General features: G+C 70.8%; 60 protein-coding genes and 1 pseudogene (2 of these 61 cut by a window edge). 16 read left to right on the forward strand and 45 right to left on the reverse strand.

Features of this window, described 5'->3' with window-relative positions:
• The 18 genes and pseudogenes from NNZ72_RS09385 to NNZ72_RS09470 form a co-directional block, all read right to left on the reverse strand.
• On the reverse strand, positions 1-2,330 hold the 5' portion of the coding sequence (locus NNZ72_RS09385; protein WP_257315028.1) for a baseplate multidomain protein megatron. The gene continues 1,510 nt to the left of window position 1, outside the view; the window shows 2,330 of its 3,840 coding nt (coding positions 1-2,330); it begins with the start codon at positions 2,328-2,330; its stop codon lies off the left edge, out of view.
• Between the two features lie 3 nt (positions 2,331-2,333).
• Complete coding sequence (locus tag NNZ72_RS09390) at positions 2,334-2,840, reverse strand: NlpC/P60 family protein (protein WP_257315029.1); 507 nt, start codon at positions 2,838-2,840, stop codon at positions 2,334-2,336.
• Complete coding sequence (locus NNZ72_RS09395) at positions 2,833-3,723, reverse strand: phage/gene transfer agent baseplate hub protein (protein ID WP_257315030.1); 891 nt, start codon at positions 3,721-3,723, stop codon at positions 2,833-2,835. Before NNZ72_RS09395 ends, NNZ72_RS09390 begins: the two co-directional genes overlap by 8 nt.
• Complete coding sequence (locus tag NNZ72_RS09400; RefSeq protein WP_257315031.1) at positions 3,720-4,355, reverse strand: TIGR02217 family protein; 636 nt, start codon at positions 4,353-4,355, stop codon at positions 3,720-3,722. The genes NNZ72_RS09395 and NNZ72_RS09400 overlap by 4 nt, the downstream gene beginning before the upstream one ends.
• Positions 4,356-4,511: 156 nt before the next feature.
• Complete coding sequence (locus NNZ72_RS09405; protein ID WP_371747743.1) at positions 4,512-5,048, reverse strand: phage tail tape measure protein; 537 nt, start codon at positions 5,046-5,048, stop codon at positions 4,512-4,514.
• A 3-nt stretch (positions 5,049-5,051) separates the two neighbouring features.
• Positions 5,052-5,195, reverse strand: coding sequence for a phage tail assembly chaperone (locus tag NNZ72_RS09410; protein WP_306766239.1), 144 nt, complete (start codon positions 5,193-5,195; stop codon positions 5,052-5,054).
• Positions 5,196-5,263: 68 nt separating this feature from the next.
• Positions 5,264-5,608, reverse strand: a pseudogene (locus tag NNZ72_RS09415) (gene transfer agent family protein); the annotation flags it as partial.
• Positions 5,608-6,015, reverse strand: coding sequence for a phage major tail protein, TP901-1 family (locus tag NNZ72_RS09420; protein WP_257315034.1), 408 nt, complete (start codon positions 6,013-6,015; stop codon positions 5,608-5,610). The pseudogene NNZ72_RS09415 and the gene NNZ72_RS09420, both read right to left, overlap by 1 nt.
• Positions 6,016-6,035: 20 nt before the next feature.
• Positions 6,036-6,443 (reverse strand): DUF3168 domain-containing protein, encoded by a 408-nt coding sequence (locus tag NNZ72_RS09425; RefSeq protein ID WP_257315035.1) that lies wholly within the window; start codon positions 6,441-6,443, stop codon positions 6,036-6,038.
• 43 nt (positions 6,444-6,486) lie between these two features.
• Positions 6,487-6,813: a phage head closure protein gene (locus NNZ72_RS09430; protein WP_257315036.1), complete on the reverse strand. Its 327-nt coding sequence runs from the start codon at positions 6,811-6,813 to the stop codon at positions 6,487-6,489.
• Positions 6,813-7,382, reverse strand: a complete 570-nt coding sequence (locus NNZ72_RS09435; RefSeq protein ID WP_257315037.1) for a head-tail connector protein — start codon at positions 7,380-7,382, stop codon at positions 6,813-6,815. The genes NNZ72_RS09430 and NNZ72_RS09435 overlap by 1 nt, the downstream gene beginning before the upstream one ends.
• Positions 7,383-7,656: 274 nt before the next feature.
• Entirely contained in the window at positions 7,657-8,904 is a 1,248-nt protein-coding gene (locus NNZ72_RS09440; RefSeq protein ID WP_257315038.1) for a phage major capsid protein, read from the reverse strand.
• Positions 8,901-9,494, reverse strand: a complete 594-nt coding sequence (locus NNZ72_RS09445) for an HK97 family phage prohead protease (RefSeq protein WP_257315039.1) — start codon at positions 9,492-9,494, stop codon at positions 8,901-8,903. Before NNZ72_RS09445 ends, NNZ72_RS09440 begins: the two co-directional genes overlap by 4 nt.
• 128 nt (positions 9,495-9,622) lie before the next feature.
• Positions 9,623-9,931, reverse strand: coding sequence for a DUF6107 family protein (locus NNZ72_RS09450; RefSeq protein ID WP_257315040.1), 309 nt, complete (start codon positions 9,929-9,931; stop codon positions 9,623-9,625).
• Positions 9,932-10,284: 353 nt separating this feature from the next.
• Positions 10,285-11,430, reverse strand: a complete 1,146-nt coding sequence (locus tag NNZ72_RS09455; protein ID WP_257315041.1) for a phage portal protein — start codon at positions 11,428-11,430, stop codon at positions 10,285-10,287.
• A gap of 117 nt (positions 11,431-11,547) precedes the next feature.
• The gene (locus NNZ72_RS09460) at positions 11,548-12,168 is read right to left on the reverse strand and encodes a lysozyme family protein (RefSeq protein ID WP_257315042.1); all 621 of its coding nucleotides are present in this window, start codon (positions 12,166-12,168) and stop codon (positions 11,548-11,550) included.
• A gap of 171 nt (positions 12,169-12,339) precedes the next feature.
• Positions 12,340-13,902 carry a DNA-packaging protein gene (locus NNZ72_RS09465; RefSeq protein ID WP_257315043.1) on the reverse strand — a complete coding sequence of 521 codons (1,563 nt, stop codon included), beginning with the start codon at positions 13,900-13,902 and terminating at the stop codon, positions 12,340-12,342.
• A 73-nt stretch (positions 13,903-13,975) separates the two neighbouring features.
• Positions 13,976-14,575 (reverse strand): hypothetical protein, encoded by a 600-nt coding sequence (locus NNZ72_RS09470; protein WP_257315044.1) that lies wholly within the window; start codon positions 14,573-14,575, stop codon positions 13,976-13,978.
• 248 nt (positions 14,576-14,823) lie between these two features.
• On the opposite strand from NNZ72_RS09470, the gene NNZ72_RS09475 reads away from it, so the two are divergent.
• Positions 14,824-15,180 (forward strand): MmcQ/YjbR family DNA-binding protein, encoded by a 357-nt coding sequence (locus NNZ72_RS09475; protein ID WP_257315045.1) that lies wholly within the window; start codon positions 14,824-14,826, stop codon positions 15,178-15,180.
• On the opposite strand, the gene NNZ72_RS09480 is transcribed toward NNZ72_RS09475, so the two are convergent.
• Positions 15,132-15,608 carry a YcgN family cysteine cluster protein gene (locus tag NNZ72_RS09480; RefSeq protein WP_257315130.1) on the reverse strand — a complete coding sequence of 159 codons (477 nt, stop codon included), beginning with the start codon at positions 15,606-15,608 and terminating at the stop codon, positions 15,132-15,134. The two genes, NNZ72_RS09475 and NNZ72_RS09480, sit on opposite strands and share 49 nt — an antisense overlap.
• A gap of 155 nt (positions 15,609-15,763) precedes the next feature.
• Between NNZ72_RS09480 and NNZ72_RS09485 the strand changes: the two genes are divergently transcribed.
• From NNZ72_RS09485 to NNZ72_RS09495, 3 genes are read left to right on the forward strand one after another with little or no spacing between them, the layout of a single operon-like run.
• The gene (locus tag NNZ72_RS09485; protein WP_257315046.1) at positions 15,764-17,932 is read left to right on the forward strand and encodes a transglycosylase domain-containing protein; all 2,169 of its coding nucleotides are present in this window, start codon (positions 15,764-15,766) and stop codon (positions 17,930-17,932) included.
• Between the two features lie 29 nt (positions 17,933-17,961).
• Positions 17,962-18,555: a DUF1214 domain-containing protein gene (locus NNZ72_RS09490; protein ID WP_257315047.1), complete on the forward strand. Its 594-nt coding sequence runs from the start codon at positions 17,962-17,964 to the stop codon at positions 18,553-18,555.
• Positions 18,548-19,096: a DUF1254 domain-containing protein gene (locus NNZ72_RS09495; protein WP_257315048.1), complete on the forward strand. Its 549-nt coding sequence runs from the start codon at positions 18,548-18,550 to the stop codon at positions 19,094-19,096. Before NNZ72_RS09490 ends, NNZ72_RS09495 begins: the two co-directional genes overlap by 8 nt.
• A 125-nt stretch (positions 19,097-19,221) precedes the next feature.
• Here NNZ72_RS09495 and NNZ72_RS09500 read toward each other — a convergent pair whose 3' ends face one another.
• A complete protein-coding gene (locus NNZ72_RS09500; protein WP_257315049.1) occupies positions 19,222-19,416 on the reverse strand; it encodes a hypothetical protein in 195 nt (64 codons plus the stop codon).
• A 595-nt stretch (positions 19,417-20,011) separates the two neighbouring features.
• Here NNZ72_RS09500 and NNZ72_RS09505 point away from each other — a divergent pair.
• A complete protein-coding gene (locus tag NNZ72_RS09505) occupies positions 20,012-20,965 on the forward strand; it encodes a hypothetical protein (protein WP_257315050.1) in 954 nt (317 codons plus the stop codon).
• A 10-nt stretch (positions 20,966-20,975) separates the two neighbouring features.
• Here the strand turns inward: NNZ72_RS09505 and NNZ72_RS09510 are convergent, their stop codons facing one another.
• The 4 genes from NNZ72_RS09510 to NNZ72_RS09525 form a co-directional block, all read right to left on the reverse strand.
• On the reverse strand, positions 20,976-21,107 hold the full coding sequence (locus NNZ72_RS09510) for a hypothetical protein (protein ID WP_257315051.1): 132 nt from the start codon (positions 21,105-21,107) through the stop codon (positions 20,976-20,978).
• A gap of 278 nt (positions 21,108-21,385) precedes the next feature.
• Positions 21,386-21,763, reverse strand: a complete 378-nt coding sequence (locus NNZ72_RS09515; protein ID WP_257315052.1) for a DUF1491 family protein — start codon at positions 21,761-21,763, stop codon at positions 21,386-21,388.
• Between the two features lie 15 nt (positions 21,764-21,778).
• Entirely contained in the window at positions 21,779-22,465 is a 687-nt protein-coding gene (locus NNZ72_RS09520; RefSeq protein ID WP_257315053.1) for a peptidoglycan-binding domain-containing protein, read from the reverse strand.
• Positions 22,437-23,933: a sensor histidine kinase gene (locus NNZ72_RS09525; RefSeq protein ID WP_257315054.1), complete on the reverse strand. Its 1,497-nt coding sequence runs from the start codon at positions 23,931-23,933 to the stop codon at positions 22,437-22,439. The genes NNZ72_RS09520 and NNZ72_RS09525 overlap by 29 nt, the downstream gene beginning before the upstream one ends.
• Positions 23,934-24,465: 532 nt before the next feature.
• On the opposite strand from NNZ72_RS09525, the gene NNZ72_RS09530 reads away from it, so the two are divergent.
• Positions 24,466-24,864, forward strand: a complete 399-nt coding sequence (locus NNZ72_RS09530) for a DUF5330 domain-containing protein (RefSeq protein ID WP_257315055.1) — start codon at positions 24,466-24,468, stop codon at positions 24,862-24,864.
• A 160-nt stretch (positions 24,865-25,024) separates the two neighbouring features.
• The gene (locus NNZ72_RS09535; RefSeq protein ID WP_257315056.1) at positions 25,025-25,450 is read left to right on the forward strand and encodes a SufE family protein; all 426 of its coding nucleotides are present in this window, start codon (positions 25,025-25,027) and stop codon (positions 25,448-25,450) included.
• Positions 25,451-25,453: 3 nt separating this feature from the next.
• Here NNZ72_RS09535 and NNZ72_RS09540 read toward each other — a convergent pair whose 3' ends face one another.
• The 12 genes from NNZ72_RS09540 to NNZ72_RS09595 form a co-directional block, all read right to left on the reverse strand.
• Positions 25,454-26,245 (reverse strand): DUF6456 domain-containing protein, encoded by a 792-nt coding sequence (locus NNZ72_RS09540; RefSeq protein ID WP_257315057.1) that lies wholly within the window; start codon positions 26,243-26,245, stop codon positions 25,454-25,456.
• A complete protein-coding gene (locus NNZ72_RS09545; protein WP_257315058.1) occupies positions 26,238-26,678 on the reverse strand; it encodes a helix-turn-helix domain-containing protein in 441 nt (146 codons plus the stop codon). The genes NNZ72_RS09540 and NNZ72_RS09545 overlap by 8 nt, the downstream gene beginning before the upstream one ends.
• 243 nt (positions 26,679-26,921) lie before the next feature.
• Positions 26,922-27,356, reverse strand: a complete 435-nt coding sequence (locus NNZ72_RS09550) for a Ros/MucR family transcriptional regulator (protein ID WP_257315059.1) — start codon at positions 27,354-27,356, stop codon at positions 26,922-26,924.
• A 428-nt stretch (positions 27,357-27,784) separates the two neighbouring features.
• A complete protein-coding gene (gene mnhG, locus NNZ72_RS09555; RefSeq protein WP_257315060.1) occupies positions 27,785-28,141 on the reverse strand; it encodes a monovalent cation/H(+) antiporter subunit G in 357 nt (118 codons plus the stop codon).
• The gene (locus tag NNZ72_RS09560) at positions 28,138-28,482 is read right to left on the reverse strand and encodes a cation:proton antiporter (protein WP_257315061.1); all 345 of its coding nucleotides are present in this window, start codon (positions 28,480-28,482) and stop codon (positions 28,138-28,140) included. The genes mnhG and NNZ72_RS09560 overlap by 4 nt, the downstream gene beginning before the upstream one ends.
• Positions 28,482-28,961, reverse strand: coding sequence for a Na+/H+ antiporter subunit E (locus tag NNZ72_RS09565; RefSeq protein WP_257315062.1), 480 nt, complete (start codon positions 28,959-28,961; stop codon positions 28,482-28,484). Before NNZ72_RS09565 ends, NNZ72_RS09560 begins: the two co-directional genes overlap by 1 nt.
• A gap of 1 nt (position 28,962) precedes the next feature.
• On the reverse strand, positions 28,963-30,516 hold the full coding sequence (locus NNZ72_RS09570; protein ID WP_371747744.1) for a Na+/H+ antiporter subunit D: 1,554 nt from the start codon (positions 30,514-30,516) through the stop codon (positions 28,963-28,965).
• Between the two features lie 7 nt (positions 30,517-30,523).
• Positions 30,524-30,901: a Na+/H+ antiporter subunit C gene (locus NNZ72_RS09575; protein ID WP_257315064.1), complete on the reverse strand. Its 378-nt coding sequence runs from the start codon at positions 30,899-30,901 to the stop codon at positions 30,524-30,526.
• Positions 30,901-31,320 (reverse strand): Na+/H+ antiporter subunit B, encoded by a 420-nt coding sequence (locus NNZ72_RS09580; protein WP_257315065.1) that lies wholly within the window; start codon positions 31,318-31,320, stop codon positions 30,901-30,903. Before NNZ72_RS09580 ends, NNZ72_RS09575 begins: the two co-directional genes overlap by 1 nt.
• Positions 31,321-31,564: 244 nt before the next feature.
• Entirely contained in the window at positions 31,565-33,877 is a 2,313-nt protein-coding gene (locus NNZ72_RS09585) for a putative monovalent cation/H+ antiporter subunit A (protein WP_257315066.1), read from the reverse strand.
• A gap of 146 nt (positions 33,878-34,023) precedes the next feature.
• Positions 34,024-34,428 carry a type II toxin-antitoxin system VapC family toxin gene (locus NNZ72_RS09590; protein ID WP_257315067.1) on the reverse strand — a complete coding sequence of 135 codons (405 nt, stop codon included), beginning with the start codon at positions 34,426-34,428 and terminating at the stop codon, positions 34,024-34,026.
• A gap of 1 nt (position 34,429) precedes the next feature.
• Positions 34,430-34,663 (reverse strand): AbrB/MazE/SpoVT family DNA-binding domain-containing protein, encoded by a 234-nt coding sequence (locus NNZ72_RS09595; protein WP_257315131.1) that lies wholly within the window; start codon positions 34,661-34,663, stop codon positions 34,430-34,432.
• A 109-nt stretch (positions 34,664-34,772) separates the two neighbouring features.
• Between NNZ72_RS09595 and msrB the strand changes: the two genes are divergently transcribed.
• Positions 34,773-35,180, forward strand: coding sequence for a peptide-methionine (R)-S-oxide reductase MsrB (msrB, locus tag NNZ72_RS09600; RefSeq protein ID WP_257315068.1), 408 nt, complete (start codon positions 34,773-34,775; stop codon positions 35,178-35,180).
• On the opposite strand, the gene NNZ72_RS09605 is transcribed toward msrB, so the two are convergent.
• The 3 genes from NNZ72_RS09605 to NNZ72_RS09615 form a co-directional block, all read right to left on the reverse strand.
• A complete protein-coding gene (locus tag NNZ72_RS09605) occupies positions 35,161-35,673 on the reverse strand; it encodes a GNAT family N-acetyltransferase (RefSeq protein ID WP_257315069.1) in 513 nt (170 codons plus the stop codon). The two genes, msrB and NNZ72_RS09605, sit on opposite strands and share 20 nt — an antisense overlap.
• A 79-nt stretch (positions 35,674-35,752) precedes the next feature.
• Positions 35,753-36,418, reverse strand: coding sequence for a PAQR family membrane homeostasis protein TrhA (gene trhA / locus NNZ72_RS09610; protein ID WP_371747745.1), 666 nt, complete (start codon positions 36,416-36,418; stop codon positions 35,753-35,755).
• Between the two features lie 221 nt (positions 36,419-36,639).
• On the reverse strand, positions 36,640-36,963 hold the full coding sequence (locus tag NNZ72_RS09615) for a TraR/DksA family transcriptional regulator (protein ID WP_257315071.1): 324 nt from the start codon (positions 36,961-36,963) through the stop codon (positions 36,640-36,642).
• 308 nt (positions 36,964-37,271) lie between these two features.
• Here NNZ72_RS09615 and NNZ72_RS09620 point away from each other — a divergent pair, with 308 nt between their 5' ends.
• The gene (locus NNZ72_RS09620) at positions 37,272-38,132 is read left to right on the forward strand and encodes a VOC family protein (protein ID WP_257315133.1); all 861 of its coding nucleotides are present in this window, start codon (positions 37,272-37,274) and stop codon (positions 38,130-38,132) included.
• Positions 38,133-38,143: 11 nt separating this feature from the next.
• Here the strand turns inward: NNZ72_RS09620 and NNZ72_RS09625 are convergent, their stop codons facing one another.
• Positions 38,144-38,524, reverse strand: a complete 381-nt coding sequence (locus tag NNZ72_RS09625) for a DUF930 domain-containing protein (protein ID WP_306766241.1) — start codon at positions 38,522-38,524, stop codon at positions 38,144-38,146.
• Between the two features lie 420 nt (positions 38,525-38,944).
• Between NNZ72_RS09625 and NNZ72_RS09630 the strand changes: the two genes are divergently transcribed.
• A complete protein-coding gene (locus NNZ72_RS09630; protein ID WP_257315073.1) occupies positions 38,945-41,041 on the forward strand; it encodes a S9 family peptidase in 2,097 nt (698 codons plus the stop codon).
• Positions 41,042-41,258: 217 nt separating this feature from the next.
• On the opposite strand, the gene NNZ72_RS09635 is transcribed toward NNZ72_RS09630, so the two are convergent.
• Positions 41,259-43,286 carry a caspase family protein gene (locus NNZ72_RS09635; RefSeq protein ID WP_257315074.1) on the reverse strand — a complete coding sequence of 676 codons (2,028 nt, stop codon included), beginning with the start codon at positions 43,284-43,286 and terminating at the stop codon, positions 41,259-41,261.
• A gap of 218 nt (positions 43,287-43,504) precedes the next feature.
• Between NNZ72_RS09635 and NNZ72_RS09640 the strand changes: the two genes are divergently transcribed.
• The 6 genes from NNZ72_RS09640 (at position 43,505) to NNZ72_RS09665 (ending at position 51,091) form a co-directional block, all read left to right on the forward strand.
• On the forward strand, positions 43,505-44,317 hold the full coding sequence (locus NNZ72_RS09640; RefSeq protein WP_257315075.1) for a glycosyltransferase family 25 protein: 813 nt from the start codon (positions 43,505-43,507) through the stop codon (positions 44,315-44,317).
• 4 nt (positions 44,318-44,321) lie between these two features.
• A complete protein-coding gene (locus NNZ72_RS09645; RefSeq protein WP_257315076.1) occupies positions 44,322-45,527 on the forward strand; it encodes a GNAT family N-acetyltransferase in 1,206 nt (401 codons plus the stop codon).
• Positions 45,528-45,748: 221 nt separating this feature from the next.
• Complete coding sequence (locus NNZ72_RS09650; protein ID WP_257315077.1) at positions 45,749-47,245, forward strand: protein adenylyltransferase SelO; 1,497 nt, start codon at positions 45,749-45,751, stop codon at positions 47,243-47,245.
• A gap of 317 nt (positions 47,246-47,562) precedes the next feature.
• Positions 47,563-49,887: a glucose/quinate/shikimate family membrane-bound PQQ-dependent dehydrogenase gene (locus tag NNZ72_RS09655; RefSeq protein WP_257315078.1), complete on the forward strand. Its 2,325-nt coding sequence runs from the start codon at positions 47,563-47,565 to the stop codon at positions 49,885-49,887.
• Between the two features lie 59 nt (positions 49,888-49,946).
• Positions 49,947-50,384 (forward strand): hypothetical protein, encoded by a 438-nt coding sequence (locus tag NNZ72_RS09660; RefSeq protein ID WP_257315079.1) that lies wholly within the window; start codon positions 49,947-49,949, stop codon positions 50,382-50,384.
• Positions 50,385-50,587: 203 nt separating this feature from the next.
• Positions 50,588-51,091, forward strand: coding sequence for a GNAT family N-acetyltransferase (locus NNZ72_RS09665; RefSeq protein WP_257315080.1), 504 nt, complete (start codon positions 50,588-50,590; stop codon positions 51,089-51,091).
• Between the two features lie 35 nt (positions 51,092-51,126).
• Here NNZ72_RS09665 and NNZ72_RS09670 read toward each other — a convergent pair whose 3' ends face one another.
• From NNZ72_RS09670 to NNZ72_RS09685, 4 genes are all read right to left on the reverse strand, one after another.
• Complete coding sequence (locus NNZ72_RS09670; RefSeq protein WP_257315081.1) at positions 51,127-51,417, reverse strand: BrnA antitoxin family protein; 291 nt, start codon at positions 51,415-51,417, stop codon at positions 51,127-51,129.
• Positions 51,414-51,659, reverse strand: coding sequence for a BrnT family toxin (locus NNZ72_RS09675; protein WP_257315082.1), 246 nt, complete (start codon positions 51,657-51,659; stop codon positions 51,414-51,416). Before NNZ72_RS09675 ends, NNZ72_RS09670 begins: the two co-directional genes overlap by 4 nt.
• Positions 51,660-51,723: 64 nt before the next feature.
• The gene (locus NNZ72_RS09680) at positions 51,724-52,635 is read right to left on the reverse strand and encodes a cytochrome c (protein ID WP_257315083.1); all 912 of its coding nucleotides are present in this window, start codon (positions 52,633-52,635) and stop codon (positions 51,724-51,726) included.
• Between the two features lie 225 nt (positions 52,636-52,860).
• Positions 52,861-53,189 carry the 3' portion of a c-type cytochrome gene (locus NNZ72_RS09685; protein ID WP_257315084.1) on the reverse strand. 115 nt of this gene lie beyond the right edge of the window, so only the last 329 of its 444 coding nucleotides appear in the window; its start codon lies beyond the right edge, outside the window — the gene reads right to left on this strand; it ends in the stop codon at positions 52,861-52,863.

Genomic DNA, 53,189 nt, shown 5'->3' on the forward strand with positions numbered 1-53,189 from the left:
GCGCGCGCCGACGTCTGCTCCGCCTGCACGAAGCCGGTCAGGTCGCCCGCCACGCCGGAGACGTCGAAATCGGAAAACCCGTGGTCCGTCAGCACCGCCGCGATCACGTCGGCGACGGTGCCCGCGCCGAGCCGGCCGTTCAGCCAGTGGCCGAGCTGCCAGTTGCCGCCGTCCGACCAGAGCTCCGTCTTCTCCGGGAAGGCCGGATAGGGCCGCGCGTCCCAGGTCCAGACGAAGACATGGCCGGGATCGACCATGCCGTCCTCCGACCCGCCGCCCTGCCACCAGGCATGATGCGCGTCGAGGAAGCGGCGCTGCGCCGCGTCGCTGCGCGCGCCGCCGGAATGGTAGGGCCGCGCGTCCTCCGAGCTCTTCGGGTCGGTGAAGACGTTCGGCTGGTTCGCGCCCCTGTCGACGGCCGGGCAGCCGAGCTCGGTGAACCAGACCGGCTTCGACCGAGGCACCCAGGCCGTGGGCTCGGAGACCTCCGCCCCGCCCGCGCCGCGCTCGTAATGCCGCCGCGTCCACCAGCTTCCGAGGTCCTTGTAGCGGAACACCCAGGGCTTTCCCGCCATGCCGTCGGTGATCGGCGTGCGGATGCGCGCGCGCCGGTCGGCGGCGCTCGCATAGTGCCAGTCGAAGCCCTCGCCGCCGGCGATCATCGCGCGCATCGCCAGCGCGTCCTCGGCATGGCGGAAGCCGTCCGGGTTGCCGCCCTCTGTGTCGCCGTCCTGCCAGTCGGAGATCGGCATGTAGTTGTCGATGCCGATCGCATCGATCGCCGGCGAGGCCCAGAGCGGATCGAGGTTGAAATGGACGGCGGAGGAGCCCTCCGGCCGGTAGCCGAAATATTCGCTCCAGTCCGCCGCATAGGTGATCTTCGTGCCGGCGCCCAGGATGGCGCGCACGTCGGCGGCAAGCGCCCGCAGCGCCGCCACGAAGGGAAAGCCGCCCGCCCCGTCGGAAAGCCGCGTCAGCCCGCGCATCTCCGAGCCGACGATGAAGCCGTCCACCCCGCCCGCCGCCTTGGCGAGAAGCGCGTAATGCAGGATCAGCCGGCGGAACCCCGCGTCGCCGGAGGGCCCGGCGACCGTGGTGCCGGACACCGCGAAATCGGAGGCGTCCGCGTCGCCGACGAAGGCCTCGACCTGGCTCTTCGCCGCCCCCGTGCCGTCGGCGGAGGGCGGATGGCAGGTGATGCGCCCGCGCCAGGGATAGGGCGCCTGCCCGGAGCCGCCATAGGGGTCCGGCAGGTCGTTGCCCGCCGGCACGTCCATCAGCATGAAGGGATAGAGATAGACCTCCAGCCCTCGCTTCTTGAGATCGGCGATGGCCGCGACGACGCTCTCGTCGGAGGGCGTGCCGCCATAGGCCGGCCCGCCGCCGCTGCGGCTCACCACATGCGCCGCCCCGCGCGGGATGCCCGAGACCCGCCAGGGCCGGCTCTCCGCCGTGCGCGCCGGCACCTCGACGCCCGGCACGATGCGGCAATGGCCGGCGCGCAGGTCCGTGCCGAACCAGGCGACGACGAGGCCGACGCGCTCGAGGTTCGGGCAGAGCGCCTGAAGCTCGTCGATCGAGGCCTCCCAGTCGGTGGCGGCCGTCGTCGTGTTGCGGTTGATGTTGCGCCCGGCGCCCGCGCCGGTCTTCTCCGTCACGAGCCGCGGGTCGTAGCCGTGCTCGCTCGATCCCGGGATGACGGTGACCGCGCGGATCTTTCGCTCCAGCGTGCCGACCGGCTTCAGGACCTCGAACTGCAGCACCGGGATGCGGTTGCCGAAGACGTCGAGCGGCAGCCGCTCGAAGACGGCATAGGCGAGGCCCCGATAGGCGGGCGCGTTGCCCGCCCCCTGCTTCGCCTCGATCAGCGGATCGGGCGCCTGGGATTCCGTGCCGCGATGGACGCGCATCTCGATGCCGGAAAGGTCGATCTCGCGCCCGTCCGCCCAGACGCGCCGCACCCCGGCGATCGGCCCCTCGCAGATGCCGACGGCGACATTGGCGAAATAGCGGAAGGTCTCGACGCGCGCGCCGGTCGCCTTGCCGCCCTCGCGCTCGACGGCCACCTCCTCCTCGAAGCGCGTCGCCCAGATCAGCGTGCCGCCGACGCGGGCGGTGCCGTAGACGCGGCTTACCGCCGTGCCCTCGTCGGCGCCGGGGATGCGCGCGTCGCCCATCCGCGCGCCGGTGATCGTCGCCGTGCCGGCGATCAGCGAGCGGTCGACGACGGAGCCGGCAAGCGCGCCCGCCGCCCGGCCGAGGATCGCGCCGAAGGGACCGAACAGGCCGCCGAGCGCCGCGCCCGCCGCCTGGAGAAGAAGTGTCGCCATGGCTCAGGGTTGCTCCGGAAAACGGAAGACGCCGGCGATCCGCCGCCGCCAGGAGGGGGTGAGCGGCGATTCCACCACCGCCGCCTGCTCGTAGGCATGGATGAAGCGCCCGCCGGGCGCGGCGATGCCGGCATGCTTCGCCGCCGCCCCCGCCTGCCAGCGGAAGATCACGAGATCGCCCGCCTGCAATTCGGAAACCGGCAGCGCCGCCCCGCAATGGCGCGCGGCGGCGAGAAGCAGCCGCTCCTCCCCCGCCCGCTCCGCCCAGTCCGGCGCATAGGGCCGAGGCACCTCCGGCTCGCGCCCGTAAAGCTCCCGCCACACGCCGCGGACGAGCCCCAGGCAATCGCACCCGACGCCCTTCAGCGATCCCTGGTGGCGATAGGGCGTGCCGACGAAGGTCCGGGCGATGGCGACGATGCGGGCGGCGTGATCGTCGCCTGTCCTTTTACCCCCCTCTGGCCTGCCGGCCAGAGGGGGGTGTCGCGGTACGACCGGAGCATCACTCATAAAGCACCCGCCCGTCATGCACCGTGTCCCCGTCGGCATAGCCGTAGGCGAAGTCGCTGCCCGGCATGTGCGGGAAGCCGCGGAAGTTGAGCCCGTTGCCGAATTTCGCCCTGCAGGTCGAAAACCGCTTGTCGCAGCCCGCCGTCACCCGCACCGCATCCCCGGCCTTCACGCCCGCCGGCATCTGCAGCCAGAGCGTCAGTTCCGTCGCCCCGCCCGGCCGGCGATGGTCCTCGATGTCGGCCGACAGTCCGTCGGCCGCCCCGCTCGCGAAGACCAGCACGCCGTAGCGGAAGAACCGCTCGGCAAAGCCCGCGAGCCCCGACACGCGGAGGCGCATCCCGTCGACGACCGCGCTCACCGTCCCCGTCGCGCTGTAGGCGGCGGAGGCCGTGTTCATACCGCAGCGCCGGTCGCCGAACACCGCGTCGCAGCGATGGCCGTAGATCCGGCCGCGCACCGCGTCGAGCCGGTGGGTGAGCCGCCGGAGCTCCGCCCGGAACAGCTCGCCCTCGCGCCGCACCTCGCCGAGCTCGGCGCTGCGCAGCAGGAGCCGCTCGGACGGGCTTTCCCAGTTGACGAGATAGACCTCGACGCCCGCCCCGTCGTAGCGCCCGGCGGCAAGATCCTCCGCCCGGATCGCCTCGGCGGAAAAGCCGCCCGCCACCTCGCCGCCCTCGGCCGAAAGCCCGCTGCCGTCCTCCGCCTCGCTCGCCTGGAAGCCGCTCGCCGCCGCATAGACGGTGCCGCCGAAGGAAAGGTCGTGGTCGTGGTCGGTGAAGCCGAGCACGGTGCCGTCGCGGCGCGTCACGCGCCAGGCATGGCAGAGCGTCGTCGCCCCGCCGTCGAGATGGGCGGCGAGTGCCGCCGGTATCGTCCTCATGGCCGGATCTCCACCAGCGGGATCGAGGGAATGCGCCCCGCTTCGAATTGCGACAGGTCGATGTCGATGCGGTCCGTGTCGAAGCGCACCGGCACGTCGAACTCGAAACCGGCGCGGATCGTCCCCGAGGCCGGGATCCTGCCCGCCTTGAAGGTCACGACGCCCGTCTCCGCGTCCACCGCATAGTCCGCCGCCGGCACCGCGACGCCGGCGACGGAAAGCACGACCGTCCCCGCCACCGGCTTCTCGATGGTCCGCACCGTCTCCCCGCCCGCGTCCGCATAGCGCTTGACGAGCTGGAAGGCCGCCCGCTCGCCGTCGCCGGTGCCGATCCGCTGGTCGGAGGCCGAGACCGCCGCGCCCGGCGGGCAGGACTTGTGGTCGACCGGATCGCGGAAGCGGAAGCCGTGGAACTGCCCGGCCCGCGCCTCGAAGAAGGCGAGCACCGCGTAGAGATCGTCGATCGAGCGCACGCCGGAGCCGGCGTCGTAGTGCCGCCGCGCGTCCTTCCAGCGCCGGTTGCGGTTCTCCCGCCCGTTGGAGAGCCCGACGATATCCGTCCGCCTGACCGGCCCGCCGCTCGTGCCGAGCGCCACCCGCAGCGGAAACCGAACCTCATGAAATCCCGCCATTATCGTCTCCGTGAATGCCCTGCGGGCCCCTCACCTGCCTGCCGGCATCCTCTCCCCGCAAGCGGGGCGAGGAACCGATGCCTTGCCGCTTTCCCCCTTCTCCCCGCTTGCGGGGAGAGGTCCCGGCAGGGGGATGAGGGGCACTCAACACGCCCCTCACAAACTCCGCTGCCCCCGCCCCACCGCCCGCGTCAGCATCGCCGCGATCTGCCCTTCCGACTTGCGGAAGCTCGCCGCGTCCTGCGCCGTCACGTTGAAGACGATGCGCGGGCCCCCGCCGCCCTCGGCGGCCACGCCCAGCGCCCCGTCCGGCCCGCGTTTCAGCGGCAGGATCGCCTCCGCCCCCGCCTCGCCCATCAGCCCGAGCCCGCCGCCCGTGCCGAAATAGGTCGGCGCGGCCACGACGCCGCCCTTGGCGAAGGGCGTCACCCCGCCGATCAGCCCGGACACGCCGGCCGAAAGCACGCCCTCCAGCGGCCTCAGCCCGGCGGAGAGCGCGATGTCGCTCATCCTCAGCGCCAGCCCGCGCAGCACGCTCTCCAGCCCCTTGCCGTCGGCCGCCGCCCCCTTCAGCGCCCCGGTCAGCGCCGAACCGAAGGCGCGCGAGCGCGCCTCCAGGTCCTCGAACACCGCCGTCAGGTGCTCGGCGTCGCGCATGGTGCCGGCAAGCGGCGTCTCGTCCGTCTCGGCCATCTCTCAGTCCTCCGTGTCGGGAAAGGCGCGCATCAGCGCCGCCAGCGCGCCGCGCCCCGGCGCCTCCGGCTGCGGCCGTCTCAGCCCCAGCGCATGCGCAAGCTCCACCGGCGTCATTTCCCAGAAATCCCTGGGCGCAAGCCGCATCCGGCAGAGCCCGGCGTGAAGCACCGCCTCCCAGGGGAAGGCGGGTCTCCCGCCGCTCGGGCCGGATGCGGCTGCGGAGGGTTTTCGCCGCCCTCCCCGCCGCCGAAGGTCGCCTCCAGAAGGGCCGCGACGATGCGCGCCAGCTCCGCGAGCCCGCCCGCCGCCGCCATGCCGGCCACCTCCTCGTCGGAGAAGAGGTTGCCGCCGCCGCGAAGCCCCGCGCCGAGGATGCGGATCAGGTCGTCCGCCTTCAGCCGCCCGGAGGAGAAGCGCTCCGCAAGCCCGGTGAGGCTGTCGACGGAAAAGGCCGTCTCCAGCTCGGCGAGCGCGCCGAGCGTCAGGCACAGCACCCGCCGCTCGCCGTCGAGGAAGGCCTCGATCTCGCCGCGCCGGCGGTTCGCCCGCGCGCCCATCACAGCGCCCCGAAGGCGAGCGCGCCCGCCGATTCCAGCGCGATCTCGAACAGCACCTCGCCGTCATGCGCGCCGGAATAATCCAGCGCCGCGATCTGGAACGGCCCGGTGACCGTGCCGAAATCGGGGATGACGATCTGCCAGCTCGCCACGGTGCCGGCGAAGAAGCGCGTGCGCACCAGCGCGTCGGAGGCCTGATCCTTGAAGATGCCGCTGCCGCTGACGGCCGCGCGCTGCACGCCCGCCCCGCCGAGCAGCTCGCGCCAGCGCCCCGCCGATTCCCCGTCCGTCACGTCGACGAGCTGGGCGTTGAACGACAGCCGCTTCGCCCTCAGCCCCGCGACGGTCGCGTAGCTTCCGCCGTTCTCGATCTTGAGGAGCAGGTCCCGCCCCTTCTGCGCCACCATGGCAAAATCCTTTCCGTTGGTTAGACCGAAGGTTCCGTCACCGCGCGGAAACGCATCTCCGCGCGGTGGAAGCGCGTGCCGCCGTTGCGGGCGAGCCGCGTGTCGCGGTGGAAGAGAAGGACGAGGTGATGCCCGTCGAGCGTAAGCGCCGCGTCGTGCAGCGCGCTCCGCACCGCCGCGGCGATTGCCTGCGCCTCCCGGTGCCCCGCCGCCTCGGACCACACCTCCAATGTCACGGCATGCTCCTCGCCGGCCTCGCTCGCGGTGGAGCGGTCGGTGCTGTCGATGGCGGCGATGACGACGCGCGGCCCCGCCGCGCGCGGAAGCAGCCGGTCGGCGACGCCGCCCGCGCCGACGAGCGCGGCCAGCGCCGCGTCGCCCGAGAGCCGCGAGAAGATCGCCCTCTGCAGGGCCTGCGCCGCGCTCATGGCCTTTCCTCCCTGCGGCTCATGGCCGGGTCCTCCCTGCGGCTCATGGCCGGTCCTCCTCGCAGTCGCAGAGCGTGTAGCGCCCCGTCTCGTCCGGATCGCGCGCGACGCGGATCGCGAAAAGCCGCATCCCTTTGCGGAAGCGCATGCCGCCGATAATGTCGTCCCGCCGGCGCAGCCGGATGCGGTGCGTCACGGTCGCCCGCTCCGCCCCCGCCGTCTCGCGCAGCAAGGCCGAGACCGGCTCGATGCGCGCCCAGAGCGTCGCCAGCGTCTCGAAGCCGCGAAGGACGCCGCCCTGCCCGTCCGGCGTCTCGACCGGCCGTTCGAGGATGAGCCGCGCCGTGAAGGCGCCCGGATCGATCGCCATCACAGCCTCCGCAGCCGCCAGGGCGCGACGAGCCGGTCGTAGCCCGGCGGCACCGCGCCCGGCTGGTCGTCCGGCGCGAGCACGCCGCGCAGCTCGAACATCGCCGCCACGTGCAGCAGCATCGCCCGTTTCAGCGTGTCGGGCACGTCCGTCCCGCTCTCGCCGAAGCCGGCGGAGAAATCGATCTCGATGCCGTTGATCGCCCGGCCCGCGGCCGGCCGTTCCGGCAGCATCAGCCGCGCCGGCCGCGCATGGCCGTCGAGCAGATAGCCCGCGACGTCGACATCGACGGCCAGGCCCGCCGCGTCGTAGACCGTCACGTTTTCAATGGCTTGCACCGGCCCTCTGGCAATCGGAATCACCCGCGACGCGGGCCAGTCGTCGAGATAGAGCCGGAAGCTGCGGGTGATCAGGCTGAGCCCCGTCTCCCGTTCCAGGTGCTCGCGCGCGGCGCGGATCAGCGCGGCGACGAGCGCGTCCTCGTCGACGGCGTCGAGCCTCAGATGCGCCTTCGCCTCGGCGAGCGTGATCGGCTCCGCCGGAGGCGGCGTCAGTTCGGCAATGGTCATGGTACCTCGTCCGTGGAAGAAGATGGCGGGCGCGGCCGGGAGCAAGCCGCGCCCGCCCGTCCCGGCGTCAGGGGAGGATCGCCGGGGCAAAGGAATCGGGATGCGTCGCAGTCTTTCCCCCTCAAGGGGAGATCGGCAGGAAGCGGGGCCCCCACGTCGACGGCAGCGCCGGCGACGGGCGAAACGGCGCTCCATCCGGTCTCCCCCTTGCGGGGGAGATGGCCGGCAGGCCGGAGGGGGTACCGCGCAAGCGATGGCCCCGCGCCCGCCCGCCTCAGCTCTCCGCGAACTTGACGAGCTTGATCGCCTCGAAGTTCTGCACCCCGCCGCCGACGCGCTTGGTCGTGTAGAACAGCACGTAGGGCTTGGCCGAATAGGGGTCGCGCAGCACGCGCACGCCGGTGCGGTCGACCACCAGATAGCCGGCGCGGAAGTCGCCGAAGGCGATGGCGAAGCTGTCGGCGCCGGTGTCCGGCATGTCCTCGGCCTCGGCGATGGCGAAGCCCATCAGCGAGGCGGGGTTGCCGGCGTTGGCCGGCGGGCGCCAGAGATAGTTGCCCTCGGCGTCCTTGAACTTGCGGATCGAGCCCTGCGTCTTGCGGTTCATGACGAAGGTGCCGTTCTGCCGGTGCCCCGCCTTCAGCGCATAGACGACGTCGATCAGCGTGTCGGCCGGCCCACTCGGCTTGAAGCCGCCAGCCGCGCCCGTGGCGATATAGCCGATGCTGCCCCAGCTCCAGCCGGAATCCGCGACCTTGGTGTAGTCGAGGAAGCCCTTCGGCTTGTTGGTGCCGTCGCCGGAGACGAAGGCGGTGCCCTCCTGCTCGGCGAAGACGGCGTCGACCTCCGACGAGATCCAGCTTTCCACGTCGACGGCCGCGTCCTCCAGGAGTGCGGCGGTCGCCGCCGGCATGGCGTAGAGCTCCATCGTCGGGAAGGAGAGCTCGGAGAGCTGCGCCGTGCCGGTCTGCGGCCGCGCGGCCGTCTCCGCCACCCAGCCCGCCGCCATGCCGGCGGCGGCGAAGGGCTTCTTCAGCACCGCGCCGGAGACCTGGCGCACGGTCGCGAGCGCCCGGATCGGCGAGACGGCGGAGAGCCTGCGGCCGATCTCCGTGTCGGTCTCCGGCGGCACGAGATAGCCGCCGTCGGCCGGCGTGCCGATCGACATCGCCTTCTCCTCCAGCGCGCGCAGCCCGCTCTCGTCGCCGCGGCGCAGATAGGCGGAGAAGGCCGCCTTGTGCTCGGCCGCCTCGGGGTTGTCGGCCCCGCCCGCCAGCGCCGGCCGCGCCGCCTTCAGCGCCATGTGGTCGACGATGCGCTTCTGCTCGTCGAGCGCGCGGTTGATGCGCTCCACCTTCTCCCGGGTGACGACGTCGGCCGTCATCTTCTTCTCGATCTCGCCGAGCCTGCGGTCGTTCGTCTCCTTGAAGGCCTCGAAGGCCTCCATGAAGTCGTCGAAGGCGGCGGTGATGGTCTCCGGCGCGGCCTTGATCTCGGGCGCGGTCAGTTGCGTGTCGGTCATGTTCGTCCTCTCGTTGGCTGGGATTTCGGTGTCTGGCGTTTCATGAGGCGGGCCGCCCGGCGCATGGCGCGGACGAGCTCCGTCTCCCCGTCGCGGAACCACCGCGCGTTCTTCACGTTCGAGACGCGCGCCGACGGCAGCATCGGGAAGGTGACGATGGAGATCTCCCAGAGATCCGCCTCCAGGATGCGGCGCACGCCGGTCGCCCGGTCGGTCTTCGCGCGCACCGTCTGGAAGCCGATCGAGAGCCCGTCGAGCGCGCCGGACTTCATCAGGCTCAGCACCTCGCGGGCGCGGGCCACGCCGGGCGCCAGCACGCCCTCGACATAGAGCCCGCGCGCGTCCTCGCGGATCGTGCGCCAGCGCCCGAGCGGCTCGGCCGCGTCGTGCTGGAACAGCATGCGCACGCCGGAGGCCCCGCGCCGCGCGAGCGAACGGGAAAAGGCCCCCGGCGCGATCTCGTCGCGCCCGAGGTCCACCTCGCCGAAGACGCTGGCATAGCCGGAAGACGTCCCGTCGCCGGAAACGCCCTGCAGCGTCAGATCGGCATATTTCTTCGTCCGCCAGACCGGCAGGCCGTCGGTGATCATGTCTCGCTCCGTGATTGAGCGAATAGCGAATAGCGAATAGCGAATAGGGGTCTCCCCCACGTCCGCCCCCCCCAATTCCCTATTCGCTACTCGCTATTCGCTATTCGCTATTCGCCACTCATTACTCGCTACTGCCTCATCCTCTCCGCAATCCGCGCCAGCACCCCCAGCCCCCACCAGGCCGAGAGGCTCGCGGCGGCGGCCCCCGTCAGCATCATCTCGGAGGCGCCCAGATGGCCGGCGATGCCGAGGCGCACGGCGATCCACAGGCCGGTCGGCCCGCCGAAGACAAGGCCGCAGGCGAGGCCCGTCAGGAAGCGGCAGGCCGCCTCGCGGCGGCTCTTCGGCAGGAGATAGATGAGCGAGACCGCCGCCCCCGCGAGCGCGCCCGCAAGGCGCGCCGTCCACAGCCCGCCGTCGTTTCCGAAGTCAGCCATTCGTTAAGCCTTTCAGCGTATACTGAAGTTCAGGATCGGCCCCCTTCCCGTGCGGAAGGCGGACGGATTGCCGAGTCTTTCGAATCCCTTGCGCGGGTTCGCTCGAAGATCGATTCAACGACCTCGCAAAATGATTCAGCCGTGCGGCAAGGCGATTCAGGCGCTTTCCGCAAGCCGTTGATTATCCTCGCATACCCCCCTCTGCCCTGTCGGGCATGGGGAGATCGGCAAGACGCCGGCGCCCCGCGTCAGCTGCAGCATCGGAGAGGAGCGAGACGGTGCTCCACCCGATCTCCCCCTTGTGGGGGAGATGCCCGGCAGGGCAGAGGGGGTAAGCCGAACACGCCGCCCCCTCAATACCCCACCGCCCGCCGCTTCTCCTCGTCGCTGAGGAAATCCGCCGCCCCGACCCGCGCCCAGACCTCGGAGCGCTCCGCCGCAAGCCCGCTCACCTCGTCGAGGTCGGGGGCAAGGCGCACCGCCTCGCCGGCGCCGTCGGACAGCCAGGCGGAGAAGGCGGCCGCCGTGCGGAAGACGAGCGGCAGCACGGTGAGCCGCCAGAAGGCGCGGTTCGCCTCCTGGTAGTTGGCGTAGGTCGCGTCGCCCGGGATGCCGATCAGCATCGGCGGCACGCCGAAGGCGAGCGCGATGTCGCGCGCCGCCCCGTTCTTCGCCTCGACGAAATCCATCTCGCGCGGCGAGAGCCCCATCGCCTTCCAGTCGAGCCCGCCCTCCAGCAGCATCGGCCGCCCGGCGCGCGCCGCGCCGGCATAGCCCTCCTCCAGCTCGGCCTTCAGCCGGTCGTACTGGTCGGGGGAAAGATTGCCGCCCTCCTTCGGCTGGTAGACCAGCGCGCCGGAGGGCCGGGCGGAATTGTCGAGCAGCGCCTTGTTCCAGACGGCGGCGGCGTTGGAGAGGTCGAGCGCCATGCCCGCCGCCTCCAGCGGCGCGAAGCCGAGCCGGTCGTCGAGCGGGTGGAAGAGCCGGAGGTGCAGCACCCCCTGCCCCTCCGCCGGCAGGCGCCGCACATGCGCGCCCGCCCGGTATTCGTAGGCCTCCGGCCAGCCGTCCCGCCCCTCGACGATGCGCACCCGGTCGGGCCGGAGCGGATGGAGCTCGCGCAGCGCCCCGCCGATCCGCACGCCCTCGACGAAGGCGTTGCCGGAGAGCAGCAGGTGCCCGTAGAGCGTCTCCAGGAAGTCCGTGCCGGACATGCGCCCGTTCGGCCGCGCGACGAGCGAAAGCAGCGGGTCGTCCGGCCGCTCCTCTTCGCCGGCATAGGCGAGCCAGGGCACCGAGGCGGCGGCTTCGGCGATCAGCCGCACCGCCCGGTGGGCGACGGGATTGCGCATGAAGCCCTCGCGGGCGAGCGCGGCATAGCTGCGGGAGGACCAGTGCGCCCGGCTCTCGGCGGCGAGCGCCACGAAGCCCGTCGCCTTGGTTTCGGGCACGGCGGCGGCCCCGGCACGCCGCCAGGGCAATCGGAAGGAAAACGGCATGGAAGCATCCTGTGTTGGCCGGAACGGCGGACGCCCGGCCGGGGCCGGGCTGCCGTTCCATCGTTCGTTGCGGCCGGGTTCGCGCGGCGCCGGGCGATCCGTCCGGCCGCGCGAGGTTCATTCGGTCGTGTAGCTGATCGCGCCGTAATAGGCCTTGGCGTAGCTGGCGACGAGCTCGGCCCGTTCGAGGCCGTTGATGATGCGCCGCGCCGGCTTCCACTCCTCCTTCGACGGCGAGAAGTAGTCGGCGAGCTTGCGGCCGGTGAAGCTGCCCTTGATCATGCCCGTGAACATCACGGTGACGGCGACGTCGAGCTCCATCGCCCGCTCGGGGTGGCCGAGGAGGTCGATCCCCGTCTCCCGCGCCATCGTCTCGTAGTTCGTCTTGTGGGTGAGCTGCACCAGCCCGCGCCCGAGCCAGCTCCGCCCCTCCTCGTCCTTGCGCCAGTAGGGCGTGCGCACCCAGGCGAGCCGGCCGGCGGCGAAGGCCCGCTCCAGGATGGCGATCGCCCGGTCGTCGGTCGGCGCGAAGGTCTCGCGCACCGCCTGCATCGTCCGGCCGGTCTCGTGGTGGGCGGTGCCCAGCATGTAGGCGAGCCAGCGGTCGTCCGCCCCCGGTATCGTGCCTTCCCAGCGGTCGAGGATCGCCGTCAGGCCGTCGACCTGCCCGCGCCGAAGACCGCCGTCGAACAGGCGATTGCGAACCTGGTCGAAGAAGAATTTCCTGTTGATCGCCATTTCCCCATCCTCCCGTTGGTGCCGCGGTCGTGCGGACGCAGCCGGGCGCGCGCGGCGGCGCGTCCGTCGGCAGTCGCTGAACTGTCTGCAAGGTCCGCCTTACTCAACCACAGAGCGGACGAGAATGCACGTAAAAAATGTATTTTCTCCTGAAGCACGCAGGGCGTGCTCTCACATGCCCCTCACCCGCGGCTCGCCCTGCCGGTCGAGGACGAGCGCCGTCAGCGCCCAGACGAGCGCGTCGAGCCGGTCCGGCGAGCGGCCGGCGGAAAGGCCGTCGGGGCCGAAGTCGCACATCTGGTCCTCCAGCTCCGGGAAGGCGGCGGCATGCGCCACCCGCCCCTGCTCGTAGAGGGCCGCCACCGGCTCGGCCCGCAGGAACTTCCCGCGCGTCGCCCGGACCGTCGTCACCGGCAGGTCGGCGTCGATGCTGCGGAGCATGGCCGTCACCATGTCGCCGCCCTGGTTCACCTCGGCGACGACCCGGTCGGCGTCGAAGCGGCGGAAGGCGCGCACCACGGCGCCCGCCCAGCCGGCGGGCGAGGCGCCCGTCACCGAGCAGTCGGCGAGCACCACCGCCCTGCCCGTCGCGTCGAGCCCCGCCGCGACGATGCCGCAGACGGAGGCCGCCGACGCCGTCGCCGGCGGATCGACCGCCACGACGATGCGCGAGAGCGGCCCCGGCTGGCGCAGCCGCACCGCCTCCAGCCGTGCCCGGTTCCACAGCGCGTCCTCGCGGTCGGCGATCAGCTCGCCGTCGAGCTCCTGCCGCCCGAGCCGCGTGCCGCCGTAGCGCGCCGCCATGGCGGCAAGGAAGCCCGGCGAGAGATGGCCCGCATTGTCCTCGGTGCGGATGCGCCGCACCGCCGTCGCCGGATCGGCGGCAAGCGTCCTCAGCAGCGGCACCGGCCGCGGCGTCGTCGTCACCAGCACGCGCGGATCGTCGCCGAGGCGCAGGCCGAACTGCAGCATGTCCCAGGTCTCCTGCGCGTGCTTCCATTTACCCAGCTCGTCGCACCAGGCGAGGTGGAACTGCGGCCCGCGCAGGCTCTCCGGGTCCTCGGAGGAGAAGATCTGCCCGATCGCGCCGTTCGGCCAGACGAGCCGCCGGCGCGAGGCCTCGAAGTCCGGCCGGCCGCGCCCGGCGATCCGGCAGATGCCGGAGACGCCGTCGATCATCACCTCGCGCGCGTCGCCGAGCGTCTCGGCCACCAGCGCGATGCGGATCCTCGGCCGCGCCATGGCGAGCGCATGCACCCATTCGGCGCCGGCCCGCGTCTTGCCCGAGCCGCGCCCGCCCATCAGCAGCCAGACCCGCCAGTCGCCCGGCGGCGGCCGCTGCGCGTCGCGCGCCGTGAACCGCCAGTCCCGCGCCGCCCGCCAGGAGGGAAAGGCGGGCAGGCCGCTCCCCTTCTCCCGGGGACCCGAAGCGCCGGACAAGGGGCTGGAGGGCGGCGGCGATACCGCCGTTCCGTCCGCCGCACCCCCTTCGTCCCGCCGCGGCCGTCTCTCCGCCGCGCCGGCCGCGTTGGGGGCACCCGCATCATCCGATCCGCCGAGCCCCGCCCCGACCGCGTCCGCCTCGGCCCTGAAGGCCGCGAGCCCGCGCCGTTCCCCGATCTTCCGCATCCCGCCGGCCGCCTCCGTCATGATCGCATCGGCCTTGAGGGCGAGATTCTTCACCATGCGCCGCAGCGCACGGCCCGTCTTGCCCCCCTCTGGCCTGCCGGCCATCTCCCCCTCGAGGGGGGAGATCAGGTGGAGCGCCGTCTCGCCCATCGCAAACGCTGTGGTTTGAGCAAGGTTCTCACGTCCTGCCGATCTCCCCCTTTGAGGGGGAGATGGCCGGCAGGCCAGAGGGGGGTGGACGACACAGCGGTCCCCCTGCCCATTCTTCCGCGACCGCCCCGCCTTCCCGTTCCTGCCCCTCGGCGATCCGCGCATTCATCCGCTCCGCAACCTTTTCCTCGACCAGCCGCTCGAATTCCGCCGCCAGCGCGTCGAGATCGTCCGGCCCGCCCGCCGCCTCCTCGGCGGCGATGCGTTCGGCGACGAGCGCGCGCTGCAGGCTGTCGATCTTCTCCAGCGTGCGCACGATCAGCGAGACCGCCTCGATCGCCGCCTTGGCGTCGGCCTGGGCGAGCTTGCGCGCCGCCTCGTCGCCGGCGTCCTCCGCGGCCCGCTCGGCCGAGACCTTCTGGCTCTGGAAGCGCTGGAAGCGCTCGCGCAGCTCCTTGGTCATCTCGACCAGCATGCCCTGCATGTCGCCGAGCGGATCGGCCGCGGCCTCCGCCTTGGTGTCGAGCACCGGCGCGGCGCGGTCCGCGAACACGTCCCGCCGCGCCGCAAGCCCGTCATAGCCCGCCGGCTCCGCCGCCACCCCGAAAAGCCTCAGATCGATTTCCATCGCCGCACCCGAAACGGAAAAGGCGCCCGTCCAGCCGAACGGGCGCCTGCCAAAATGTCCTGTCGGCCGGCCGGCCGCGGGCGGATATGCCCGGCCTCTCAGCCTCCGGAAGGCTCGGGGCGATCTCGCCACCCGCACCTTTCCGACCATGCCGTAACCCTAGCAAAGGACCGTCACGCCGTCAAGGACTATTTTCCTAGACCATGCGTTTTCTTCCGGCCGCCGCCGTTCCGTACTAGGTTTTCGCCATGACCTCGGAGGACCTCGCCGATATGGCGCTCGGCCTGCCCGGCGCCTGCGAGAACGCCCATTTCGGGAAGCGCGACTTCCGGGTGGGCGAGCGGATCTTCATGTCGCTGCCGCAGGCCGGCCGCGCGGTGGTGAAGCTGACGCCCGGCCAGCAGGCGATGGCGCTGGCGACGGAGCCCGGGCTCTGTGCGGCGGTGCCCGGCGGCTGGGGTGCCAGAGGCTGGACCTCGCTCTATTTCGACGGCGCGCAGGCGGACACGGTGCGCGGCCTCGTCGAGACCGCCTGGCGCAACGTCGCGCCCAAGGCCTACACCTCTTCCTTGTCGCCCACTTCCAGCGGCCAGGTCACGAGGTAGTCCTCGTAGTCCTCGATGTCGATGCCCTCCTCGCTGACGGTGCGCCCGCGCGCGGAGATGCCGGCCTGGTGCACGGTCTCGGGGTCGCCGGAGACGAGCGGATGCCACCAGTAGAGGTCGTGGCCGTCGCGGATCAGGCGATAGCCGCAGGTCGGCGGCAGCCAGGAAATCGTCTGCACGCTCTCCACCGTCAGGCGGATGCAGTCGGGCACGGTCGCCTGCCGGTTCTCGTAGTCCTTGCAGCGACAGCTTTCCCCGTCGAGCAGAATGCAGCGGACCGAGGTCCAGACGATCTCGCCCGTGTCCCAGTCCTCCAGCTTGTTGAGACAGCAGAGCCCGCAGCCGTCGCAGAGGCTCTCCCACTCCGCGTCGGACATCTCGGCGAGCGTCTTCGTCTTCCAGAACGGCAGGTCCTCGGTTTTCCGCATCGTCATGCCCGACCCCTGGACCCGTCCGCCGCAAAGGTCAAGCCCGTTCTCTATCGCCGCGAAGCCTGCTATCCTTGAAGAATACCCGGCCGTCACCGGACGTTAACCGGAAAAGGGCAGGCTCACGCCGCGCTCATCAACAGCAGGCAGACGACGTGGAAGACGAGAGCCCGAAGCCGGTCAAACCCCGCCGCCGCAAGCGGCACATCCTGCTGCGCATCGACAGCTGGATCGATTCGACCATCTGGAACGCCGGTTTCCGCGCGGCCGAGATCTGGGAGGAGATCACCATCTTCTCCCGCCGCTTCCACGCCAAGGGGTGGAAGAAGGCGGTCTTCGAGGTCGCCGGCGAGGGCATGAACCTCGGCGCGGCCGGCTTCGTGCTGCTGCTCGCGCTGGCGCTTCCCGCCTTCGAGGAGACCAAGGGCAACTGGCGCGCCCACGGCGACTTCGCCGTCACCTTCCTCGACCGCTACGGCAACGAGATCGGCCACCGCGGCATCATCCACGAGGATTCCGTGCCGATCGACGAACTGCCGGACCACCTGATCAAGGCGGTGCTGGCGACCGAGGACCGGCGCTTCTTCAGCCATTTCGGCATCGACTTCCTCGGCCTCGCCCGCGCCATGAACGAGAACGCGCGCGCCGGCGGCGTCGTGCAGGGCGGCTCCACCCTCACCCAGCAGCTCGCCAAGAACCTGTTCCTCTCCAACGAGCGCACCATCGAGCGCAAGATCAAGGAGGCGTTCCTGGCGCTGTGGCTGGAGGCGAACCTCTCCAAGAAGGAGATCCTGCGCCTCTATCTCGACCGCGCCTACATGGGCGGCGGCACCTTCGGCGTGGCGGCGGCCGCGCAGTTCTATTTCGGCAAGGCCGTCACCGACGTCAACCTCGCCGAATCCGCCATGCTCGCCGGCCTCTTCAAGGCGCCGGCCCGCTACGCGCCGCACGTCAACCTGCCGGCCGCCCGCGCGCGGGCCAACGAGGTGCTGACCAACCTCGTCCAGGGCGGGCTGATGACCGAGGGCCAGGTGATCGCCGCGCGGCGCAATCCGGCGAGCGTCATCGACCGCAACGAGAAGACTGCGCCCGACTTCTTCCTCGACTGGGCCTTCGAGGAGGTCCAGCGCATCGCCAGGCCCTTCGCCCAGCATTCGCTGGTGGTCCGCACCACCATCGACATGGGCCTGCAGGCGGCGGCCGAGGAGGCCGTCGAAAGCGGCCTTCGCCAGTACGGCGACAGCTACCGCGTCAAGCAGGGCGCGCTGGTGATGGTGGAGAACGGCGGGGCGGTGCGCGCCATGGTCGGCGGCCGCGACTACGGCGAGAGCCAGTTCAACCGCGCCACGCGGGCGCTGCGCCAGCCGGGCTCCTCCTTCAAAGTCTATACCTATTCGGCCGCGATGGAATCCGGCATGACGCCGGAGACGACGATCGTCGACGCGCCGATCAGCTGGGGCGGCTGGTCGCCGCAGAACTACGGCCGCAGCTATGCCGGCCGCATGACGCTGATGACGGCGCTCGCCAAATCGATCAACACCGTCCCCGTGCGCCTCGCCAAGGAGAAGCTCGGCACGCCGCGGATCGCCGAGATGGCGAAGGCGATGGGCGTCGAGACGCCGATCCGCACCGACAAGACCATGCCGCTCGGCACCTCCGAGGTGACCGTGCTCGACCAGGCGACCGCCTACGCGATCTTCCCCGCCGGCGGCCTCCAGTCGCGCCGCCACGGCATCAGCCAGATCATGAACTACGACGGCGACATCCTCTACGACTTCAACCGCGACGAGCCGCCGGCGAAACGCGTGCTGTCGGAGGCGGCGCTCTCCTCGATGAACCGCATCCTCGTCACCATCCCGGTGAGCGGCACGGCGCGGCGCGGCGCGCTCGACGGCGGCATCGTCTCGGGCGGCAAGACCGGCACGACCCAGGCCTATCGCGACGCCTGGTACGTCGGCTTCACCGGCAACTACACGACCGCCGTCTGGTTCGGCAACGACGACTACACCTCGACCAACAACATGACCGGCGGCTCGCTGCCGGCGATGACCTTCAAGCGGCTGATGGACTATGCCCACCAGGGCATCGAGCTCCGCGCCATCCCCGGCATCGACGATCCGCTGCCGGACGGTGCGAAGGCGACCGCCGTCGCGCACAAGGACGAGGACGGCGCGCTGCCGCGCCTCGTGCGACCGCGCTCGCTGTCGGCGGAGGTGACGAAGCTGCTGCGCGACATCGCCCGCCGCTTCAACGAGGCCAAGCCGCTCAAGGGCGACGGCCGGGTCGCCGCGCTTGACGCGGCGGACGCGAAGCGGACAGAGTGACGCCAACCTGATTCCAACGGTGGACCGCATTGTTCCGCATCCCCCTCGTCATCGCCTTGGCCCTTGCCATCGCCTTCGGTCTCGGCGTGGTCGGCTCGGTCTGGGCGCTCAGGGCGACGGTCGGCTTCGGCGCCATCGCGCTCGGCCCCTGGACGGCCTTCCCGGCCGCGCAGACGATCGACGCCGACCCCTATGCCAAGGCGCACCGCGCCCGCGACGGCCGGCTGCTTTTCGGCGGCGCCGAGGGCCTCGCCTTCACCGCCGCCACCGACAGCGACGGCCGCAACCTCGTGCGCCAGTGCCGCTACCGCATCGAGGGCATCACGCCGCCCGCGCGGCTGTGGACGCTGCACGCCGCCGACCGGGAGGGCAACGCGCTCGCGGCGGGCCGGCCGGACCTGCCCGAGGGCCTCAACGCCTGGTCGGTGCTGCGCAGGCCGGACGGCAGCTTCGTCATCGACATCGCCTCCGGCGCGGCACCTGGCAACTGGCTCGCCATCCCCGAGGGGCGCGGCGCCTTCCTCCTGGTCATGACGCTGCTCGACACGCCGACGGCCGGCAGCTCCGGCGTCATCGACCTCGCCATGCCCGGCATCGTCCGGCTGGGCTGCGCCGATGCGTAGCCTCCTCTACGCCGTCGCCGTCGGCCTCATCGGCGCGGCCCTGCTGCACATCGTCATCATCCTGTCGCTGCCGAGCTTCACCGGCCGCGACGCCTATACGCGGGTGCAGACCTTCGGCGAGACGAACCGCTTCTTCCCGCTCGCCAATTCGAGCGTCGACATCGCCCCCGTCAACGACGACCCGGCGATCCGCACGGCCGTCTGCGCCTTCTCTTTGGAAAACGGGCCGATCCGCCTCTTCGCCGAGGGCGACGTGCCCTTCTGGTCGCTCGCCGTCTACGACAGCGCCTCGAACGAGGTGTTCAGCATGAACGACCGCACCTCGGTGACGGGCGCGCTCGACACGCTGGTCGCGACCCCGATCCAGCTGATCGGCATCCGCAAGGCGGTGCCGCCGGAGCTGGAGCGGGCGATCCTCGTAGAGATGCGCGGGCTGGAGGGCTATGCGGTCCTGCGCACCTTCGTGCCGGCCGCAAGCTACCTGGAATCGGCCACCGCCTTCCTCGCCGACGCGAGCTGCGAGATCTTCGCGCCCGGCTGACCGCCGCCGTCAGGGCAGGACCGACACCGGGGAGCAATCGGAACTGTCGGCCGCCGCGGCTCGCGGCGGCATTCGACGCGCCGGCCCCGCGGGGAGCCAGCCCGGTGCGCTCCGCGCGTCGGCCGTCAGGAGCTGCGCGCCGAATCCGGCCCGCCGCGCTGTGCCGCGGCCGCCTTGGCGCGCGCGGCCAGCATCGCCGGCGTCAGACGCTCGTAGCGAACGCCGGTGAAGAGAAGAACCTGGGCCGGAGCCTCGCGGCGCACGGTCTCGCGTTGCGGGCCTCGCGCGCGCCACTCCTCCAATCGTACTACGTCTGCCATTCTCGCCTCCAAAAGAAGAATCGAGACGGATGAAGTACTCCTACAATCTCACCCTGCCCGCTTTGCGCAGGCCGGTGCATCCGGTCCGTCACCCGGCCGCGACGTGAGTTCGGTGTCACCCTGTCGCCGCGGTCGGATGGAAAACGGCGATCGGCCTCGCCCGGTTCCCGAAGGGAACGCGATGGGCGCCGTCCGGTATCCGGAACATCGCACCTTTCCCGCGGCGGAGCGGGACTTTCCCCTCCGCCGGCCCGGCCGAATCATAGCACGCCCGAAGAAGCGGACGAACCGACCGGCCTCGCGAATTTTAGCGACCATGCGGTTAACACACTGTTAAGCCTAGATGCATCCGCGCTCCGGCGCTGTTCCCGACGGCACAGGGCCTGCATGCCGCGCGCAATTTCAGCCTTTCCTCACGGACCTTCACCGTCCGTTAATCATGACGGCCCTATGCTGGCACCCGCTCCGCCCGAAAGGCGGCGGCCGGGAAGAGCGTGAAAAACGTCCTTCTTGCAAGGACATACGGGTTTCTCCTTCCCATCCATCATCACGAGGGCCGGCCTGGGGCGGCGGGTCCGGGGACGACAGGTGTTTCGTGGCGGACAGGTTTCGCGAACTGGAAAGGCCGCAATCGGGGCGGCCGAAGGATATCGTGCTGATGGCCACGGTCTCCAGCTTCGAGAGCCTGCGCTTCCCCTCACGCGCCGACCTCGGCCAGTTCGCCGAGCTGTTCGAGCCGCTCTATGCCGCCTCGACGGAGGACGCGCGCCGGCAGGCGGTCGCGGCCCTCTCGCGCTGCCCGCAGGTCCCCGAGCGGACCGCCCTCTTCATCGGCACGCAGCCGGTCGGCATCGCCGCGATCTTCCTCACCGTCTCCAGGGCCGTCAGCGACCGCACGCTGCTCGCCGTCCTCGATGCGACGGGACCTGAGCACGCGCGCGCCATCGCCGGGCGCGAGGCGCTGTCGCCCGCCGTCGTGGAGGCCCTCGTCGGCCGCCACCAGGATCACGCCAGCCGGCAGACCGGCGCGGAGCGCGAGGATGTCCGCCAGGACGCGGAGCGCACGGCGCGCGAGGAGGCCGTGCGCGACGAGCTGCGCGCGCTGGTGCGCGCCATGGGTCCCGTCCGCGACGCGGCGCCGGCGCCGCTCGCGCCGGCAAGCGAGCTCCACCGGGCGCTGCTCGTGCGCTTCGCGCGCGCCGGCGAGACCGGCATGCTCGCCGTGGCGCTCGCCGACGCGCTCGGCGCCAGCCAGTGGCTGTCGGAGCGCATCCTTCTCGACCTCTCCGGCCAGCAGCTCGCCGAGACGCTGCTGGCGCTCGGGCTCGACCGGGCGGACAGCCGCTTCGTCCTGTCGAAGGTCTATCCGCACATGACGGCGGGCGCCGCCGGGGCGCTCGTCGCCGCGCTCGATCCGGAAAGCGCCGTCGAGCGGGTGCGAAGCTGGCAGCGCGCCGACCGCTACACCAACGGCGGCGACCTGCCGGAGGCCGCCAACGGCGACGGCGCGCCGGCCACGGACGCCCGCCGCGGCCGCGCCGCCGGCTGAAACACGCCGCTCAGAGGACCGGGCGCCTGACGGCCGTGCTCCCGGCCGCCCCTTCCCGCCGCTCGGCGGCGAGCGCCGCCAGCATGGTCGCGACGAACATTCCCGAAATCAGCAGCGCAAGGGCAGGCAGCACGACGAACATGGGGGTTCTCCAGGGTTGGTCCGCGGGCCGCTCCGCCCGCGTGGCCTTCTTCTCGCATGCTGGCGTCGCGGCGGGTGTTCCCGCCGGAACAGGGACGACTTTGCTGCGCTACCCCCCTCCGGCCTGCCGGCCATCTCCCCCTCAAGGGGGGAGATTGGCAAGACGTGAAACCCTCGCTCGAATTGCACCGTCCAAGATGAGCGAAACGGCGCTCCATCCAATCTCCCGCCTTGAGGGGGAGATGCCCGGCAGGGCAGAGGGGGGTGGCGACGGCACAATCACCGCCGGAAGAACCCGTCGTCCTCCGGCTCCCCGCCCGCAAACGGGATAATATCCCCGATCTCGTCCGCCTCGACCGCCACCACCCACAGATCCCCGTCGAAGCGGCGTTCGCGGGCGATGGCCTCCGCCACCGTCGCGGCGTCCGCCCGGTCGAGCCGGGTCTCGAACAGCCGGCTGTCGCGGTCCTCCGGCGCAAGCAGGCTCTGCGGTGCGGGCGCATGCAGGCTCTCGCGCCCGTCGCGAAAGATCTGGCGCACGAAGATCGCCCCCGCCTCCTCCGCGCCCTTGACCTCGACGGCCGCGAAATCGCCGCGCGAAAAAACGCGGCGGACGAGGGCGGCGACGAAGACGGCGGAGCGGAGGCGCGTCGTCACGGGCGGCGCACGGCGCTAGAGCGCGCCGATATCCTTGAGCTTGGCGAGCACCCGCTCGTTCGGCTCGCCCGTCACCGGCAGGCGGTAGTGCTTCTCGAAATGGCGGATGGCGGTGCGGGTCTTCTCGCCGGCGAGCCCGTCGACGACGATGTCGGCATAGGCGATGTTGCTCAGGCCCTTCTGGATCTTCATGACGAGGTCGCTCGGCGCCGGGCGCGCGACGGCGGAGGTGACCGCCGGGTCGGCCTCGGCCTCGAGGATGGCGGCGGCGATCGGGTCGGCCTCCCCGCCCGCCGGCGCGCCGCGGGCGGCGACCTCGTCGAAGGGCCGCTCGGCGGGCGTGACCTCGGCCACCTCCGGCAGCTCGGCGTCCTCGTCGGCGCGCTCGATGACGAAGGTCGTCACGTCCTCGGGCTTCGGCTTGGTGGCGGTGAAGCCCAGCGAGTTGTCGCTGCCGCGGGTCTTCAGGAAGGGTGCGGGATGGCCGCCCGGCTGGTACCAGAGCGCATTGGCCGCGACGAAGGAGAAGACGACGGCGAAGGCGGTCGCCCCGCCGACGGCGGAGGGATGGCGGGCGAGGAGCCGGCCGAGCGCGAGGAGCCCGGCGAGCGCCAGGCTGGGGCGGGCGGGCGCGGCGGCCCGGCCGCGGGCGGACCGGGCGGCCGGCCGCTTCTCAGGCTGTCTTCTGGCGCGCGCGTTCATCGTGTCCGTTCCTGTCGTCTGCCGCCGTCAGCTTCGGCGGGAAATCGACCATCGCCGCCGCCGGCATGTCCGCCTCGCCGGCGATGCCCGAGCCGTCGGCGGGCACCCTGACGGCGATCACCGTGCCCTCGCCCGGCCGGCTGCGGATCGAGAAGCTGCCGCCGTGCAGCGCCACGAGGCCCTTGACCAGCGAGAGGCCGAGGCCGGTGCCCTCGTACTTGCGGGTATATTCGTTCTGCACCTGCATGAAGGGCTGGCCGATCGCGTCGAGCTTGTCGGCGGGGATGCCGATGCCGGTGTCGGAGACGACGAGCAGCAGGTCGCGGCCTTCCCGCGCCGCGTCGATGGTGACGACGCCGCCGCGGTCGGTGAACTTTATGGCGTTGCCGACGAGGTTGATGAGGATCTGCTGGATCGCCCGCTGGTCGGCCACCGCCTCGCCGACGGCGCGCGGCACGCGGCTCGTCAGCGTCACGCCCTTGTCGCGCGCCTGCAGGCCGAGCATCTGCTCGCAGGCCCTGACGCTGTCGGCGACGATGAAGGGCTCGGGCAGGAGCTCGTAGCGGCCGGCCTCGATCTTCGAGACGTCGAGCATGGTGTTGACCACCGAGAGCAGGTGGCTGCCGGAATGGTGGATCAGGGCGACGTATTCGCGCTGGCGGTCGTTCTCCAGCTTGCCGAAATACTCGCCCGAGAGGATGTCGGAGAAGCCGAGGATCGCGTTGAGCGGCGTGCGCAGCTCGTGGCTGACGGCGGCGAGGAAGCGGGTCTTGGCATCGTTGGCCGATTCGGCCTCGGCGGCGCGCAGCACCGTCTCGCTGCGCAGCCGCGCCTCCTCGGAGACGTCGCGCGACTGGGCGACGACGGAAAGAAGCGCGCCGTCGGGAGCCCTGAGCGCCGTCATGTCGACGCGCATGTGCACGAACTGCTCGGCGTCCGGCCGGGCGCGCGGCCGGTCGATGCGCACGTCCACCGTCTCGCGCTCGCCGCCCTGGCGCAGCCGGTCGATCGCCGCGAGGAACGGGATGCGGTCGGAGACGTGGATCTGGTCGAGATAGCCGCGGCCCATGGGATCGCGCATCCAGCCGGCGAGGTCGGCCCGGTCGCGCCCGTGCACGGCGGTGACGAAGCCGCGCGCGTCGTGCAGCGTCACGAGGCCGGCGAAGAGGTCGTAGGGCGAGGCGAACGCCTCCGCCGGGGCATCGGCCGTCCTTTCCGGCACGCGCGCGGGCGCGGGCGGGGCGGGGCGCCAGGCGGACGCGGCGGCGGCGAGAAGCGCGCCAGCCCCGGCGAGCGCCACGCCGGCCGGCAGCGCGGCGGAGGCGGGCATGACGGCGGAAAGGGCGAGCGGCAGGCCGGGCACGCCGGCAAGAAGGGTGAGCGCCGCCGCGCGCAGATGCGCGGCCGGGCGCGCCTCGCCCGGGCGTTCCGACGCACCGCCGGCAACGGCGCCCAGGCGGGCTGCCATTCTGTCAGCGATGGTGTTGAACTGGCGCAACGCGAAACCCTGCCGTCGATCTTTTTTGTCTTGATTTGCGGGTCCCAAAATCGCACCGGCGACTTAAGGAAAGAATAAACGCGGGCGCCCCGCAGCGCCCGCAAAGGGGCGAAAAGTCCCATTTCGGGGCAATCGGCGCGGCATTCGCCAAGCGTGGTTAATGGCCGGTAAGCGCCTCATTTTGCGGCATTTTCCTGTTCGCGTTAACCTCTTGGGCAGGCGGCCCCGCCGCCCCTTTCCGGCAAACCGGGCGCCGCCGCTTCGGCCCCCCGCCATCATCCTTAACGGCGATCGCTAAAATCCGCCTCAAATGCCGTTCAAAGGCCGATCCGACGCATTTTAATCAAATCTGGGCAAAACCCGAACGATTCCCGCAAAGGGGAATTTCCATCCGCGCCCTAGTCTCGCATCAACGGTTCGCGAAGGACCGACAGGCAGTCCCGGCGAAAGCACGAAGCGGTTCGGCGTCCGGGCCTGCGCTCAGAACAAGAGGTGGCAAGCGATGTGGTTTCTGATCAAGGGAACGTTCTGGTTCTCGCTGGTTCTGGTGCTGCTCCCCTTCATCGACGCGGATTCCTCCGCGAAGCTGGAAAAGGGCCCGAGCGTGGAGATCGGCGACACCTTCAGCGCCGCGAGCGAGGCGATCGGCTACGTGACCGCCATGTGCCTGGAAAAGCCGGACGTCTGCCAGAAGGGGGCGGAGACCTTCGTGGCGCTCGGCCACCGGGCCCGCGAGGGTGCGCGCATCGCCTACCAGTTCCTCGACACGCAATTCGCCGAAGAGGCCCCGGCGCAGACCGCCGCGCTCGACCAGCCGCTGCCGGAGGCGGCCGAGGAGGCCGACACGGTCGTCACCGGCACCGTCGCCATCCCGACCCGCCGTCCCGACCGCAAGGGATAGAGCCTCCCCTCTTCCTTCGTTCACGCCTGCCCGACTCGTTGCCCTGCAACCGCCGCCCGGACCCGTTCCCGGCGGCGTTTCTTTCTGCCGGGCGCGCGGTTTGTGGTTCAAATCGACGGGCGTCTCGCCTATATCAGGGCCGAAACGGATTGGACCGACCATGACCCCGCTTGCCCGCATCATCGACGACTTCGCCTTCCTCGACGACTGGGAGGACCGCTACCGCTACGTCATCGAGCTCGGCAAGGACCTGCCGGAGCTGCCGGAGGAGAAGCGCACGGCGGAGAACAAGGTGCAGGGCTGCGCCAGCCAGGTCTGGCTCGTCAGCCACGCCGGCGCGGGCGCCGACCCGGTGCTGACCTTCGAGGGCGATTCGGACGCGCATATCGTGCGCGGCCTCGTCGCCATCGTGCTCGCCATCTATTCCGGCAAGCCCGCCTCGGAGATCGCCGCCCTCGACGCGCTCGACACGTTCAACGCCATCGGCCTCGTCGAGCACCTCTCCTCGCAGCGCGCCAACGGCCTGCGCTCCATGGTGCGGCGCATCCGCGAGGAAGCGGCGACGCACGCGGGCGCGGCGGCGTAGCCCTCACCCGCCGCCGATGCCCGAGGCGTCCGGCCGGTAGCCCTCCGCGCCCCAGGCGTGGGCGCGCGCACGGGCGGGCGGCGGGGCGTAGTGGCGCGAAAGCGCCATCAGCGCGGCGCGCAGCATCAGCTTGGCGGAGCGGGCCGGCCACTGGCGCTCGCGCTCCACCGTCTCCAGACCCTTCATGAAGCAGCAGACGTCGAGGGCGACGCCGGAGAGCTCCGGGCCGATCGCCGCGACGGCGCGGGCGACGCGCAGCCTCGCCGCGACCGCGGTGTCGGCGATCTCGCGCGCAGCCCCCGCCTCGCCCTTCTGCCGGCCGGCAAGGCGCGGCTCCCAGCGCATCGTCAGGCGCGGCTGCAGGCCGGCGCGCATGAAATCGGCGTGCAGCCGCTCGCCGGCGGCGATCGCCTCCCCGGGCAGCCAGGCCTCGCCCGACTTCTCCTTCAGCCGCGCAAGGGCCGACAGCGGCGATTCGAGCCGGTTGACGCAGGCCCGCTCGCGGCCGCCGCCGCCCGGCAGCGCGACGTCGTCGAGCGCGCGGTGCTGGCCGGCGAAGGCGTCGCCGCCGCCGGCGAGGCGGCGCTTCAGCCAGGCGCGCGCCTCGGGCGCGGCGGCAAGGCCCGCGGCGGAGCGGCGGACGAGGCCGAGGCGGACCGCCTCGTCGAGGACCCCGGGCGCGGCCGCGTGCCGGCGGCCGTCCGCCGCGACGAGGCCGTCCGCCTCCGCGCGGACGGGATCCGTGGCCGCGAGCAGGAAGCGCAGGAGCCGTGCCGTCGCGCTCGCCTCACGCATCGCCGTCCGCCTCCGCCGGACCGAACACGGCGAGCACGACGCGCTCGATCCCGGCGACGAAGGCGTCGAAGGCCGCGTCGTCGCGCCGGTCCTCGACGACGTTGCAGGCATGGCCCGCCGTCGTGCGGTCGCGGCCGAAGGCGAGCCCGATGTCGGAGAGCGACAGGCGCAGCACGACGTGGCAGACATACATGGCGATCTGGCGGAAATGGCAGGCCTGGCGGCGGCCGTCGCGCCGGCGCGGCGGCGCCTCGGCGACGAGCGCGGCGACCTCGAGGACGATGGCGCAGGCGACGCGCGGCGGCACCGGCGGGCAGGAGAGCCGCAGCGCCGCGCGCTCGCCGGCCGCGGATTTCGTCTCCGGCGCACCGCGCACGGCCGAGAGCGGAAGAGGAATGTCGGACGGCCCGACGGGGACAAGGCGCTGGTGCATGACAGTCACTCCGTTGATAGGAATTTATTCATACACCCTACGGCAGACGCGGGGATTAGGGAAGCGCCGGCGCCGAATCCGCCGTTGGATTCGCTTGGAAAACCGCTCCCCGCATCCCCGCTTCTAGGTATATTTTCCGCAAATCGGCGGGGAGAGCGGGGACATGCGGGCGCGAAAAAGGGCCGGCGCTCCCCGAGCCCGGCCCTCGCGTCGGTCGTGCGGCGGCGCCGGGCGCCGGCGTTCCTACTTGCTCTTGCGGCGCTGGCCGAGGCCCATTTCCTTGGCGAGGCGCGAGCGGGCCTCGGCATAGGCCGGGGCGACCATCGGGTAGTCGGCCGGCAGGTCCCACTTCTCGCGGTATTCTTCCGGCGTCATGTTGTAGTGGGTCATCAGGTGGCGCTTCAGCGACTTGAACTTCTGGCCGTCCTCCAGGCAGATGATGTAGTCGTTCTGCACGGACTTCTTCACCGGCACCGGCGGCTTCGGCTTCTCGGTGACGGCCGGCGCCTCGACGGCGGCGGCGGGCTGGGTCGTGTTGTTCAGCGCGGCATGGACATCGGCGATCAGGCCCGGAAGCTCGGCGACCGGCACGACATGGTTGCCCACATAGGCGGCGACGATATCGGCGGTGAGTTCGACCAGAAGATTGGAGCCCGCAACGGCGGATGTCTCGTTCATTTTTCTACTCCTATAGGACAGGGAAGAGGCCGGAACGTCGCGTCGCCGGCCGGTTTGCGCATCATCGAGGTAAAGCCGGCCCGCCGTCGTGCATTGCCGCGAGGTCCGGCACGAAAACCGGCCCCGCGCGACGACACCGGGATTGCATGCCGGCATGGTTGCTCATGGCCGCGACTGCCGCCTTGCAGAAAAGTTCTTGCCTGGTCATGTATCACTCAACTCGGAGTTCCGCATGAGCTCAACCTTAACAAGAGAATCGCGGTGAAATAACCCGGCATCCGGACATTACTTGTATTTTGGATATCATCCTTCCAAGCAAAGTCCAATATTATTTTGCAGAAAATGCGTCACAGCTTCGAGCACGTGAAGCAACCGCACGGAAGACCGCTCGAAACTTGAGTTTTATGGACGGTACCGTAAATGAACCGTTAAGGACGATTGCGTTCCGCCCGCCGCCGCGCCTCGGCCATCTCGTCGAGCACGGTGAGGCGCGTCGGCCGGTAGCCCGCCCTGTGCGCCGCCCGGGCGACGAGGTGGGCGGCGACCGGCGCGGTCAGCAGGAAGAAGGCGACCCCCGCCACCGCCCGGGCCAGCACCGCGCCCTCGAGCGAATGCAGGCCCGCCGCCAGCAGCATCAGGCCGGAGCCGACCGTGCCCGCCTTGGAGGCGGCGTGCATGCGCGTGTAGACGTCCGGCAGGCGGACGACGCCGACGGCGGCGAGCAGCGTGAAGACGCCGCCCGTGACGACCAGGACGGCGGTGGCGAGCGCGAGGAGGACGGTCATCGCCGCGCCCTCCCCGGCCGCCGCCGCGTCGGTTCCGGCGGCGCCTCCTCCTCCTCGCCCCCGGGCAGGCCGCGGCTTGCCACGAAGCGCGCCAGCGCCGCGGTCGCGAGGAAGCCGACGAGGCCGAGCGCGATGGCGATGTCGATGTAGAGCGCGAAGCCGGTGCGGATGGCGACGACGGCGATGAAGCCGATGGCGGTCGCCACCAGCATGTCGAGCGCGACGATCCGGTCCGGCAGCGTCGGCCCGCGCACCACCCGCCAGGCCGTGAGGAAGAAGGCGGCGCACATCAGCAGGAGCGCGAGCCCGGTGGCGGCGGAGAGGATCGTCCCGGCGTCCATCAGCGGAAGGCCTCCATGATCTTCCGCTCGAAGCCCTCGGCGATGCCGCGCCGGGCGCCGGCGGGGTCGGAGCAGTCGAGGGCGTGGACGTAGAGGACGCGGCGGTCCTCCGACACGTCCACCGACAGCGTGCCGGGCGTGAGCGTGATGAGATTGGCGAGCAGCGCGATCTCGAAGTCGCTCGTCACCGTCAGCGGGAAGGCGAAGATGCCGGGCCTCAGCACCATGCGCGGGCGCGCTACCAGCACCGCCACCCGCCAAGCCGACAGCGCCAGTTCCTTCACGAAGAGCGCGAGGAGCGACAGGAGCCGGCCCGGCCGCACCGCCGCCGGCCGGGCGCCGGCGCGCGCATGGCCGCGGACGAAGAAGAGCGCGAGGGCGGCGACCGCCAGGCCGAGGACGAGGTTGGGCCAGGCGAAGCTGCCGGTGACGGCGGCCCAGGCGAGCGCCAGGACGGCGGGGGCGAGGAGACGCCGCATCTCAGTTCACCTCCGGGAAGACGGAACGGACATAGGCGGACGGATCGGCAAGCCCCTGCGCCGCCGACTGCACGGCCGACAGCAGGGCGTCCGGGAACAAGCCGAACCAGAGTGCCAGCACCGCGAGCAGGGCGAGCGGGAGAAGCGCGCCGGCCGGCATCTCCACCGCCGGCAGATCCCCCTCCGCCGGGCGCCACCAGGCGAGCAGGAAGAGGCGGGCGAAGGCGATGGTGGTGAGGAAGCCGGACGCGAGGATCGCCGCCGCCAGCCACCAGGCGCCGATGTCGAGCGCCGCCTTCGTCACCATCACCTTCGGCCAGAAGCCGGAGAAGGGCGGCAGGCCGGAGACGGCGAAGACGAGCACGAGCGACAGGCCGGAGAAAAACGCCGAACGGGCATGGAGGCCGCCGAGCCGGTTGAGGTCGAAGGTGCCGGAAAGCCGCCCCGCGAGCCCCGCCGCCATGTAGAGCGCGGTCATGACCACCATCGAATGGAGCGCATAGAAGATCGCCCCGCCGACGCCGCCGGGGCTGCCGAGCGCGAGGCCCGAGAGCATCACGCCGATGCCGGAGACCACCGTGTAGCCGAGCAGCCGGCGGATGTCGCTCTGGCCGAGCGCGCCGAGCGCGCCGACGAGCATGGTCGCGGCACCGGCAAGCGCGATGACGAAGCTCAGCTCCTCCCGCTCGACCGGAAACAGCATGACGAGCGTGCGCAGGAGCGCATAGACGCCGACCTTCGTCAGCAGGCCGGCGAACAGCGCCGAGACGGTGACGCGCGGCGTGTGGTAGGAGGCGGGCAGCCAGAAATGCACGGGGAAGGCGGCGGCCTTCATGCCGAAGGCGAGGAGATAGAGGGCGGCGAGCGTCATCGTCGGCAGGTCGGCGCGGCGCTCGGCGGCCTTCACGGCGATGTCGGCCATGTTGAGCGTGCCGAACAGGCCGTAGAGATAGCCGGTGGCGACGAGGAACAGCGTCGTGGCGACGAGGTTGAGGAAGGCGTATCTGATCGCCCCGTCGATCTGCCGCGCCTCGGAGCCGAGGACGATCAGGCCGAAGGAGGAGATCAGCAGCACCTCGAACCAGACGTAGAGGTTGAAGACGTCGCCGGTGAGGAAGGCGCCGGTGACGCCGGCCACGAGCAGCAGCAGGAAGGGATAGAAGCCGTAGCGCCGCTCGCCGTCGCCGATGTCGGCGAGCGCGTGGACGGAGCCTGCAAGCGCCACCACCGCCGCGGCGAGCGCGAAGAGCACGCCGGCAAGATCGGCGGTGAAGGCGATGCCGAAGGGCGGCAGCCAGCGGCCCATCACCATGGTCACCGGCCCGTTTCCGTGGACATGGGCGAGCAGGAGCGCGTCGAGGAGGACGACGAGCGCCAGCACGGGGACGGCGAGCGCCGCCTGCAGGCGGACGGACCTGCGCAGCATCGTCAGCACCGCGCCGGCCAGAAGCGGCAGCGCCACCGGCAGCACGACCAGCCAGTCGGCCGGCGGGACCGGCGTGAGCACGAGGGCTGCGGAGAGATCGGCTTGCGTTGCGGCCATGGTCGGAGGCATTCCCACGTCAGTAGCCGGCGGGCGGGGCCGGCTCGTCCTCCGGCTCGGCGATGCGCATCTCGTTGGCGACGTCCGTGCCGAGGTCCTGCCAGGCGCGGTAGACGAGCACCAGCAGGAAGGCGAAGAAGGAGAACGAGATGACGATCGCCGTCAGGATGAGGGCCTGCGGCAGCGGGTTGGCGGTGAGCGCGGCCGGCACGTCGCGGCCGGCCGGGATGATCGGCGGCACCGCGCGCAGCACCCGGCCGCTCGCGAAGAGAAGCAGGTTGACGGCATTGGCGAGCAGCACCGTGCCGAGAAGCATGCGCACCAGCGCCTTCGACAGCATCAGGTAGACGGCGGCGGCGAAGAAGACGGCGACGAGGAGGACGAAGAGGAGTTCCATCAGTCCCCGTCCCTTTCTTCCAGCGCCAGCGCCACCGAGGTGATCGCCCCCACGACAACGAGGTAGACGCCGGTATCGAACAGCATGACGCTCGACAGCGGCACCGTGACGCCGAGGACGGTCGGCTCGATCCACAGCCCCGTCATGAACGGCACGGCGAAAACGACCGACAGCAGGCCGGCGAGGCAGGCGAGCACGAGGCCGAAGGCCGAGACCGCCATCGGATGGAACCGCAGCGCCCTGCGCACGGCGGCCACACCGTTGGCGATGCCGTGGACGGCGAAGGCGGAGGCCGCGATCAGCCCGCCGATGAAGCCGCCGCCCGGCTCGTTGTGGCCGCGCAGCAGCACGAAGACGGAGAACAGGAGCATCAGCGCCGTGAGGAAGGGGGCGACGGTGCGCAGGATGAGGGTGCTCATGGGCGGGGCCCCGCCGTTTCCCATGCGGGCAGGATCGGCGCGAAGCGGCGGGCCGCAGCGATGCCGCGAACGGAACGGCGGCCCTGGCTTGCCCCGCTCCGGCCTGCCGGCCATCTTCCCCGCAAGCGGGGAGAGTGGACGGAGGGCCGTCCCGCCCGGCCCGGACGTCGAGCCCGGACAATGCCGCCACCTCGCGGGGGAGATGGCCGGCAGGCCGGAGGGCGGGAGCGGCAACCGGTGAGCTTCACGTCCCCCTCCCCTTGCGGATGCGGATCAGGGACAGGATCGCCAGCCCAGCGACCATGACGACGGTGATCTCGCCCAGCGTGTCGGTGCCGCGGAAATCGACGATGATGACGTTCACCACGTTGGCGCCGTGGGCGACGGTCCGGGAATAGAGGTTGAAGAAATCGGTGAGCGCCGTGTCGAAGCGGCCCTGCACGATCCTCAGCAGGTAGAGGGCGACGCCGAGGCCGCAGGCGACGGCGATGGCGGCATCGGGAAGCGCCTCGCGCAGCGGCCGGTGGTCGCGCGGCTCGAGTCTCAGCCGCGTCATCGCCAGCGCGAGGATGACGACCGACAGCGTCTCGACCATGAACTGGGTGAAGGCGAGGTCCGGCGCGCCGAACAGCAGGAAGATCACGGCGACGCAGAACCCCTGGATGCCGAGCGCGAGGATCGCGGCGAGCCGGGTCCTCGCCGAAAGCACCGCGCCGACGCCGGCGACGGCGAGCGCCATCACGGCGAGCTCGTGCAGCGGCACGCCCGCCGGCCAGAGCGGCAGCGCCGGCCATTCGCCGTAGACGGCCGGCGGCACGAGGAGCGCCAGCGCCAGCACGGCGAAGGTCGCCGTCATGTAGACCTCCAGGCGGCCCGGCTGGATGGCGCGCGTAACGGCGGTCGAGACGCGGACGAGGCCGCGCATCGCCTGGTCGAACCCCCGGTCCGGTCCCCAGCCGATGTCCTCGACGAGCCGGTCGGCGGCCCCGCGCGCGCGGCCGAGCAGCCGGTAGACGATGAGGCCGAGGGCAAGCGTGGCGGCGGAGAGCGCGAGCGGCAGGCCGGCATGCGGCACCGGCGCGGCCGTGACCGTCTCCGGCCGGCCGGCGATGGCGGAGGCGAGCGGCGACGTCAGCATCGCATGGAAGGCGCCGGAGAAGAGGCCGGCCGCAAGCCCGGCGAGCGCCAGCAGCGCCGGGCCGAGGGAAAGCAGGAGCGGCGCCTCGTGCGGCCGCCGCGGCGTCTCGACCCGCGGGCCGAGGAAGGGCTTCAGCGCGAGCGCCAGGGCGACGGCGACCATCAGGCCGTTGCCGGCGAGCGCCGCGGCGGTGAAGACGACGGCGCGCGGGCTGCCGCCCGCAAGCGCGGCATAGACCTCCTCCTTGCCGAGGAAGCCGAGGAAGGGCGGCAGGCCGGCCATGGAGGCCGCGGCGGCGAGCGTCGCGGCGAAGGTGACGGGCATGGCGGCGGCGAGCCCGCCGAGCCGCGTGAGGTCGCGCGTGCCGGTCTCGTGGTCGAGGATGCCGGCCAGCATGAAGAGCGCGCCCTTGAAGAGCGCGTGGGCGACGAGATAGAGCGCTGCCGCCGCCGCGGCCCGTTCCGAGCCGAAGCCCGTCAGGAGCACGAGCAGGCCGAGCGAGGCGACCGTCGTCTGGGCGAGCATCCGCTTGAGGTCGGTCTCGCGGATCGCCAGCACGGCGCCGACGACGAGCGTCAGCCCGCCGCAGGCCGGCAGGATCGTCTCCCAGGCCGGCGTGCCGCCCATCACCGGGCTGAGCCGCATCAAGAGGTAGACGCCGGCCTTCACCATGGTCGCCGAATGCAGGTAGGCCGAGACCGGGGTCGGCGCCTCCATGGCGTTCGGCAGCCAGACATGGAAGGGGAACTGCGCCGACTTGGTGAAGGCGCCGCCGAGGACGAGGAAGAGCATGGCGAGATAGAAGGGGCTCGCCCGCACCTCCTCGCCGAAGGACAGGAGCAGCGAGAACTGGGTGAGGCCGGTGACGTTCCAGAGGATCAGCAGGCCGGCGAGCAGGAACAGCCCGCCGCCGCCCGTCACCACCAGCGCCTGCAGCGCCGCCCGGCGTGCCGCCTCCCGGCCGTGGTCGAAGCCGATCAGCAGGAAGGAGGCGATCGAGGTCAGCTCCCAGTAGACGAAGAGCATCAGGAAGCTGTCGGCGGCGACGAGGCCGAGCATCGCCCCCATGAAGAGCAGGAGGAAGGCGAAGAACCGGCCCTGCTGCGGATGGCCCCTCAGGTAGCCGCCGGCATAGAGCACGACGAGCGCGCCGATGCCGGAGATCAGGAGCAGGAAGGTCAGCGACAGGCCGTCGAGGAACCAGGAGAAGGAGAGGTTGTAGGCCGGCACCCAGGCATAGCCGCCGGTGACGACCTCGCCGCGGGCGATCTCCGCGCCGAAGCCGAGGAAATGCAGGAAGACCGCGAGCGGCACCAGCGCCAGCGGCCAGGCGGCCCGATGCCCGAGCAGGCGCGTCAGCGCCGGGGCGGCGAGCGCGGCCAGGAACGGCAGGCAGAGGGCGGCGAACGTCAATGCCATCCCGTCAGCGCCCCGTCGCCGCATGCACCCATGCCCGTCCCTCCCGCCTGCGGGCTTCGCCCGTCCGTTTCTCTCAGTGAGCCGGTTCTACGTCGGCCGCGCCGAAATCGCCACCCTTGAAGAGCAGGCGGGCGGCTTTTTCGTGCCTAGGCCCCGGGCGCGATCAAGGCGACCTTCGGGAAGTAGGTGCGGTAGCGCTCCACGTCGCGGGTGATCAGCGTCAGGCCGGAAACGGCAGCATGGGCGCCGATGAAGAAATCCGGAAGCACCCCCGTCCGGCCGCCGCCCGACTTCCGGTAGGCCTGGAAGGCCTTGCCGGCGAGGAAGAGGGCGGGCCTGGGCGTCGGCAGGTGCAGGAGCTCGGCCGCCGCCAGCATCGCATCCAGATCGGCGATGTCGCGATAACGCACCGAAAGCTCGGCATAGACGACGTCGTTTATGGCAAGCGGGCCGTCGAACGACGCCGCTTCCAACGTCGCCTGCGACCAGTCGGCCCAGACCGGGTCTTCCGTCACGAGATCGAGGAGCACGTTCGTGTCGACGAGGAACATCTCATTCCTCGCCGCGCGTCAGCGCCATGATCTCCTCCGTCGTCATGCCGGCGCCGGCGTGGCCCCGAAGCCGGCAAAAGCGGCTTTCCGGCCGCTTGCCTTCCGCCGGCACGAGAACGACGCTGCCGTCCTGCCGCCGGCGGAACTCGACCTTGCTGCCGGGCCGAATGCCGAGAAGCTCGCGGACGGCCTTCGGGATCGTGACCTGGCCCTTGCTGGTGACCGTCGTGCGCATCGCCTGTCCGGTATTACCTCGTTTCATCACGGTATTACCTCTAGCACCGCCCGCCTCGATTGTCACGCCGCCCGCCGCATCCTATCTAAGCAGCGAACAGGAGGATGCCATGAGCGAGACATCGACGTTGAAGGTTCACAAGAGCAAGGACGAGTGGCGGGAGATCCTGACGCCCGAGCAGTTCCGCATCACCCGCGAGCACGGCACGGAGCGGGCCTTCTCCAGCCCGGACTTCGACCTTTCCAGGAAGGGCACCTATCGCTGCATCTGCTGCAACCGGCCGCTCTACCGCTCGGAGGCGAAGTACGATTCCGGCACCGGCTGGCCGAGCTTCACCCGGCCGATCGAGCCCGGCGCCGTCACCGAGCATACGGACCGTTCCTACGGCATGACGCGCACCGAGATCCGCTGTGCGGACTGCGACGCCCATCTCGGCCACGTCTTCCCGGACGGGCCGCCGCCGGCGGGCCTGCGCTACTGCATGAACGGGGTGGCGCTCAGCTTCGATCCGGACTGACCAGCTTCAGCTCCATGCAGGCGAGGTCGAGCCAGCGACCGAACTTGATGCCGACCTCCTCGAAGCGGCCGACATAACGGAAGCCCAGCGCCTCGTGCAGGCGGATCGAGGCGGCGTTCTCCGCCTCGATGCCGGCGATCATCACGTGGATGCCGCCCGCAGCGGCGCGTTCGATCAGCGCCGCCATCAGCCGGCGGCCGATCCCGAGGCCGCGCGTGTCGCCGCGCACGTAGACGGAATGCTCGACCGTGTGGCGGTAGCCGTCGAAGGCGCGCCACTCGCCGTAGGAGGCGTAGCCCAGCACCGCGTCGCCGCGCACGGCGGCGAGGACGGGAAAGCCGCGGTCGCGCCGGGCCGAAAGCCAGGCCCTGCGGTTGTCGAGGTCGACCGGCATCTCGTTCCAGATCGCCGTGGTGTTGGCGACGGCGTCGTTGTAGATGGCGAGGATGCCCGGCAGGTCGGCCTCGCCGGCGTCGCGTATCTCGATCTCCATGCCCCGGCCCCCGTTTTTCCGCCGGGCTTATAGAGCATTTCCGATGACGGTGGGAAGCGGTTTCGGCGCCGGGTCCGGCTCAGAGCCCGGCCGGCGCGGAGACGACGCTGGAGAGAACCGCCGAATAGTGGACGGCGGCGGCGGCCACGACGAAGCCGTGCCAGATCGCGTTCTGGAAGCGCAGCCGCTCCCAGACGTGGAAGACGACGCCGACCGAATAGAGCACGCCGCCGACGACGATCAGCGCCAGCGTGGCGGCCGGAAGCCTGGTGGCGAGCGGTCCCGCCGCCATCACGCCGCTCCAGCCCATGGCGAGGTAGAGGCCGATCGCCAGCCGGTCGTAGCGCCCGGGGAAGAGGAATTTCAGCGTCGCGCCCGCGCCCGCCGCGATCCAGATGCCGGCGAGCATCGCCGCCAGGAACGGATCGTCGATGCCGCGCTGCAGGAAGGGCGTGTAGGTGGCGGCGATCAGCACGTAGATCGCCGCGTGGTCGAAGCGGCGCAGGTGCCACTTCACCTTCGAGACGGGCCAGAGATTGTAGGCGAAGGAGATGCCGAGCGACAGGATGAGGCCGGTGCCGTAGACAAGGGCCGCCGCGAACTGCCCGCCGGAGGCGAAGACGGCGGCATAGAAGACGAGCGCCGTGACGCCGACGAGCGCAAGCACGACGCCGACGCCGTGCACGATGCCGTCGGCGATCAGCTCGTGCCGGTCATAGCGCCACTTGATGCCCTCGATCTCCACGCCGATGCTCCCACGCCTCATATCGCCAGGGCCTGCGTCTTGCCCCTTCTCCCCGGCGGGGGAAGGTCGCGGCAGCGGATGAGGAGGACGCCGCAGATGCCGGCTTCGCCCGCCTCATCCGGCCCTACGGGCCACCTTCTCCCCGGCGGGGAGAAGGGAACGGTGACGTCATTCCGAGCGCCCATGGTGCCGCGTTCGGCCGGCGGGGGCAAGGCCGAATGCTACTGCCCGGCGATGCATTCCGCGCAGAGCGCCGCATGCGGCACGGCCTTGAGCCGCGCCTCGGCGATCGGCTCGCCGCACTTGGCGCAGACGCCGAAGGTGCCGGCGGCGATGCGGTCGAGCGCCGCCTCGATCGCCTCCAGCTCCTTGAGGCCGGTATGGCCGAACTCCTCCAGCACCTCGTCATTCTCCCGCTCGATCGCCCGGTCGGAGCTGTCGGCGCTCTTCAGCGTGTCGAGGTCCCGGTCGATCTTGTTCAGGCGGCGGTAGAGCTCGCGCTTGCGGTCGAGCAGAATGTCCTTGTACTGCGCCGGGTCGGCCATGTCCGGGCCTCCTTTCCTGTCTCTCTTCAAAGGCGTCACGGCAAGCCTAGCGCGCGGCAGGGCCGCCGCATTGACCGAGATCAAGATTCACCACCCTGACCGTCAACGCCCTGTTGACGCTAAATCGCCGAAACACGATCTTCCGTGAACGGCGACCGTCCGCCATATTCCTCCTCGACAGAAAGGTTTCCAAGAGGAAACCGCAACGGGACAAGACGATGACGGACCTCGACAGACGGACATTCCTCGGCGCAGCCGCCGGTATCGCCGCCGCGCAGGCCCTGCCCGTCCGCGCGGAGAACAGCACCATGACCCAGCCCGCAACGCATGCCCTCGACATGCCGGCCTTCGTCGACCATTCGCACCTGACGGTCGTCGACCTGCCGATGGTCTCGGCCTTCTACCGGAAGGTCATGGGGCTCTCGGTCCTCGACGGCACCACCTCGGGCGAGACGCTCGGCGTCGCCGGCCGGCCGCTCGTCACGCTGACGACCGGAGCGAGGGCGGCGCGCGCGCCGCGCACGGCGCCGGGCCTCTTCCACACGGCCTTCCTGGTGCCGAGCCGCGCCGAGCTCGGCCGCTGGCTGGCGCACGCCGCCCACAACAACGTGCCGCTCACCGGCGCCTCGGACCATCTCGTCAGCGAGGCGATCTACCTCGACGACCCGGAGGGCAACGGCATCGAGATCTATCGCGACCGCGACCGCTCGGAATGGACCTACGCCGCCGACGGCACGGTGAAGATGGCGACGCAGCGGCTCGACCTGCAGGCGCTCTACGACGAGGCGCCGAAGGACGGCTTCTCCGCCCAAGCGGACGGCACGGCGATCGGCCACATCCACCTGCAGGTCTCCGACATCCCCGAGGCGGACGCCTTCTTTCGCGACGTGCTCGGCCTCGACCTGATGGCGCGCTATCCGGGCGCGAGCTTCTTCGCCACCGGCAAGTACCACCATCATGTCGCGGCGAACGTCTGGAACTCGCGCGGCCAGCCGAAGCGGGAAAGCGGCATGACCGGGCTTTCCGACTACACGATCCGCTTCAACGATGCCGGAAAGCTCGCAGCGGCGACAGCGAAGCTCGACGAGATGGGGATCGCGACGACCCGGACGGGCGACACCGTCTCGCTCACCGACCCGTGGGGGATCGGGCTCAGGCTTGCCGCCTGAGCCGCCGGGTCTCAATCGTAGAGATAGTGCGCCGCCCAGTCGGCGCGCGGCACCTTGCCGCCGATCCTGTACTTGAACGCCTTGACGGCGAGCCGGTCGGCGCTCGCCTCGCAGCGGTAGGAGAGCCGGTACCACTCGCCCCTGCTGCGGAACACCGCGCCCCTGGTCTTCAGCGTCGTGCCGGCGAGCTTCGGGTCGCCGAAGGCATAGGCGATGACCTTGTCCGGGCGGAAGCCGTTCTTCGCCGCGCCGATCCGGTCCATCGCCTCGATGTCGCAGCGCTGCTCCAGCCGCTCGTCCGGCGTCAGCTTCTGCAGCTGGCTGCGCACGCGCGCGTCGATCGTCCCGGCCGACGCCGCCGTCGACGCGAGAGCGAATGCTGCGAGCACCATGCAGGAATGCAATCTCAAACCGTCACCTCCTTCTCATGCCGTCCGTGACGACGTCCTGCTTCGAAGCGGGCAGACATAGGCCCATTGCAGGGGACGGGGCAAGCAATCGCGGCGGGAAAAGGCGGACATGGTGCTTTGCGGAGGGTAGGCCAGCATATGCGGCTTTGCCCCTCACCCTAACCCTCTCCCCGCAGGCGGGGAGAGGGGACGCGGCCTGCGAGACGACGATGATCTCGGAAAACGGTGCGGCAAATCTCCTTCTCCCCGCCTGCGGGGAGAAGGTGGCTGGCAGGCCGGATGAGGGGCAGCACACTCCCATCCGGTTGTCTCTGCCGCGCATGGGGACCCTTTCCCGCTTGATGCGGAGCACCGCGGTCTCTATCTCTCCTCACCACCGTCCCGATTTGCCGGAGTGATGCCTTGCCCGCCTTCCAGAACCTGCCCGCCGCCCCCGTCGCGAAGAAGAAGCCCTTCGCGGACACCCGCCACGGCATCACCCGCAGCGACGACTATGCCTGGCTGCGCGACGACAACTGGCAGGCGATGTTCAAGAACCCGTCGATCCTCGACCCGGAGATCCGCGCGCACCTTGAGGCGGAGAACGCCTACATGTCCGCCGCCATGGCCGACACGGAGGCGCTGCAGAAGGTGCTGTTTGCCGAGATGCGCGGGCGCATCAAGGAGGACGACAGCTCCGTGCCGGTGAAGGACGGTCCGCACGCCTACGGCACATCTTACGTCACCGGCGGCGAGCATCCGCGCTATTTCCGCGAGCCGCGCGAGGGGGGCGAGCGCACCGTGCTCCTCGACGGCGACAGGGAGGCGGCGGGCAAGGGCTATTTCCGCCTCGCCGGCCTCGACCACTCGCGCGACCATGCGCTCGGCATCTGGGGCTACGACGACAAGGGCTCGGAATATTTCACGCTGAAGGTGCGCGACCTTGCGACCGGCGAGGACCGGCACGACGTCGTCGTCAACACCGGCGGCGACGGGGTCTGGGCGCCGGACGCGAAGAGCTTCTTCTACACCGCGCTCGACGAGAACCACCGCCCGTCAAAAATCTTCCACCACATCCTCGGCGAGCCGCAGGAGAAGGACCGGCTCGTCTACGAGGAGAAGGACGCCGGCTTCTTCATGTCGGTCGGCGGCTCGCTGCTCGACGACTTCATCTATATCGACATCCACGACCACGAGACGAGCGAGTACCGGCTGATCCCGACCAAGGACCTCCTGGCCGACCCGGTCGTCGTCGCGCCGCGCCAGACGGGGCTCGAATATGCGATGACGGAGGGCGGCGACGTCTTCTACATCCTGACCAATGCCGACGGCGCCAAGGACTTCAAGATCATGGAGGCGCCGGTCGCCACGCCCGAGCGGGAGAACTGGCGCGAGGTCGTGCCGCACCGGCCGGGCACGCTGATCCTCAGCCACATGGCCTTCGCCCGCCATCTCGTGCGGCTGGAGCGGCACGAGGGCCTGCCGCGCATCGTCGTGCGCGAGCGGGCAAGCGGGAAGGAGCACGAGATCGCCTTTTCGGAGGAAGCCTATTCGCTCGGGCTCTCGGGGGCGGCGGAATACGACACGGACGTCATCCGCTTCTCCTATTCGTCGATGACGACGCCCTCGCAGCTCTTCGACTACGACATGGCGACGCGCGAGCGCACGCTGCTCAAGACCCAGGAAGTGCCCTCCGGCCACGATCCGGACGACTACGTCACCCGCCGCGTCTTCGCGCCTGCGCCGGACGGCGAGCGCGTGCCGGTCACCCTGCTCTACCGCAAGGACACGGCGCTCGACGGCACCGCACCCTGCCTGCTCTACGGCTACGGCGCGTACGGCATCACCATCCCCGCCTCCTTCAACACCAATTGCCTGTCGCTCGCCGACCGCGGCTTCGTCTATGCCATCGCCCATGTGCGCGGCGGCAAGGACAAGGGATTCGCCTGGTACGAGGACGGCAAGATGGCGAAGAAGACCAACACCTTCACCGACTTCATCGCCGCGGCGGACCATCTCGTCTCGGAGAAATTCACCTCCCACGACCGCATCGTCGCCGAGGGCGGCTCGGCGGGCGGCATGCTGATGGGGGCGGTCGCCAACATGGCGCCGGAGAAGTTCGGCGGCATCATCGCCGCCGTGCCCTTCGTCGACGTGCTCAGCACGATGCTGGACGACACGCTGCCTCTGACGCCGCCGGAATGGCCGGAATGGGGCAATCCGATCGAGAGCAGGGAGTTCTACGACCTGATGGCCTCCTACTCGCCCTATGACAACGTGGCGGAAAAACCCTATCCGGCGATCCTCGCGCTCTCCGGCCTCACCGACCCGCGCGTCACCTACTGGGAGCCGACGAAATGGGTGGCGAAGCTGCGCGAGAAGACGACCGGCTCGGCGCCGATCCTCCTGCGCACCAACATGGACGCCGGCCACGGCGGCGCCTCCGGCCGCTTCCAGCGGCTGGAGGAGATCGCGTTCGAGTATGCGTTCGCGATCAAGGTTGTTGGGAAGATGGGGTAAGGCCGCTTTCCCCCCTCTGCCCTGCCGGCCGTTGGAATTGCGAGGGCGCTTCCCGCCCCTTCTCCCCGGCGGGGAGAAGGTCGCGGCAGCGGGATGAGGGGGACGCCGAAGGCGCAATTGCGGTGCGTTCCACCCCCTCATCCGACCCTTCGGGCCACCTTCTCCCCGCCGGGGAGAAGGGGAAGCGGCAACGTCGCATCCATATGCGGGCCGCATCCTACCGGAACGCCGCCACGCAGGCCTGCAGGTCGCCGAGCATGGCGCTGGAGCCCTTGAGGCTCACGGTCGCGTCGCCGAGGCGCAGCCGGCTGCCGCGGCGCAGCGCGTCCACCACGGCGCGGTCGCTGCCGAGGTCGTAGGCGATCTCCTGCCGCCCGTAGGCGGTGCCGCGCACGTCGTAGGCGCGGCCGTCGTCGACCCGGTAGCGGCCGTCGACGGCGTGGCCGTCGCGGTAGTCGTAGGACGTGTCCTCGAAGCCGAAGGTCAGGCGGCCGTCGGGATACCAGCGGAAGCTCGCATGGCGGCCGCCGCCCTCGCCGCGCCGCGCCCGGCAGTTGGCAAAGCGCCGGTCGCCGGAGAAATCGGCGACGACCTCCCAGCCGCCGACCGTGCGCACCTTGCGGTAGGGATCGGCCGCCGCACCGTAGCCGTCGCCGGCGTCGTGGGCGCCGTGCGCCTCGTCGGCCGAGTAGGCGCCGTCCGCGTCGTGCGACGCCGAGGCGTGCTCGCGGACCGGGAAATCGCGCAGCACGTCGCGGTAGCGGTCGTAGAGGCCGAGGCGGCGGACGTCGACGAACTCGAACTCGTAGTCCTCGCCGGAGCGCGCGCTGCGGTCGCGGAAGCGCACGAGGCCGCGGAAGCTCAGGCAGCCCCTGCCGCAATCGACCTCGTCGACATATTCGCGGGCGCTGTCGTCCGGCGTCTTGACGGCCAGCGCAAGCCCGTGGCGGCGCTCCCCGTCGATCGCGCGGAACATCAGCGACTGGGCATGGCCGCGCCGGTCCTCGTCGAAATAGGCGTAGATGGCGCGTTCCTCGCTCGGGCTCAGGTCGTCCTCGCCGGCGACATGGATGCGGCGCTCGGGGATGCTCGCGCCGGTGATGACGTTGCGCAGCCGCTCGTGCGAATAGACGGTCGAGAAATAGGAGACGTCGTCGCAGCTTTGCGGCGGGAACCAGAAGCGGAAATCGAGGAGCACGAGCTGGCCGTCCCTGTAGCGGTCGGCAAGATGCCGGTCCTCGCCGTCGAAGGCGAGCCGTCCGCAGGGATCGTGCCGGTCGTTGGCGAAGGAGAGATAGGCGATGCTGCCGTTGTCCTCGCGCTCGCGGTCGAGGCGGCGGCCCAGCAGCGCGATCTTGCGCTCGGCGACATAGGCGAAGACGCCTTCAGGGTAGCGGGAGAGGTAGCGCTCGTAGCCCTCGCGGTTGTCGGCGAGCGCGGCGAACTCGTAGAAGGCGACCTCCGCCGCGTCGGCCTTGCCGTCCTTCGCGCCGAAGGCGAGCCCGCCGTAGTCGCCGCCGCTCTCCCAGGTCTCCTGCCGGCCGCCGCTGCGCTCCCTGACGATGTCGCGGACGCGGCGGAAGACCTCTTCCAGCGAGGCGCCGGGCACGCTGACGGCGTCGACGAAGGCCGAGGCGAAGGGGCTGACCGGCGTGCCGTCTTGGCCGCCGACCGTGCCGGGGGCGGCGGCATAGGCGTAGTGCAGGCCGTCGCCGTCCTTCGGGCGGGCGAGCCCGTCCCCGATGTCGGGCAAGAGCAGGTAGGGGTTTTCGTGCGCGGCGTCGAGGAGGACGACCTTGAGGCCGGTGCCGACCGGCCTCAGCGCCTCGGCGACCTGCGAGACCGGCAGCGAGCGGCTGCGCAGGCCGGTGCGGGTGCGCCCGGAGGCGTCGACCGGCAGCAGGTAGTTCTCGCCGTCGATCTGCACGGCATAGCCGGAATAGTAGACGAAGATGACCGGGTTCTCCGCCTTCTCGGCGAGGCGGGTGAAATTGTTGAGCGCCGAGAACATGCCGAGCTGGTCGAGGTCGTTGACGCGGGTCACGTCGAAATCGGCGCGCTCCAGCGCCTCGCCGACGAGGTCGATGTCGTTTTGCGGGTTCTCCAGCGGCTCGGCGTCCTCGTAGTCGGCATTGCCGATCAGGAGCGCATAGCGCTGCTGCCCGGCGCCGAGCGCCGGCGGCGCGAGAAGGAGAAGGACCGCGGCGACGAGCGCCCCGAACGCCTGAAAGATACGTCCCTGCACGACAGCCTCCCTGACGGCGGCGCACGGGCCATCCCGCGGCGCGTTCCGCTGAGGAAGGAACGGCGGGAGCCGCCCGCTTATTCAGCAAGTCGTGATTTTCCGTCGCCGCCGGGATTAAGAGACCTTCAACGAAACTGTACGAGTGTGCGGTGAGAGGTTGGTCCGGCCCGCCGTCCGTCGAGGACCGGCGGGATCGGGCGTGGAAAGGGTTTCTGAGAATGTCCCGCGTCGAGGCTGCACCGAAGGTCTATGTCGTGTCCCTGGCGCGCATGCCGGAGCGCAGGAAGGCCATCGCCGAGCAGCTCGCGCGCCACGGCGTCGACTTCACCATCGTCGACGCGGTGGACGCCCGGCAGGCCGATCCGCAATGGCTGCGCGAGCAGGTGGACGAGGCGGCGATCCTGCGCAATGCGGGCCGCGCCCTGTCGCCGCCGGAGATCGGCTGCGCGCTGTCGCACCGGCTGATCTACCGCGAGATCGTCGAGAAGGGCGAATGCGGCGCGCTGGTGCTGGAGGACGACGTGACGCTGCCGCCGCAATTTTCCGAGGCGCTCGCCTATTTCCGCAAGGCCGGCCCGGCGCTCGCCGACCGCTGGGCGGTCTACCAGCTCGGCTGGTCCTGGGTGACCGTGCTGATCCTGAGATTGCGCACGGCGACGCGCGTCGGCCCGCGCGTCCGCTTCGCCGAGCGCATCCGCTGGCTGTCGCCCGAGGTCTGGGGGACGTTCGGCTATTACATTACCCGCCGGGCGGCGAGCGAGATCCTCGTCTCGCCGAAGGCGGAGACCTTCGCGGACCACTGGTCGCTCTGGGAAAGGCGCGCGCAGGGAACGATCTATATCTCCTCGCCGCAGACCGTCGTCCACCCGCCGATCAGCCAAGGCAGCGAGATCCAGGATGCGCGCTCCGAGCTTGTGGATGCCACGAAGGGCATCGACGTCTGGTGGCGCCGCCTCTACGACCGCCAGAAGGGCCGCGCCATCGGCTGGAGCATGAAGCTCATCCGCCCGCTCGCCCAGCGCATCCTGTGACGCCATGACCGGCGCGCCCTCCCGCAAGCTCCCCTCCCCGCCGGTCGCAGAGGCCGGGCCGGTGCTGCGCGTGCTCGCCGACGCGGCCGCGATGGACGCCGCCGCCGCGGCCTGGCAGGCGCTGGAGCGGCGCGCCGCCGACGGGCTCGGCTACTTCCAGGGCTTCGACTGGTGCCGCAAGTGGATCGCCGCCTTCGGCGGGGAGCGCCTGCGGCCGGAGATCCGCACCGTCTGGCAGGACGGGCGGCTCGTCGCGCTCTGGCCGCTGATGCGCGAGGACGGCCGCATCCGCCGCCTCGTCCCGCTCGGCGCGCCGCACACGCAATATGCCGGCCTGCTCGTCGACCCCGCGCTCGACGCCCGGGCGCTCGATGCGGTCCGCGCCCTTCTCGGCGACGGCCTCACGGCGGGCGGCCACGACCTCGCCCTCCTCGAGAGCGTGCCGGAGGGCTCGCCGCTCGCCGCCCTGCTTGCGGCCCATCCGCCGCTTGCCGGCAAGACGGACGCGGCGGCGATGCTCGATCTGTCCGCCTTCGGCTCGGCCGACGGCTACACGGCCGCGCTCAGCAAGACGCAGCGGCGCAACCGCAACCGGCGGCGCAACCTGCTGTCGCGCACGGGAGCGCTTTCCTTCGAGGTGCTGTTTCCCGGCGATCCGGGCTTTGCGCCGGCGCTTGCCGAATGCCTGCGCCTGAAGCGCGAATGGCTGCGCGAGACGGGCCGGCTCAGCATCGGCCTCGGCCAGGCGGGCGTCGACGGCTTCCTCGCCTCGCTTACCGGCAGCCGGCAGGCGCGCGCGGGCGCCTGCCTCTCGGTGCTCTCCGCCGGCGGGCGGCTTGCGGCGGGCGAGCTCGGCTTCCTCCACCACGGCCACTACTACGCCTATCTCGGCGCCTTCGACTGGGCGCTGCGCGAGGCCTCGCCCGGCAAGGTGCAGATGGACATGACCGTCGCCTGGCTGATCGGCGAGGGCGTCTCCACCTACGACCTCCTCGGCAACGCCGCCGACTACAAGGAGGCCTGGAGCAACCGGACGCTGCGGCTCGATACCTATGCCGTGCCGGCGAACCTCACCGGCCGGGCCTATGCGGGGCTGTGGACGGCGCGGCTCAGGCCCGGGCTGAAGCGGCTCTACGAATCGATGCCGCACACGCTGCGCCGGCTCGCGCAATTCGGCCAGAGCCTCGGCCTCGTGGTGATGATCGCCTGACGCGGGCTTTTTCTTTCCGCAGGAAGACCCTATCTGAGGGAGAACGACGAGGGCTTACGCCCTACCCCCCTCTGCCCTGCCGGGCATCTCCCCCTCAAGGGGGGAGATTGGAAAGTGGCACCGCCTCGCCCCCAGCCGATCTCCCCTCTTGAGGGGGAGATGGCCGGCAGGCCAGAGGGGGTATCGCGCAAGCGATCACGCAACGGAAAGGACGGACGGCCATGGACAATGCGACGACGGACACGCGCCCTGCCGCCTTCGACAACAGCTATGCCCGGCTGCCGGCCGCCTTCTTCTCGGCCGTCGAGCCGACGCCGGTCGCCGATCCGCGCCTCGTCGCCTTCAACCGGCCGCTCGCGGAAGAGCTCGGCCTCGACGCGGACGCCTTCGAGCGGCACGGGGCGGCCTGGCTTTCCGGCAACCTGCCGCCGCCGGGCGCGCTGCCGCTCGCCATGGCCTATGCCGGCCACCAGTTCGGCCAGTTCGTGCCGCAGCTCGGCGACGGGCGGGCGATCCTCATCGGCGAGGTGATCGACCGCACGGGCCGCCGCCGCGACATCCAGCTCAAGGGCGCCGGCCAGACCCCCTATTCGCGCCGCGGCGACGGGCGCGCCGCCCTCGGCCCGGTGCTGCGCGAATATATCGTCAGCGAGGCCATGCACGCGCTCGGCATCCCGACGACGCGGGCGCTCGCCGCCGTCACCACCGGCCAGCCGGTCTACCGCGAGCGCATCCTGCCCGGCGCCGTCCTCACCCGCGTCGCCGCGAGCCACGTGCGCGTCGGCACCTTCCAGTTCTTCGCCGCCCGCGGCGACATCGAAAACCTGCGCGTGCTCGTCGACTACGTCATCGGCCGGCACTATCCGCAACTGCGGGACGCCGAGCGCCCGGCGCTCGCGCTGCTCGACGCGGTCGCGGCGCGGCAGGCGGCGCTGATCGCCAAATGGCTCGGCGTCGGCTTCATCCACGGCGTGATGAACACCGACAACATGACGATCTCCGGCGAGACCATCGACTTCGGTCCCTGCGCCTTCATGGACCGCTACGACCCGCGCACCGTCTATTCCTCGATCGACCACGGCGGGCGCTACGCCTACGGCAACCAGCCGATGATCGGGCAATGGAACATCGCCCGCCTCGCCGAGGCGCTGCTGCCGCTGATCGACGCCGACCAGGACAAGGCGGTCGACGCGGCGAACGCCAGCGTCTCCGGCTTCATGGAGCGCTTCCAGGCGGAATGGAAGGCGGTGATCCGCGCCAAGACCGGGCTCGGAGAGACCGAGGAGGAGGGCGACCAGCAGCTCGTGCGCGACCTGCTCTCCGTGCTCTTCGGGGGCAAGGCCGACTTCACCCTCGCCTTCCGCCGCCTTTCGGACGCCGCCGAAGGCGACGCGGCCGACGAGGCGCTCGAACGCCTGCTGCAGGCGCCGGCGCGCCTGGCGCCCTGGCTTGCCGCCTGGCGGGCGCGGCTTTCGCGCGAGGAAACGCCGCCCGGAGTGCGCGCGGCGGCGATGCGCAAGGTGAACCCCGCCTTCATCCCGCGCAACCACAAGGTCGAGGAGGCGCTGACGGCGGCCGCCGACCACGGCGACTTCTCGCTGTTCTTCGCGCTCAACGACGTGCTGGCGAGGCCCTACGAGGACCAGCCGGCCTTCGCCGCCCATGCCGAGCCGCCGAAGCCCGGCGAGGAGGTCACCGCGACCTTCTGCGGAACGTAAGGTTGATTGCCGCCGCCGGCGCCCTAGTTCACGGATGTCCACCCACCGAACGCAGGGCCGGCCTCCGGCGCCGTCCCCGCAAACGAGGACTGACGCATACGGACTATGAGGGTGCCGTTTCCCTTCTCCCCGCCGGGGAGAAGGTGGCCCGGAGGGTCGGATGAGGGGGTGAAACGGGCCGCGGCGATCCTGATTTCGCTTGGCACGCGTTCCCCCTCATCCCGCTGCCGCGACCTTCTCCCCGCCGGGGAGAAGGGGGGAAGACGCACCTTCATAATTTCATATGCACCGGTCCTGCCCCAGAGACGGAGACCGCCATGCTGCTCACCCTCACCGCCCTCCTCCTCGCCCTCATCGGACTGGTGCTGACGGGCGGCGGGGGATGGCTCGCGGCACTCGGCGGCAGCCTCTACTACGTCATCGCCGGCCTCGCCTTCCTCGTCACCGCGTTCCTGCTCTTCCGACGCAGCGCGGCGGCGCTGTGGCTCTACGCGCTGATCGTCGTCGGCTCGCTCGGCTGGGCGGTCTGGGAGGTCGGCTTCGACTGGTGGCAGCTCGGCCCACGCGGCGGGGTCATCGTGCTTCTCGGCCTGTGGCTGATGCTGCCCGCCATCCGCCGGCCGCTCGGCTTCACGAGCCCCACCGGCACGCACTATCCGGCGAGCCTCGTGCCGCTCGCCGTCGCCAACCTGCTGGCGATCGTCGTCGCCGGCTATGCGATGACGCAGGACCCGCACGACCTCGGCGGCACGCTGCCGACGGAGATCGTCAACGCCAGCCCCGCGCTCGGCGGCGACGTGCCGGCGGGCGAATGGCACCAGTACGGCCGCACGCCCTACGGCCAGCGCTATTCGCCGCTTGACCAGATCAACCGCGACAACGTCGCCGACCTCAAGGTCGCCTGGGAATACCACACCGGCGACGTGCGCCTGCCCGACGACGTCGGCGAGACCACCTACCAGGTGACGCCGCTCAAGGTGGGCGACACGCTCTATCTCTGCACGCCGCACAACTGGGCGATCGCCATCGACGCGGCGACGGGCAGGGAGAAGTGGAAATACGATTCCAACTCCGGCATGAACCCGGACCGCCAGCACCAGACCTGCCGCGGCGTCACCTACCATGCCGACCCGGCCGCGAGCTTCTGCCCGGCCCGCGTCTACCTGCCGACCTCCGACGCGCGGCTGATCGCGCTCGACGCGGAGACCGGCGAGGTCTGCACGGGCTTCGCCGAGAACGGCGTGCTTCGGCTCGAGACCGGCATGCCCTACAATCCCGCCGGCTACTACTATTCCACCTCGCCGCCCGTCATCGTCGACCGCAAGATCATCATCGGCGGGGCGGTCAACGACAACTATTCCACGCAGTCGCAGTCGGGCGTGATCCGCGCCTTCGACGTCGATTCGGGCGAGCTCATCTGGAACTGGGATTCCGGCAACCCGGACGTCACCACGCCGCTGCCGGAGGGCCAGACCTACACGGCCAACTCGCCGAACTCCTGGTCGGTCTTCAGCTACGACGCGGCGCTTAACCTCGTCTACATCCCGCTCGGCAACCAGGTGCCGGACCAGCTCGGCATGGGCCGCAGCGAGCATGTCGAAAAATATTCCTCGTCCATCGTCGCGCTCGACATCGCCACCGGCGCGGTGCGCTGGGTGCGCCAGACCGTGCACCACGACCTCTGGGACATGGACGTGCCGGCGCAGCCGGTGCTGGTCGACCTCACCCGCGACGGCGCGACCGTGCCGGCGCTCGTCGGCCCGACCAAGCAGGGCGACGTCTACGTGCTCGACCGGCGCACCGGCGAGCCGATCATCCCCGTGCGCGAGGAGCCGGCGCCGACCGGCGCCATCCCCGAGGACTTCACCGCGCCGACGCAGCCCGTCTCCGACCTCACCTTCCGCCCCGAGCCGCTCCAGGAGAGGAACATGTGGGGCATCACCATGTTCGACCAGCTCGCCTGCCGCATCGACTTCCGCTCGCTGAAATACGAGGGGCGCTACACGCCGCCCTCGCTCCAGGGCACGCTCGTCTATCCCGGCAATTTCGGCACTTTCAACTGGGGCTCGGTGGCGGTCGACCCGGAGCGGCAGGTGATGTTCGGCATGCCGACCTACCTCGCCTTCACCGCCCGGCTGGTGCCGCGCGAGGAGATCCCGCCGAAGGGGCAGGACGAGAAGGGCTCCGAGCAGGGGCTGAACCGCAACGAGGGCGCGCCCTACGGCGTCTACATGGGGCCGTTCCTCGGGCCGCTCGGCATTCCCTGCCAGGCGCCGCCGTGGGGCTATGTCGCCGGCGCCGACCTCGCGACCGGCAAGATAGCCTGGAAGCACAAGAACGGCACCGTCTACGACATGACGCCGCTGCCGCTGCCCTTCAAGGTGGGCGTGCCGGGCATCGGCGGGCCGATGATCACCAGGGGCGGCATCGCCTTCCTGGGGGCTGCGGTCGACAACTACCTGCGCGCCTACGACGTGACGAGCGGCCTGCAGCTCTGGGAGGCGCGCCTTCCGGCCGGCGGCCAGGCGACGCCGATGACCTATACGGCGGGCGACAGGCAATATGTGCTGATCGTCGCCGGCGGGCACGGCTCGGTCGGCACCAAGGCGGGGGATTCGGTGATCGCCTACACGCTGCCGTAAGTCCCGCAAAAGGCTGGCGTGCCAATGTCTCCCCGATGTTTTTCAGGGAGACATTTTCCATGAAGATCGACAGCGGCATGCACATGGCCTACATGCCCGGCCGCCAGGCCGCGCGGCAGGACAACAGCATCAGCGCCGGCGGCGAGGCGGATGCCCTCCCGCGCCGGGGCGCGCCGACCGTCGGTCCCTCCATGCCGATGCCCGCCGGCCTCGCCAACGCGCTCTGGCTCGCCGCCGCGCGGCGCGACGAGGAGGCGAAGGCGGCGAGCGACGGCCTCGCCGCCGAGTTCATGGAGCTTTCGCGCATGACGGCGGCCGAGCGGCTGCGCAAGGAGATGCTCGACGCGCTGGGCCTCACGGAGGAAAGCCTGGCGTCCCTGCCGCCGGACGAGCGCGCGGCCATCGAGGCGGACATCCGCCGCGCCGTCAAGGAGCAGCTCGGCATCGACGAGACGGCGGAGGCGACGCAGCAGGCGGCGGAGGCTGCCGAAGCCTGAGCGGATTTTCGCCGCACGCCCCGTTGACAAATCCGCGGATTCGGGGAATATCGCCGCCATGATCAAGAACACGCCCATCGCCGCGCAGTATTTTTGGCTGTTCCCATAGGGAGCGGCCGTTCGATCATGTCGACAAGCCGCCATCGGGCGGCTTTGTTGTTTTCGGGCACCTGATGGCGGTAAAACCCCAAGGAGCCCCCGCCATGCACAGCACCGTCCTCAAGCTCGAACCCGTCCAGCCGGCCGAACGGCCGCCGCTCGTCACCATCCGCGCCGCCCGCCCCGGCGACCTGCAGCAGATCCTCGACATGATCGCGCTGCACGCCGAATGCCATGGCGACACGGCGAGGATCTCCGCCGCCGATCTCGACCGCGACCTGTTCTCCGAGCGGCCCTGGATCACCGCGCTGGTGGCCGAGGCGGGCGGCCGGCTGATCGGCTACGCGCTGCTGGCCCCGCTGTACCGGGCGATGGAGGGCGTGCGCGGCATGGAGCTCAACCAGCTCTTCGTGCGCCGCGACCACCGCGGCCACGGCATCGGCCGCCACCTCGTCTCCCGCGCCCGCGAGCACGCCCGCCTCTCCGGCTGCGGCTACCTCTCCGTCAGCGCCGCCACCGGCAATTTCCAGGCCCACCGCTTCTACGAGACCATGAACTTCCGCGCCGGCCCGGTCACCGGCATGCGCTACGTGCAGTCGCTGGGGTAGAACAAATTTGCACGTCCATCTGGACGCGCGGCACTCTATAGGCCGGCGGCCTTGCGGAGCGCGTCGTTCATGCGCGCCTGCCAGCCCTTGCCGGTCGCCTTGAAATATTCGATCACGTCCGGGTCGAGGCGAATGGAAACCTGCCGGCGCGGGCTCTCCGCCGGCGGACGGCCGCGCTTACGGCGGACGGCCTCGCCGAAGGTCATGGGGCGACGTGCGCTTTTCTCGCTCAGTTCCTCGTCGTCGGGGTCGCCGGCGATCTGGCGCTGGATCTCCGCCTCCTCGGCATCGTCGATGTCGCGAAGGTGGCGTGGAAGCCTGCTCATAGGGTTCTCCTTTCCTTTCGCGATGCCCGGCGCATGGACACGACGGAAAGCGCTTGCGTGCCGAGCAGCTCGAAGATCACCGTGACGACGGTTCCGCGAAAGACGCCGATCGCCATCAGCCGGCCCTTCTTCGCCTCGAAGACCGTCGCCGCCTCGAAGAAATCCATGGTCAGGTCGGCCATGTCCAGGCCGCGCTCCTGCAGCGTCTTCGCGCGCTTGGGCGGATCGAAGGTGATCTTCATCGACTCATATCAGCGCATCCGTCCGCGAATGCAAGAATAAAAGTGATACAAAAAATCCTCGTACTCACCGCGCCGGGATCGCCTTGAGATAGGCGGCGATCGCCTCGCGGTCGGCGGCGGGCAGCGCCGCGAGGTTCTTCTGCACGGCGACCATCGCGCCCCCGACGCTGTCGAACTCGGGCGTGAAGCCGGTCTCGAGGTAGCTCGCGATGTCGCCTTCGCTCCAGCCGCCGAAGCCGCCCTCGCGCGGGGTGATGTTCGGCACCCTGCCCTCGCCGCCCTCCGGGTTCGGGGCACCGGCGAGCCACTGGTCGGTCTTCAGCCCGCCGAGGATGTCGCGCGGCGTGTGGCACTCGCCGCAATGGCCGGGGCCTTCCACGAGGTACTGGCCGTGGCGGACCTTCTCGTCGGCGTCGGAAAGCGTCACGCGCGGCGCCTCGTCGAGATAGAGGCGCTTCCAGCCGCCGAGCGACAGGCGGACGTTGAAGGGGAACGGCAGGTCGTGCTCCGGCGCGACGTCGGCGCTCTTCGGCAGGGTCCCCAGATAGGCGTAGAGGTCGGCGATGTCCTGCACCGTCATGCGGCTGTAGGAGGCATAGGGGAAGGACGGGTAGAGGTGCTCGCCGTCCCGGCCGGTGCCGCGCTTCATCGCGTCGCCGAACTCGGCGAGCGTCCAGGCGCCGATGCCGGCCGTCTCGTCCGGCGAGATGTTGGGCACGTGGAAGGTACCGAAGGGGCTCTTCAGCGCCAGCCCGCCGGAAAGCACCGTCTTCCGATCGTCCGGCGCGCCCGGCGCGGCGTGACAGCTCGAACAGCCGCCGGCGTGGAAGATGCGCTCGCCGTTGGCGAGGTCCGGCGCGCCGGCCGAGGCCCAGACCTCGGCGGGCAGCCGCTCCGGCGCGGTGACATAGAGGAAGGCCGCGACGGCGAGCACCGCCACCATCACCAGGCCGGTTGCGATTTTCCTGAGCGTCATGCACCCTTCTCCGTCGTGATAGAAAAAGCCGCCTGCCCGGAAAAGGCAAGCGGATACCCCCTCATCCGGCCCTTCGGGCCACCTTCTCCCCGCCGGGGAGAAGAGGAAACGAGAGGTTGGCACCCCTTTCCTTCTCCCCGGCGGGGAGAGGGTGCCGGCAGGCGGATGAGGGGGCCTGCCGGCGAACGGACATATCCGTTTCAGGGTCGGGGACGGCCTACCGCGTCACTTCTTGACGCGGTAGACCTCATGACAGCCGCCGCAGTTCTTGCCGATCGCGCCCAGCGCCGCCCCCACGCCCGCCTGGTCGGCCGGAAGGCTCGCCAGCGCCGCCTCGGCATCGGCGGCGAGCCGGTCGGCCTTCGCCTTGAAGTCGTCCGGAGCCTCCCAGATCTTCGGGCTCGCCTCGGTCTCGGCACCCGTCTCGCTGCCGGCCGGGAACTGTTCCGGGAAGGCCCGCGCGACCTCGCTCATCGTCGCCAGCGACGCCTTGACGATCTCCGCGTCATAGGGTTTCTCGCCCTTGGCGATGCCCGACAGCGCGCCCATCGCGC

It is taken from the genome of Shinella pollutisoli (assembly GCF_024609765.1).
In the GTDB taxonomy this organism is placed as follows: domain Bacteria; phylum Pseudomonadota; class Alphaproteobacteria; order Rhizobiales; family Rhizobiaceae; genus Shinella; species Shinella pollutisoli.

Excerpts from the sequence above, each read along its gene's own strand:
- NNZ72_RS09390 (WP_257315029.1), bottom strand. The coding sequence starts at position 2,840 with ATGAGTGATGCTCCGGTCGTACCGCGACACCCCCCTCTGGCCGGCAGG.
- NNZ72_RS09395 (WP_257315030.1), bottom strand. The coding sequence starts at position 3,723 with ATGAGGACGATACCGGCGGCACTCGCCGCCCATCTCGACGGCGGGGCG.
- NNZ72_RS09400 (WP_257315031.1), bottom strand. The coding sequence starts at position 4,355 with ATGGCGGGATTTCATGAGGTTCGGTTTCCGCTGCGGGTGGCGCTCGGC.
- NNZ72_RS09405 (WP_371747743.1), bottom strand. The coding sequence starts at position 5,048 with ATGGCCGAGACGGACGAGACGCCGCTTGCCGGCACCATGCGCGACGCC.
- NNZ72_RS09410 (WP_306766239.1), bottom strand. The coding sequence starts at position 5,195 with ATGCGGCTTGCGCCCAGGGATTTCTGGGAAATGACGCCGGTGGAGCTT.
- NNZ72_RS09420 (WP_257315034.1), bottom strand. The coding sequence starts at position 6,015 with ATGGTGGCGCAGAAGGGGCGGGACCTGCTCCTCAAGATCGAGAACGGC.
- NNZ72_RS09425 (WP_257315035.1), bottom strand. The coding sequence starts at position 6,443 with ATGAGCGCGGCGCAGGCCCTGCAGAGGGCGATCTTCTCGCGGCTCTCG.
- NNZ72_RS09430 (WP_257315036.1), bottom strand. The coding sequence starts at position 6,813 with ATGGCGATCGATCCGGGCGCCTTCACGGCGCGGCTCATCCTCGAACGG.
- NNZ72_RS09435 (WP_257315037.1), bottom strand. The coding sequence starts at position 7,382 with ATGACCATTGCCGAACTGACGCCGCCTCCGGCGGAGCCGATCACGCTC.
- NNZ72_RS09440 (WP_257315038.1), bottom strand. The coding sequence starts at position 8,904 with ATGACCGACACGCAACTGACCGCGCCCGAGATCAAGGCCGCGCCGGAG.
- NNZ72_RS09445 (WP_257315039.1), bottom strand. The coding sequence starts at position 9,494 with ATGATCACCGACGGCCTGCCGGTCTGGCGGACGAAGAAATATGCCGAT.
- NNZ72_RS09450 (WP_257315040.1), bottom strand. The coding sequence starts at position 9,931 with ATGGCTGACTTCGGAAACGACGGCGGGCTGTGGACGGCGCGCCTTGCG.
- NNZ72_RS09455 (WP_257315041.1), bottom strand. The coding sequence starts at position 11,430 with ATGCCGTTTTCCTTCCGATTGCCCTGGCGGCGTGCCGGGGCCGCCGCC.
- NNZ72_RS09460 (WP_257315042.1), bottom strand. The coding sequence starts at position 12,168 with ATGGCGATCAACAGGAAATTCTTCTTCGACCAGGTTCGCAATCGCCTG.
- NNZ72_RS09465 (WP_257315043.1), bottom strand. The coding sequence starts at position 13,902 with ATGGCCGGCAGGCCAGAGGGGGGCAAGACGGGCCGTGCGCTGCGGCGC.
- NNZ72_RS09470 (WP_257315044.1), bottom strand. The coding sequence starts at position 14,575 with ATGGAAATCGATCTGAGGCTTTTCGGGGTGGCGGCGGAGCCGGCGGGC.
- NNZ72_RS09475 (WP_257315045.1), top strand. The coding sequence starts at position 14,824 with ATGACCTCGGAGGACCTCGCCGATATGGCGCTCGGCCTGCCCGGCGCC.
- NNZ72_RS09480 (WP_257315130.1), bottom strand. The coding sequence starts at position 15,608 with ATGCGGAAAACCGAGGACCTGCCGTTCTGGAAGACGAAGACGCTCGCC.
- NNZ72_RS09495 (WP_257315048.1), top strand. The coding sequence starts at position 18,548 with ATGCGTAGCCTCCTCTACGCCGTCGCCGTCGGCCTCATCGGCGCGGCC.
- NNZ72_RS09500 (WP_257315049.1), bottom strand. The coding sequence starts at position 19,416 with ATGGCAGACGTAGTACGATTGGAGGAGTGGCGCGCGCGAGGCCCGCAA.
- NNZ72_RS09510 (WP_257315051.1), bottom strand. The coding sequence starts at position 21,107 with ATGTTCGTCGTGCTGCCTGCCCTTGCGCTGCTGATTTCGGGAATGTTC.
- NNZ72_RS09520 (WP_257315053.1), bottom strand. The coding sequence starts at position 22,465 with ATGAACGCGCGCGCCAGAAGACAGCCTGAGAAGCGGCCGGCCGCCCGG.
- NNZ72_RS09525 (WP_257315054.1), bottom strand. The coding sequence starts at position 23,933 with ATGGCAGCCCGCCTGGGCGCCGTTGCCGGCGGTGCGTCGGAACGCCCG.
- NNZ72_RS09530 (WP_257315055.1), top strand. The coding sequence starts at position 24,466 with ATGTGGTTTCTGATCAAGGGAACGTTCTGGTTCTCGCTGGTTCTGGTG.
- NNZ72_RS09535 (WP_257315056.1), top strand. The coding sequence starts at position 25,025 with ATGACCCCGCTTGCCCGCATCATCGACGACTTCGCCTTCCTCGACGAC.
- NNZ72_RS09540 (WP_257315057.1), bottom strand. The coding sequence starts at position 26,245 with ATGCGTGAGGCGAGCGCGACGGCACGGCTCCTGCGCTTCCTGCTCGCG.
- NNZ72_RS09545 (WP_257315058.1), bottom strand. The coding sequence starts at position 26,678 with ATGCACCAGCGCCTTGTCCCCGTCGGGCCGTCCGACATTCCTCTTCCG.
- NNZ72_RS09550 (WP_257315059.1), bottom strand. The coding sequence starts at position 27,356 with ATGAACGAGACATCCGCCGTTGCGGGCTCCAATCTTCTGGTCGAACTC.
- mnhG (WP_257315060.1), bottom strand. The coding sequence starts at position 28,141 with ATGACCGTCCTCCTCGCGCTCGCCACCGCCGTCCTGGTCGTCACGGGC.
- NNZ72_RS09560 (WP_257315061.1), bottom strand. The coding sequence starts at position 28,482 with ATGGACGCCGGGACGATCCTCTCCGCCGCCACCGGGCTCGCGCTCCTG.
- NNZ72_RS09565 (WP_257315062.1), bottom strand. The coding sequence starts at position 28,961 with ATGCGGCGTCTCCTCGCCCCCGCCGTCCTGGCGCTCGCCTGGGCCGCC.
- NNZ72_RS09570 (WP_371747744.1), bottom strand. The coding sequence starts at position 30,516 with ATGCCTCCGACCATGGCCGCAACGCAAGCCGATCTCTCCGCAGCCCTC.
- NNZ72_RS09575 (WP_257315064.1), bottom strand. The coding sequence starts at position 30,901 with ATGGAACTCCTCTTCGTCCTCCTCGTCGCCGTCTTCTTCGCCGCCGCC.
- NNZ72_RS09580 (WP_257315065.1), bottom strand. The coding sequence starts at position 31,320 with ATGAGCACCCTCATCCTGCGCACCGTCGCCCCCTTCCTCACGGCGCTG.
- NNZ72_RS09585 (WP_257315066.1), bottom strand. The coding sequence starts at position 33,877 with ATGGCATTGACGTTCGCCGCCCTCTGCCTGCCGTTCCTGGCCGCGCTC.
- NNZ72_RS09590 (WP_257315067.1), bottom strand. The coding sequence starts at position 34,428 with ATGTTCCTCGTCGACACGAACGTGCTCCTCGATCTCGTGACGGAAGAC.
- NNZ72_RS09595 (WP_257315131.1), bottom strand. The coding sequence starts at position 34,663 with ATGCGCACGACGGTCACCAGCAAGGGCCAGGTCACGATCCCGAAGGCC.
- msrB (WP_257315068.1), top strand. The coding sequence starts at position 34,773 with ATGAGCGAGACATCGACGTTGAAGGTTCACAAGAGCAAGGACGAGTGG.
- NNZ72_RS09605 (WP_257315069.1), bottom strand. The coding sequence starts at position 35,673 with ATGGAGATCGAGATACGCGACGCCGGCGAGGCCGACCTGCCGGGCATC.
- NNZ72_RS09615 (WP_257315071.1), bottom strand. The coding sequence starts at position 36,963 with ATGGCCGACCCGGCGCAGTACAAGGACATTCTGCTCGACCGCAAGCGC.
- NNZ72_RS09620 (WP_257315133.1), top strand. The coding sequence starts at position 37,272 with ATGACCCAGCCCGCAACGCATGCCCTCGACATGCCGGCCTTCGTCGAC.
- NNZ72_RS09625 (WP_306766241.1), bottom strand. The coding sequence starts at position 38,524 with ATGGTGCTCGCAGCATTCGCTCTCGCGTCGACGGCGGCGTCGGCCGGG.
- NNZ72_RS09640 (WP_257315075.1), top strand. The coding sequence starts at position 43,505 with ATGTCCCGCGTCGAGGCTGCACCGAAGGTCTATGTCGTGTCCCTGGCG.
- NNZ72_RS09645 (WP_257315076.1), top strand. The coding sequence starts at position 44,322 with ATGACCGGCGCGCCCTCCCGCAAGCTCCCCTCCCCGCCGGTCGCAGAG.
- NNZ72_RS09650 (WP_257315077.1), top strand. The coding sequence starts at position 45,749 with ATGGACAATGCGACGACGGACACGCGCCCTGCCGCCTTCGACAACAGC.
- NNZ72_RS09655 (WP_257315078.1), top strand. The coding sequence starts at position 47,563 with ATGCTGCTCACCCTCACCGCCCTCCTCCTCGCCCTCATCGGACTGGTG.
- NNZ72_RS09660 (WP_257315079.1), top strand. The coding sequence starts at position 49,947 with ATGAAGATCGACAGCGGCATGCACATGGCCTACATGCCCGGCCGCCAG.
- NNZ72_RS09665 (WP_257315080.1), top strand. The coding sequence starts at position 50,588 with ATGCACAGCACCGTCCTCAAGCTCGAACCCGTCCAGCCGGCCGAACGG.
- NNZ72_RS09670 (WP_257315081.1), bottom strand. The coding sequence starts at position 51,417 with ATGAGCAGGCTTCCACGCCACCTTCGCGACATCGACGATGCCGAGGAG.
- NNZ72_RS09675 (WP_257315082.1), bottom strand. The coding sequence starts at position 51,659 with ATGAAGATCACCTTCGATCCGCCCAAGCGCGCGAAGACGCTGCAGGAG.
- NNZ72_RS09680 (WP_257315083.1), bottom strand. The coding sequence starts at position 52,635 with ATGACGCTCAGGAAAATCGCAACCGGCCTGGTGATGGTGGCGGTGCTC.